This window comes from Dyella sp. EPa41 (assembly GCF_016586165.1).
Taxonomy (GTDB): domain Bacteria; phylum Pseudomonadota; class Gammaproteobacteria; order Xanthomonadales; family Rhodanobacteraceae; genus Dyella.
The window spans coordinates 1-55404 of record NZ_BCPR01000028.1 but is presented as its reverse complement, the minus strand read 5'-3'; the positions used below and the strand labels follow the sequence as shown (position 1 = coordinate 55404).

Sequence of the window (55404 nt, the reverse complement as noted above, 5' to 3'; positions counted from 1 at the left end):
CTGGATGAAAGCTGTTTGCTACTTTCAGCAAGCCACTTCGATGCCTGTAACAACGTAGCGGAGCTGGCCACGACGCCAACGTCGTGAAGCGCGGGCCGCATGAGCAGCAACTCATGCGACCCGCTGACCATCACCAACTAACCAGAGTTGAAAATGGCTATCCGCGATCTTACGGGGCGCATTCGCCCGTCCATTCCCCTCGATGGCACTTTCACATCCTGTCTCGTCGGCCCACATGCCGCCGGCAGGGCAGCTCACAGCCGCGCCTGTCAGCTTTCGCTGACAACCGCCATCGGCTACGGATAAATCCGGCTTTCTGCGCTGCAAGGCTTGATACCAGCCCGACGTGAGCATTTCGCTCGCCCAGTGATCGTTTCCGCGGCGTTCCGGTTTGTCGGCCGCTGCGCTGCACCTCAGCGATCACCTACATCGTCCACGGCGTGCGCCGACACGGAAGCCTGTAGGGCTTGATCCGTCGTTGAGCCATGCCTGACAGGAAAGGAAGCCGTATGTGCCTCATCAAGATCAATCCGCTGATGGACTTTGACCCGTCGATGGTGTTGCGTAGCCCCGGCGAGGTACTGCTGACCGATTACCTCCGGCCCCGCGCCATACCGCTGGCACGTTTTGCCCGCCGCACCGGCATCTCATTGACCACGCTGCGGGATATCACGTTGAGCCGTCGACGCGTCAACGTCGAATGCGCGCTGCGCCTGTCCCTCGTCACGGATTCCACGCCGGTGTACTGGCTGCTGCTGCAGGCACGCTACGACCTGGCGACAGTGAGCGCGCTGCGGGAAGGGTGCCCGCCCGCGACATAAGTGCAAACGGGCGATGCACGGGCGTTCGTGACGGAAGTCAGCAGCCACCTGGAAGTCCGTAGTTTTACCTAGACACCTCGCGTGGAATGGGGTGCTTGGCGTCATGTTCCGGTCGTCGACCGAGCGCTATATACACATGGCCTCTACGACTGTTACGGCAAACTGACAGATGGGCCAAGTGTTGGCCGTCGCCCTTATCTGGATCGGGCAAGCGCACCTCATCACATCGCCCAGGGAGTACCAAGGTGATGAAACAGCGTTTCAATGGGCGTCGCCTGAGCGCGGCGCAGTTTGCCGTTGCCGTGCGTGGTCTGCGCATGACGTCCCGCCATCAGGAACTCGCCCGCGCAGCCCTGGTGGATGGGGTTTCAACATCGATCCTGGCAGCCGAGGCGCAGCTGACCCGTGGTGCCATCGATCGCAACGTACGCCGCATTTACGAGAACCATCTCGCACGGCGTGACGCGCCGATGGAGTGGCGCGAAGTGCGGCTCACGGTACCCCGAAGCATGGCGGAGCGGTTTGAGGCCCAGGCGGCCGCGGTGATTGCCGAGCATGACTTTGCCCGCCGCATCGAGGCCGCGCTCGGCCTTCGGCCCTCGCGTGGAAATGCGGCGGGCGAAAAAGGCCGATTTTGATCGACTGGCAATGCTGCTCGATACCGTAAGCGAGCAATAGGTGGGTGTCAGCCCGACAAGAGCGGGCGACTCCTTCGCGAGCGCGCGCTGAGCGTAAACCTCGATGACGCGTGTGCACTGTCGCCTGGGGATTTCTCGGGGTTGCGAGAAGGGATGGCCACGCTTCGGAGCCATCTACTCGGATCCACGCAGGATGAAAGAGGCTGGTGGCGGTCGGACATCGATGGCCCCTGCATCGGCGTGGTGCATCCAACGCATCCTAGGCAAGGACTCGGCCGAGTACCTCGTGCGACACCACATGTTGTATCCACCACGACCACATCTGGGGTTGGGCGGCACGGTCAGGCGGATGATGCGAAAGGGCGCCAGTAGCCGCGAAGCGCTCTCTCCGAAAAGAGCCGCTAGTGAGCAAGACGGGAAGGGGCTAAGTTGTTCGCTTGCCGGTAGCAAGAGCTGAGGCTCTGGCCATCGGCGGTCGGCATTTCTCATGCCTTGGAGACTAGCCATGTCCGAGACCGTCTATCCTTCCGGTCGTACGGCCTATCTGTTGGTCGACCCGTACAACGACTTTCTGTCCGACGGCGGAAAGGTCTACCCCTTGATCAAGCCGATTGCCGACGAAGTCGGCTTGCTCGACAACCTTCGCAAGCTCGATCGCGCGGCACGGAAGCATGGGCTGCCGGTCGTGTTCGTGCCGCACCGGCGTTGGGAGCCTGGCGACTACGAGGGTTGGAGCCACCCCAATCCCAACCAGATGAAGGTATTTCACGGGCATCATTTTGCACGCGGCGAGTGGGGCGGCGATTGGCATCCGGAATTTGCGCCCAAGCCGGGCGATATCGTGGTGAAGGAGCACTGGGGTTCCAGCGGCTTTGCCAACACCGATCTCGATTTTCGCCTGAAACAACAGGGCATAACGCACGTGATCATCGCTGGCCTGTTGGCGAACACCTGCATCGAGTGCACCGGACGCTATGCCAGTGAAATGGGATATCACGTGACCCTGGTGCGCGATGCCACGGCGGCGTTCAAGCCGGAGATGATGCACTCGGCGCACGAGCTCAATGGCCCGACGTTTGCCCACGCCATCGTGACAACGGATGAGCTCGTTGCCCGCCTGGGTGGTGCGTGAGCGATCATTCGATCGCAGGCCCATGGCTGGCCATCGGCGCGTTTCAATGCGCGGCCGGTCTTGCTTTAGCAAACACGCCCCTGCCGGAGTGCCTTCGCTTCTGATGGAAGGCGTCCGGCCCGGCGGGTTCGCTCGATGGCATCAACCAAGCATCGACACCACATCCACGATGAGGTGCGCGGTGATGTTGACCCACAGGTTGCGCTTCCACAGGTACAGCAGGGAAAACGCCAGGCCTCCCACGGCGACGACGATGACATGGCTCCAGCCCCAGGCGCCGACATGGGCCAAGGTGAAGGCGGCACAAGATGCCCACAGCGCCACGGACCGGCTGCCGGTGAGTTCCTGCAGGCGTTCCATGGCGTAGCCGCGAAACATCACCTCTTCGGCGACTGCGGCGCGCACGCAGGACAGAAGCCGCCACCACAGCGGCGTCATGGCGAGAAGACGGGCATTCGCCGTGTTGGCGACCTGGTCGGCCAGGTGCAGGGTGGGCAACACCACCAGATAGAGCATGCCCATGACGATGGTGACCACCACGCCAGCGGCGACGCCAAGTGCGAGAGCGGGCGCTTGGGGCCGCACGAGGCCGATCGACGTGAGCGGCCGGCGCTCTACGGCGCGCACGTACCGCAGCAACGCCAGCGTCGCGAGCCACCACACGGCTTCATAAGCCAGCAAATGCGCGGTATCGGCAAACTCGTGCATCCATCGGGTCAGGGGCAGCCACGCAAAACCCATGGCCCATGCAAGGCCGAGAAGGGTCTGCGCGGTATGGCGTGGCGCGGCGGGCGACAGCGAGTGGTTGGCGGCTCTCATGGTTTGGGCTTCCGTGTCTTCTTTCGCGTTGCGGGCGTGGAGGGCGGCGAGGCCATGGCCAGCTTGATGAACTGGTCCATGGCTGCTGTTGTGCGGGCGTGGTCGCCCGTGGTCATGAGGTCCAGGAACAGCCCGTCGAACACCGCGATGCACAGCGTCGCCATGGACGCCGAGCGCATGGGCGAAGACATCAGCGAGAGCGTCAACGAAAGCGACTTCGCGGCATCGCGTTGGAGGAACGGCGCGTAGGTGTCAGGGTCCTGAATGGCGAGGATCTGGAGTTCGTAAAGCAACTTCAGGTAGGGAAAGTTGGCATCGGCAATGGCCCAATCCCAAAAGCGGCGAAGCAGCTTCGGCGAATCGCCCTTCGAACTCGTCTGCTCGAACAGCTTGGTGGCCGCCTGGTGCACATGCGCCTGCATGGCATCGAGCACTTCGGCAAGCAGCCCTTCCTTGGAGCCGTAGTGGTACACGAGCAGCCGCGCGCTGCTGCCGACACCGGCGGCAAGCGGACGCAGCGAGACATCGGCGAGGCCGTGCTCCAGCAAATACGCAATGAGGGCCTGGGTGAGTTCGTCTTTTCGGGTCGCCATGTAACGGACGTTACATGTAACGTTTGTTACATGGCAAGCCATGGACAGGTCAGGGCGGCTGGGTTCCTCGTCCCGGCTCGGCAGGCACCGGTTGCGCATAATGGGATGTGGCGCGTGCTCGGGTGGATTCGCTAAGGTCCGATTCCGGGCGGGAGCGAACGTGCTCCCTGCCGGCATGTTGCTTGAAGACCCGGCGGCGCTCGACGCATGGCGCACATGCCCGCAGCCGTGCTGGGGACAAACGACATCAACCAGGAGCACCCAGATGCAGCGGCGATCGATTCCCTTGCTATGTTTGACCCTGCTTTCCATGACCGGCCTGGCCACGGCCGCGTCCGCGCCACCAGCCGGGCACGTCACCGGCGTCGGCGGCATCTTTTTCAAGGCCAAGGACCCCAAGGCACTCGCTGCGTGGTATCGGGATGTCCTGGGCATGCCCGTGGAAGCCTGGGGCGGCGCCGCGCTCCGCTATGACGCCCCCAAGCATCCGCCCGCATTGGCATGGAACGCGTTTCCCGCATCGACCAAGTATTTTGAGCCATCATCGAGCGGGCTGATGATCGACTACGCCGTGGACGACATGGACGCACTGCTCGCACGCCTGCAATCCAGGCATGTCACGGTGCTAAAGCGCGACGACAACGACCCCAACGGCCGCTTCGCCTGGATTCTGGATCCCGAGGGAAACAAGGTGGAGCTTTGGCAGCCCAAGCCTTAGCGTGGGGTGCGAAGTTTGCGCGGCATGGCGGTTGGGCGCGCCTGCTTTCGAGTAGAGCGAATAACGAACAGAAGAGGCGGGGCAGGCCAACGAGGGTCATGCCTGCGCCATCACCCTCGCGTCTCATAACCAGGGTCAGGTGCAAATCGGCATGGAATTCAGTGATCTTGAAACATCAGCGTTACGGCTGAACGATCTCTACGAGCAGCTTGAGATCAAACGGTGGGGACGTGTCTGGACCACCACGGAACTTGCGCTTGGTTTCGTGGGGGACGTGGGCGACCTGGCGAAACTGATCCAGGCAAACGCTGGCATCCGCGATATCGATGACTGCAAGGCGAAACTTGGTCATGAATTGTCGGACTGCCTATGGTCGATCCTTGTTCTCGCGAACAAGTGCGGCATTGACCTGGAAGCAGAGTTCGCGAGGAACACCAGCGAGCTTGCCGAATATGTATCCGGCGAGCTGGCTTCTTGAGGGGAGGTTGCACGGCGGCGAATGCCTCACCGCCGTGCGTCACCAGGATCGTGCGTGAACAGGGGCGTTTGGTTGCAACGGTGTGATGGAAATCGCTTGGCTGGCGTTTGATGGCTCGGGTCCGCTTCCGATCCAAAACGGACCCGCCCAACGTACCGGCTGACCCTAAACCAGGTCGCTCCCACTCAAAACTTCCACCGCGCGCCTGCCGGGGGCGACCGAGTGATGCTCGGGCAATCCCGAGTTGATTGCTCTTGCGCAAGCCTCGAAGTCGTTGATGGTCTCCCATATGTGGATTCGCATGCCATTACTGGCATAGAGGATGATCTGTCCGCAGCCATCGCCTTGGGCGTACTTTGCGCGAACCACGTCGGCAAACTTCATCTGCTTGATGAAGAAAGCGCCCGTCCGTATGGACGTTGCGTCAACGACGACGCGAAAGCGATACAGATAGATGGCGAACAAGGTGCTAGCGAGGAAGTACGCCGCAACGACCACTTTTCCAACGAACAGATTCGTGAGATTTGGCTGCGCCGTCGCCAGGAAACCCAGAGCGTAGAGACCAATGAGGCAAAAAAGCGGCGTACCCCTGGGCCAGCGGTATGTCGAATGTTCGCCCGTCATCAGGCCGTTGTGCTGCGCCATGGAAAGCCGTCCAGTTGTAGCCTCGGCCAACTACGCGGCCGTGGTGCCCGGCGCCACGGGAACGATGCTCCATGGATTCCGCCTGCGCACCCTTCAAGTCTTCGGATGGAGTATTTGCCAGCAATGGCAGGGCTGGAAATAACAAAATGGCAGGGGGATGTAACGCAAGTTCATAAGCGGCTCTTCGGCCGGTTTAGCCATAAGAGGCATGCGTTCTGGCCCTGGTTCCCGGGCCGACCGTAAGGTCTGCTTCCGGCCCATAGCGAACATCGTCAAGATTGAGAGCGTTGCCTTAACGGGGAGAGGGGCTTTGTTTCCATTGCAATCCAAGAATCTGCGCCGGCTCGCACAGATCCGCACGATCCTTTACGTCGTGATGGCGGTCGTGGGCTTCGTGCTACTGGCTATAAGCATGCTCAGGAAGCATTGAATCAAGGAGGCGCCAGCAACCCATCCGAAGCAGACCTGGGCGTTGGCATTGGCCGCCTCCTCAGCTCCGTCTCAATTCATAGCGGACAGCAGAGCGCCGACCGGCTGATTCAAGAGGCACCAGCGTCGCCTCTCTCAAGGTCGAACGCGGATGACCGTCTTTCCGGTGTGTCGCTCGGTCGAGCGGAAAGTGGCGATGGCATCGTCGAGTGATGAGATCTTGCCGATGTTCGTCCGCAGCCTGCCGTCTCGCACCCGCTGCACAATCTCGGACAGTTGGGCCCGATCGGCCTCGACGACGAAGTCGATGGTTCGGCCGTCTGCGGGGCGAACGTCCGTCGGCCCGACGACGGTCACGAGCGTTCCCCCGGGCCGGACGAGCGTGGCGGATCGCTTTTGGATGTCGCCGCCGATGACGTCGAACACCAGGTCGACGCCGCCGATGTCTTCCAGCCGGTCGCTGTCGAGATCGATGAATTCATGGGCGCCGAAGTCGAGGGCCTTCTGGCGGTCGGCGGCGCGCCCTGTGCCAATGACATATGCGCCTGCTTCCCGCGCGAGTTGCGCCACGATCGAGCCGACGGCACCAGCCGCGCCGTGCGCGAGAACGCTCTGGCCCGCCTGAAACCGGCCATGCTGGAACAGGCCCTGCCACGCGGTCAGGCCCGAGATCGGCAGGCTCGCGCCCACCGTGAAGTCGACGTCGCCAGGCAGCGGCGCGAGGTTGCGCGCTTCCATGGCAACGTACTCGGCGAGCGTGCCGTCGCGATGCCAGTCCGATAGGCCAACGACCCGCTGGCCGATGGACAGCCCGGTGGTTCCGTAGCCCAGCGCGGTGACCACGCCGGCCAGCTCATGGCCGAGTATCGACGGCACGCGTTCACGGAAGGCGCGGTCGGCCCAGGTCGAGGGCCACTCCAGTTCGGTGTTAACGAATCCCGCCGCGTGAACCTCAACGACGACATCGTTGATCGCCGCCTGCGGCTCAGGCCGATCCATCAGTTTCATTCCAGCTGCGCCCGCTGCGGGGTCTGTAACCACGATCGCTTTCATGGGAGGCATCTCCTCGGTAAGGGGAATTTCTGGATGACTGGTGAGAGTGAAGGTTGTTTCGATGTCCCATGCGAAGGGTTATCGGCGTGACCCTTTCCGCGACGTCCCTGGCGTCGGACGGCTGGGCGAAGTTGGCGGGCGCTTCATCGCAAGGAGGTCCATCACTTCATGCAGATCACCCGTCGATGCGACGGTCATCGTCAGCCATTTTCCGTCGATGTACGTCTTGGCTTCGTCGTAGCGCTTCACCAGCTGCGGGCGCCACGCATAACGTCGTGCATCGAATGTCTCCCGTTCCGCGCGACCCATGACGACGACCGCGGAGAACTGCCCGTATTCCGGCACCAGGGTGCACAGCGCCTTGGTCTTCTTGTAGCGCAAGGACCAACCGCGGTTCTTGCCACCGTAGAGCCAGTCCGGTTCGAAAACCCCTGGATAGAACTCGTCGATCCATTTCCGCAACGCGATCCAGTGGGCGAACGCGTCGGGTCCGATCCACTGGCGGACTGCACGGTCATCGGGTGGCGCCGATTTGTCGGTGATCCTGCTGCCGATCTTGTGCAGCATTTCGCCATGAGTGGTTGTTGCTTTCGTATCAGTGCGTGACATGAGAGCCTCGCGTTCATGCTCCGGCCAAGGCCGAAGGATTGTGATGAGGGCATGCAAAGGGGCCGCGGTTCGCCTCGAGAGATTTTTCGTGGCGATGGCCGTTGATGACCGTCAGGTCGATCGCCGCGAGCGCTTTTTCCCTCGCCGATGCGGCCTGGTCCTGGTCGAGGAAGGCCGTGGCCTGGAGGGGCAGGAATTGCAGCGTCTTCAGCCCGATGGAGTTGAGTGCCAACGACAGGTACGGCGTGAGGAAATCCGGCTGGTTGGCTCGCTCGCCGGCAAACACGCCGCCCGAGGCGACGCCGATGAACACGGGACGATCCTGCAGCATTCCCACCTTTCCGGCCGGCGTCGACTTCATCGTGCGCCCAACGCGCAGGACCTGGTCGATCCACGCCTTCAGGGACGAGGGAATCGTGTAGTTGTGCATCGGTGTGCCGATGACGATCACATCGGCCGCTTCGATCTCTCGCACCAGCATCTCGGAGACATCCAGGGACCCTTTCGGTGGGGCCGCCAGCGTGGCCGGCGTCGACAGCGCGACGGCGTAGTCGGCCATGGCGTGCGGCAGTGGCTCGATGCCCAGGTCGCGCCGGCGGATGCTGGCCGCGGGCGCCACCTCCAGAAGCCGTTCGACGATCGCGGCCGAAAGCCCACGACTATGCGATTCCAGGCGCGGACTGCAGTCGATGTGGAGAATGTGCATGTGGGCGATTCCTGTGGCTTACGGAGGTTGCAGGGCCGGCTCAGATCGAGCCGGCCAGGGCCACGGGAGGAAAGTCACGCTCGGGGTCGAACACGTTGTTGAAAAAGTTCGTCAGCGAGTACATGGCTACCAGCGCGACGATCTCCATCACGTTCGCTTCCGTGTAGCCGGCATCGCGGACGGCTTTGACATCGGCGTCGCCGACCTTGCCGCGCGTTTCGATGACCTTGCGTGCGAACTGGACGGCCGCGTCGCGTTTCGCATCGTTGGCGTGGCCCTTGCGGGCAAGGATGATCTCGTCGGCCGGAAGCTTGGCCATGTGTTCGGCCGTGAAGCTGTGCACCGTGAGGCAGTAATCACAACCGTTCACTTCGGAAACGGCCAGGCCGATGCTGTCACGCGTTTTCACGTCCAGCGCCTTGCTCAGCGAGCCCAGCAGCGCGGCCCAGGCGTTGAACGCGATCGGGCTTGCCGCGAAGGTCGCCATCATGTTCGGGGTGAACCCGATGTTCTTGGTGAACGCATCGAGGGTTGGTTGCGACGCGCCGGGGACTTGTTCCGGCTTGAGGGCAGTAGCTCGTGACATGGTGTACTCCTTAGAAGGGTAGGTTGGTGGGTTGATCGGAATCAGGCGAAATCCAGTACGTCGGCCACCGGCATGCGCGGCTTCTGCGGCCAGTTGCCGGCGCGCTCCGGCCCAACGGTCAGCAGCATCACGGGGATCTCGTCGTGAGCCAGGTCGAATTCGCGGTGTACGGCTTCGGCGTCGAAGCCGATCATGGGCGTCGACCCCAGGCCGAGTGAGCGGGCCGTATAGATGATGGCCGCGGCGCCGAAGGTGGCCGTGCGCACCGCCTCGTCGCGCTGACGCTGGGGCTGGTTGTCATACAGGCCACGGGCGGGCGCTTCCCATTCCGGCACCAGGTGCGCCGGCATGATCCCGGCTTCCACCACGGGCGCCAGCCGCGCGGGGACGGTGCTGGCATCGGCGAGCTGGCCGATGATGATGAAAGTCACGGCGGCCTCGGTGATCGCGGGTTGGTTCCAGGCGATCGGACGCAATCGCGCCTTGGCCTCGGGAGTACGCACGGCGATGAACCGCCAGTTCTGCAGGTGGAAGGAGGTCGGCGCGGAAGTACCGATTCGCACGAGGTGACGAATCTGGTCGTCGCTCAGGACGGCGGCGGGGTCGTAGTACTTGGCGGCACTTCGGCTGAGGATGTTTTCGATGACGGCGTTGGTGGGTGCCGGTTGGGCGGCCGGCTGGGACGGTTGCGGCACGAGCGTGTCCGCGCGGCGCTCGGCCAACGCGCAAGTGTCTGCGATGGCGCGGTTTGCGGAATCGGTGGCAGTGGCGATGCAGTTCATTGGGTGGGCTCCCTCGTCAGTGATTACGGGAGCTCACTTTACCGTCCGGTCTGATAACTTCGAGACCTTATAATCTCAATTTCATCCTTGAAAGGATCATTTCGGGATACGGCACGGCGTGGCCGGCACCGGGACGTGTCGGCGGTCAGTTCCATGCCGGTATCGGTCAAACGATTGAGCGTGGGCCGTTGGATTGCGGCGGCACTTGTCGTGCCGCCGCCCGGTTCTGTTGGTGACGAGAAGATCTCGCGGCCGGAATGGAAGCGCTGCCTGGCGTGCTCCACCGTGTTCTGCGTCGACTCCGCTGACCGCATGCTGTTCGAGTGCGGCATGGCGCGCGGGTGGTCGCGTGGTCTCGCGCGGCACGGTGAGGAGCGCGCCCTGCAACTCGGTCAACGATGCATCGGAGCCGGCGCACGCTTGGCGGATCGTGGCCGCGCCGTCGCGAAGCTGGAGAACGTCGAGGAACCGAGTGGGACGAATCTAGGCGTGATGCTGCGCCTGCCGGCGCCATTCGCCCGGCGTCATTCCCATCCGTTCGGTAAACACGCGACGGAACGCCGAAACGGATTGGTACCCAACGATTTCGGCCACGGCCTCGGTGCTGATCGCCGGTTTTTTCAATTCGTTGGCGGCCAGGCTCACGCGCAGATCGGTCAACAGATCGAGGGCAGAGCAACCGAGTTTGTCCTGGAAGTGCCGCATGAAGGTGGCGCGCGACATGCCGCACATGTCCGCCAGGTCGGGGAGTTTCCAGGGTTTCGACGGTTCGGCGAACAGCGCCGCGATGGCCGGTGCCAGCCGTGGATGCCCCGCCAGGGCCAACAAGCCTGCGGGGGCCTGCTCGCCTTCGCTCGACGCGCGCAGCACCAGGGTGAACAGGGCCGAGGAAAGCGCGTCGAGAATGGCGCGTCCTCCGGGCCGGTCACCGGAGGACTCCATGCGCATCAGGCTCACCAGGTTGGCCAGCTGGCCAGGGGCGGAGCCACCGCGATCTTCTTCACGCCTATGGCTGCCCCGCGTCACCAGATGCGCGGGCATGTAATTGCGGATCAGCCGGTCATGCGGTGGCGTGATGAAAAACCGCCCGCACATCAGGTCCAGCTTTTCGCCTTGGCCGTCGTTCTCGCTCAACACCCATCCGGCGGACCCTCGATGTTCATGGGTTCGGATGGGCTTCTTCCCACTGCCGTCGTGCAGCACGTGCGCCGCGCCGTGGGGCAGCAATACGATGTCCCCGCCCACCAGTTCCTGCGTTGTCCGCGTCTGCGGATCCTCGAGGATGGCGCGGCCGCTGACGATGACGTGGTAAGGGATTTCGTTTGCCGCTGCCTGGTCCCATGTCACGCGCCACGGCGCGCCATAGGCGCAGCGGACCTCTAGCTGGCCTGTGACGGTGACGATTCGCAGGAGATGGCTTAGCCAGTCGACTTCGGACATGGGCGTGGAAACCGGGAACGTCCGAACACCTTATCGCAACAGGCGTCATCGGCCCACCGGTTGCCCCGTCTCCCGGGCCGATGAAAGCGTGCCTCGCTGGCGCTACGAATGTTGCTGGCCTGGAATGCGAGTCACCCAAGCCCGATCCATGGGAGCGAAATATTGCCCCGCCTCCCCAGGCGCTTCTCGACTTCAATGCGACTCTTTGCTCCCTGAACTTCCCCGGCAGCGAAACATGGTCACCGCCCTATGCCGAGGTCATGGTGTGGGACTACCACTACGCGCCCGGCAATCTGTGGCATGGCCAAAGACCTGGCCGGGGCTGGAGTCTCCGCGAACGATCCGGCGAGGAGAGGACTGCTCGATTTTCATGGACGGCAAGATGCTCCCGCAGCTTGATGCTTTCTTGCGTGGCATTTCCCGGAAGAGCGCGGTATCCATTGAAGGTAGGAAAATGAGCGTTTCGCTACGGATTCCGTTTCCTGGCGAACCGGTTTGGCGTCGAGCGCTTGAGGTCATTCGATAAATTGACCAGAGGCCCGGTGCCTGGCGTCGCTATTGCCATGCTTGTCTTTGGGTCCGCGGGGCCGCTCGGCTCTGCGGCTGCCGATGAGAAATCGGGATGGCATGGGCCGCCTCATTGCCAGTAGCGGACACTTGCACTGGTCTTCAAATCACCACCGATTATGGCCTTGCTGGTCATTGCGCGGCCGGGGTTCCTGGCTACCTTTTGAGGAACCTGTCGGAGGGGAGGGCGATCCATGCGGCCGTGGCACTGGAAGGGGGTGATTTTCTGCGCGGCGCTGGTTACGACGCAGGCTTGGGCAGGAAAGGAAGTCGGTGACTACCAGGGGTTGCCAGAGGGCCTCGCGGCCGCTGCGACCGCCTATGATCTGGCCCAGTACAAAGCTGACCGTGCCGAACTCGAGAGGCTCCTGGCTGACGATTACACGCTGGCTGGTTCAAATGGCAAGAGCCAGACCAAGGCGGAATTCATCGCTGATGTCGTGGCGCCAGGTAGCAAGACCACGTATCTCGCCATTACCAGTCAGGTAAGCAAAGTGTGGCCGGATGGCGCGGTGCTCGGTGGCATGGCCGACGTCAAAGGATGGGATCGCGGCAAGCCGTTTACAGCGCGAATCAGGTTTGCGGACGTATGGGCGAAACGCGACGGCCGCTGGCAAGTGATCTTCACCCAGGCCAATACCGCCCCGTGACAGAGCGGCTTGGTCAAGACTTGCCACCGCAAGCAGCTGGTCGGCGTTGCCGGTGGTCTGCCGTGAAGGCGATCCGAGGGCAGCCCGGTGGATATTCGGACGTCCGGACAACTTGCAACGCTTCCGATGGCACCGCGGAACGTGCCCCTCCCTGGGCCAAAGAACTTTCCGTTCGGGGCTGTGTCCACCCCATCGGTGCCTGTCGGCTCGTCGAGCTGCCACCGATGGAGGGGGGATCATCGTGAACAGGAAATCCGGAGGAATGCTTCGCATCGCCCTGCTGGCCGGAGTGGCAGGTGTCTGTACGATCTCGGCTGCCGGCGACCTGGTTGTCCCGCAGCGCATACCGGACAGCTATGCACAGGCGGGCTCGCTGATAGACATCGGCCAAGGGCGACACCTCAATCTCCGCTGCAGCGGGCAGGGGGCGCAGACGGTGATCCTGGAGGCAGGCTCGCACGCCGACACCACCACCTGGTTCAAGGTGCAACCCTTGATCGCGGCCTTCGCCAAGGTGTGCTCCTACGACCGCGCCGGTTACGGCTTCAGTGACGAAGGCCCGATGCCCCGCAACCTCGATGCCGACGTGTCGGACCTCCATGATCTGATCGGTCGCGCCGGCATCAGCACGCCGGTGGTCATGGTTGGGCATTCGCTGGGTAGCAACATCGTGCGGCGCTATGCCCAGATGCATGCGAACGACGTCAGCGGATTGGTGCTCATCGATCCGCCCGCGCAGGACATGGCCGCCTTCGCCCCCGCGTGGTCGAAGGACGAAGAGGCGATGAACGCGCGCCGGTTCGACTTCATTCGCCAATGCCTGGCCGGCGCCGAAAAGCACCAGCTTGCCTCGCCGCCTGCCGAACTGCAGCAGTGCATGGGGGCTCCCCATCCGCTTGCCAGCGACAAGGTCAATGCAGCCATCGCTGCCTACAAATACAAACCGGCCTTCTGGCGCACCTTGCTCTCCGAACTCCAGGACAACGCCGTCGTCTTCAGTAAGCCGGTCTCTCCCGCGGAAACCCTTGGCCAACTTCCGCTGATCGTGCTGGCGGCCTCCGACGCCCAGGCCGATGCGCCAGCGGAGGTCCGCAGGGCACTCGAAGCGGCGACGGACAAAACCCAGACCCGGATAGCCTCCACCTCCAGCCGAGGCGAACGGCAAATGGTCGCTAGGTCATCGCACGACATGCAGCTCGACCAGCCAGAAGCCATTGCCAGGGCCGTGGCCAAGGTCTTGAAAAAGCCAGGGGACTGAAAAAACATCTAAGCTCGTCGGCAGCTCATCGACTCACGGTAGGGGAGGGCGCGCGGCATCGGCTGGGCGCCTGGGAAGGGACGAATTTTCAATGGGTGAAGGACGCGATGGTTGATGCGCTGGCAAGCCTTGGTATCGAAGAGTTGCGTACTTATTGGGCATCCCATTGCGCGCCGGGAACGGTCGATCCGCTGCCACAGGATGTCGTGAAGACCTTGCTGGCCGGGCTAGGTCTCAATGTGCTGGAAACCCTGCGCTATCTGCACCAAGAGCGGCCGAGTCATGAGCAATTCGAGGCATGGGTAGGGGAGCGCAATGGCGGCGGCCTGACGGAGGCTTCGCTGTCTCGTCTGCGTCGCGCACTCGCGGGCGAGGCCGTCGGCGCGGAGGTCGGCAACCTCGATCACGTCGAAGGCTTGAGCGCGGAAGACCTTGCGCACTGGGATGAGCACGGCTACGTCATCCTGCGCAACGCCATCAGCCCGGAAGCGGCGGAGCTCGCGGAGACGGCCATCTACGATTTCCTGGGGATGAGCCGCGACGACCCGGCATCGTGGTATCGCACATCGCTGGGTCATTCCATCTGGGTGCCGCTATTGCGGCATCCGGCGCTCGTGGCCAACCGTCATGCGCCACGTATCCACAAGGCCCATGCCCAGCTGTGGGGGCGCGAGGATCTCTGGGTCACCATCGACCAGGGTGGATTCAATCCGCCGGAAAGCGAGGGCTGGCGGTTCCCTGGGCCCCACTTGCATTGGGATGCCACGCTTGCCGAGCCGCACTGCCTGGAGTTGCAAGGCATCCTCTATCTCGCCGACGTCGCCGAGAACCAAGGCGCGTTCAGTTGCGTGCCGGGCTTTCACCGCACGCTGAAGCAGTGGCTGAAGAGTGTCCCCGCCGGGCAGAGCATCCATGAGCATGCAAGGCGCACTTTGACGATGAAGCCGATCGCCGCGAAGCGCGGCGACATGATCATCTGGCACCACCTGCTGCCGCATGGCAGCAGTCCGAACCGTTCCAACCGCCCACGCGTCGTGCAATACATGTCGTTGCGGCCCACGCGCTATGCCTACACCGAGCAATGGACATCCTGAGTGCGGAGGCGTCGCGGGTCACGGGTCGGTCGCCCGGTTGACGCCCACGCGGAGGCCTCTTGGCCAGTGCTCATCGCGAGGCTGGCGAATGTTGCCAATCGTGAGTGCATGGCAAGATCCTCGGGCCCGCTCTCGACTCGGGCCGGGTGGGGCCACCGGGGACTCAAAGTGATGCAAGGGGGAAAGATGACCAGTCATGTGATCCGCATGGCCGTACTCGCGCTTGCCTTGATGCGCACCGGCGCCGCGTTCGCAGACGACATGCCGGCCAAGGATGGGGCCACGGCACAGTGGATGATCGCCAAGGAAAGAGCCTGGGCCAACATGGCCTGCGGTGGCGAGTGGGTCGCATCGGAGATTCTCGCCAACGACTTCCAGGGAACGGCGCCCAAGGGCTTGCGTTATGGAAAGCCGGCCAGCGCGCCTGCTTATGATCCCAAGACGCCGTGGTCCACCGACTGTCGACTGGATAGCGCGGATGTGCGCTTCTTCTCTGCCGATGTCGCGGTCGTGTATGGATCGGAGTCCAAAACGGTGGCGTTGCCGGACTCCAGTCACGAGCGCCGTTGCCTGGTGTGGACGGACATGTGGATGCGGCGCAACGGGAAGTGGCAGATCATCGCGGTGCAGGACAATCGCGTGGATTGTCCTGCAAAGTAGCCGTTCCCGCGTCATCGCCCCTGGGTGATGGGCAGCCGCGTCGGGGAGCGCGGTTCGTCCCCGGCGCGGCGTGTCGATCAGTCATCGAGATCGTCGGCCCGGACAATGGCGATGCCGTTGGTGGCAGTGCTGTTGATGGTGACGCGGTTCTTGAGGTTGAAGTCGCCATCGCCGTCGACGTTGAAGATGGAGACATGCGACGCGGAGCCGTCGCTGTCAACGACCGCAGCGAGGTTGTCGCCATAGGTGATGTCGGTCGGGGCGCCGCTGAACGATGCCACGACAGCTTCGTCCTGCACGATCTTGTGTCCGGACACCACGTAGCGCGACACCGAGTGGCTGGGTGAATTGGCCGAGAAAAGGTACGGCCCATCCAGCGTGACCCAGCACGGCGCCATCTGCGTACCGGAGCCCGTGACAGCCAGCACGGTATCGTTGCGCACGAGGCTGATTTCGTTGGCGTGTGCAATGGTCACGTAGGCATTGTCGCCGCGCGTGGCAAGCCCGAAGGGGGCATTCACGTTCGCGGGGATATTGGCCACCAGGTGCGTCGTTCCCGTAACTGCTCCGTTGCTCGTGAGATTGACCGTCTCGATGGCGTTGCTCTTCTCGGAGATGATCAGTTGCCCGCCGAGGACGCCCACCTGGGCTGCGGAGCCGTCGGCATGAAGCAGTCGGGCGCTGCCGTCGGCTACCGGGCTGACGCCATACCGATCGATGGGATGCGATTCGATGTCATTGGCGGTCAGGATGTAGAGATGGTGGCCGCCGAAGGCGACGCTGACCGGGTTGGTGATCGCCGGCACGAGTTTGCTCAATTGCAGCGGAGCGGCGCCGCTGTTCTTTCGGAAAATCGACACATTGCCCGATCCGAAATTGACGACGGCGAGCAGGTCGTGATTCTGCGCGATGCCGCCTGCGTTGCCGGTCACGCCGCCCGTGCCTCCGGTTTGGGTCTGTTCGACCAGCACGCCGTGCGTGTTGTAGACCAGCAATGCATTGTTGGCCGCGTTCGATGCGGTGACGATGAGATCGTCGTTGTTCCAGTCTTCGCCAGGCTGCGCATGGGCGGATCCGGCCACCATCAAACCCAGCAGCGCTGATCCCAGGATTGCCTTGTTCATGATTTTTCCCCGATGTGAGCGTAGGTAATTGCGGCAACGTCAATTGCCGCGCCAGTTCGCCGACAGCGACCGAACGTGTCGGTCCTCAGTTATTCGAATGGCGCGCCTGTCGGGTTACGTCGGCGATCACGGGGAAGGGGCGGCGGTGATAGTGATGCAGGGAAGACTTCGCTTGCGTGTTCTGTGGGCATCACAAGCTGCGGGCGGTCCGAAGAGAACAGGATCAAGCGGTACCTGGCGAACTAGGTAGAAATACCGTGGCGCGTCCTTTCACGGCGCGTGCAAGCTCTATCGGCCCATCTTTCCGGTTGCGGCCCCAAGGGCGTCGCTATCGTGTGTCCTGGCCGTTCCACGCCATGCATCGACGCGAATGCAGCACGACGATTGCCATGATCGTATCTGTCCCCGGATCCTGGCCTTGCGGGATGGCCGGACCGTACTCGTGCGCGAGATACGGCCCGAAGACGAAGACATGCTGGACGATGCTTTCGACCGGTTGTGCAAGGAGGCTCGCTATTCACGCTTCTTCCATGCGGTGCGGTCCGTGCCGGTCGATATCCTGCGGCCACGGGCAGCCGGTCCCTACGGGCATGTGGTGGCATGGGTGGCGTTGAGCGGGGAAGGTTCGGACCAATCCATGGTCGGTGGCGCACGCTACGTCACCGATGACACCGGCGAGGCATGCGAGTTTGCCGTCACGGTCGCCGATGACTGGCATCGCCTTGGGCTGGCGCGGCAGCTCATGTGCCTTCTGATGGATATCGCGCGCAGGCGTCACGTGCGTCGCATGGAAGGTACGGTGCTGGCCACGAATACGGGCATGCGTGCCTTGGCTTTGCAGCTTGGTTTCCGGGACCTCCCTGTCCCGGATGACTATTCGTTGCGGTCGGTCATGCGGGATCTCTGACCAGCCAGCTTTCAGGCGGTGGCTCGGAGGCGAAACGAGCGTGTGGTGCGGATGGCCACCACCACGAAGATCGCCAGCACGACGAGTTGCGTTGCACCGAAAAATTTCTTCTGCAGGTCCGGTGGCAGCGCCGCGAGCGCAGGTGCCTTGGCAAAGATCTGCGCGACCAGGACAAACACCAGGAAGTATTCGCTGACCACCATGCCAATGGGGAACTGTGCGCCACCAAAACCCGGCCGGTTGGCGTGGCGTCGCGCATAGAGCGTCCACCCCAGCACGATGAGCGCGATCACGCCCACGGCAATGGCTGGCGTCGGGCCGTGGTAGGGAAAGAAAAATCCCGTGACGCTGGTGAGGATGGCCGTGGCAAGAAACACGGTGATGGCACTCGAGCGCATGCGCCCCCGCATCAGGTCGCGAACGGCCCACAGGCCGAAACCGATGGCCAAAAGACTGAGAAACGTATGGAAGGCGGTAAACCAGCCTAGCGGGGTGTTCACGGGCACTCTCCTTTGAGGTTGTCACAGGAACAGACGTGTGTGCGGCAAGCGAGGGCCCGACCTTGCGTGGCCGTCGGCATCGGCGGCACGCGCTTGACATGAGATTCCATCGGTCCTGAGCCCCTGGGGCGAATGTGCGCCAAGACAGGCGTGGCCTCAAGCCACGATCGGGTATCCCGGATGCCCGGCGTTGCGGATGCGTTACACCCCCTGGCGCCGGAGGCGAAAGCCAGGGCATCGCTGCCATGTTGCCCGTGCCGCCCGTGACGCGTGGAACGCCGCTCGTCCATTGCCGGCAACCCTTTATCACGTCCTGCTTGCTCCTGCATGCCAGCATCGCCAAGGTCGGCATCCATGCGCAGGCCTGAAGGTCGGCGTTCCATCTGAAGGCGGATGCAAGGTGAGGTCTGTATGGCAAGCGGGGTACGGGGCGCGGCTCTTCTATGCGGGATGTTCTTGCCTGGCATCGTCTTGGCGCTTGGCGCTTTGCCTGCGTTGGCGGCAACGCTGTCCGGGCCACCGGACTCGAAGGCCACGGCGGCCCCGTCGCGCATGCTCTTCCAGCCGGAGGCTGCATGGCCCGACGGTGACGATTCGGCGCCGGCGTTCACGCCCGATGGCAAGACGGTGTTCTTCACCCATCGGGACGGCGCGATCACGATCATGATGGCCACGCTGCAAGACGGCGTCTGGTCCAAGCCGCGAGTGGCGCCGTTCTCGGGCAAGTGGCGTGACATCGAACCTGCCATGGCACCCGACGGTTCTTACCTGGTGTTTGTTTCCAATCGGCCCGCGACGGCTGGCGGTGAAGCCCTCACGGGCTATTTTGGCGGGCAATCGCAGCCGGGAAAGGGCGGCAATATCTGGCGGGTCGATCGCCGCGGTGATGGGTGGGGCGAGCCCGTGCGGCTTCCCGACATCATCAACAGCCATTCGGCCATCTATTCGCCCGCTGTCGCTGGCGACGGCAGCATCTACTTCAACCAGCCGGATCCGGTGACGAAGAAGAGTCACGTCTATCGTGCGCAGGCCAGGGGCGCGGGTTTCGATGCGCCCGTCGCGTTGTCGATCAGCGATGGGACACATCCGGGCTACGATGTGGCGGTGGCGCCGGACGAATCGTTTCTTGTCTTCTCGGCCAATCGCCCACCGGCCTCCACAAACCAGTCGTTGCTGTTCATTGCCTACCGGAAGAACGGCACGTGGACCGAACCGCAAGCACTCGATCCACAGCTTGAAGGCATCGAAGCCCGCCTGAGTCCTGATCTCAAGACGCTTTATTTCGAGGCCGATGGCGGTTCCGGCGCCAAGACGCATGGCCGGATTTACCAGGTGCCCTTGCAGGCTTACGCGCCGTCGCACGGTTGAGCTGCCACTGCCACCCGTCTCAATGTCTTCGTGCGTGAGTCGCAGAAGCGAGGCGCTTTGTCGCAACGGTCTTGTTGCGACCAATGGTCGTACCCAGGTTCTTGCATGACCGGTGCGCGGATACCGGATGGCATCGGCGCGGAACCGGCCCTTGTGCAACGAGCAATGTCATGACTGAACTCATCACCACCCACGTGACGATCTCGCGCGAGCTCTTCGACTCCGTGATATCCGCCCTGACGAACCTGCGTTTCATCAGCGAATCGCTCTCCCATTTGCAAGGCAAGGACGCAGAGGTCCTGCCGCACACGCAACATGCGTCGGCGGTGATTCTCGCCTTGTTCAAGGCCGCGTTTTGACGCCGGGCGCCGTTCGGATCGCCAAGGCCCGGGCAGCGGCGCGCCTTTCGCAAGCCGAGGCCGCTGCGACGGTTCATGTGGACCTGCGTACATGGCAACGCTGGGAAGCTGGCGATCGCGCGATGCATGCGGCGTTCTTCGAGCTGTTTCTGCTGAAGACGAAGCAGGTGGCGTTGAAGCGGGTGATGGCAGGCTGATCGGGTGAGGCGCACTCGCGGCTGTGTTGGCTCGCGGTCGCCCGTGAATCGCGGGCTTCGATGCAGCGCCATGGACGCGGTGCAGGCGTGATCGCGACCGCGGCCGGGCCGGGGCCCTCGCATGGCGGGTCCGATCCCAGGAATTGAGACACCGCTGGGCGAGAGTGCCGCGAACCCGGTTAAGCTTGCCGGCCCTGAAAACCGCTGCCTCGCGAATCACTCGATGAATCTCCGCAACATCCTTCTGTTTGCCGCGCTCGCGTGCGGCCTCGCATCACCCGCCGCATGGGCCGGCAAATCACTGACGCATGCCGTGCATGTCGGGCCGTACCGCGTCGAGCGCGACGTAAAGCCCGGACGCAACAAGGTGGTGGGCACGCTGTCCAACACGGGCCGTGTGCGCGTGCATACCGCCAAGGTCAGTTTTCGCCTGTATGACGCCAAGGGGCGTGCGATCGGCCGCGCCAGCGACCAGGTGCACAACCTCAAGCCAGGGCAGACCTGGAAATTCCACGCCCTCGCACGCGGCAATGTGAGTCGTGCCCGGCTGCTCAAGGTCGAGGCGGAATAGCTAGCCCTGTCGTTCGTATCGTGCGGCCGGCGCCGGGCTTGCCAGCCGCAACGTGATGTTGGCGCGGCCAGGTCGGCGGCACACGCGATCGCCATGGCCGCGCATCGATCGATGCGCAAGAACTTGCGTCGCCGGCGCTTGCATTGACAGCCTCCTGCGCCCCGGATAGAAGTGTCGGCGCCGCGCGCAACGCGCGGATGGTCCGGGGGGACGCATGCAAGCTTCGGTATTGGGAAGGCCACGGGGTCTGGCGCCAAAGACGCGCGGGATGCCCCGTGTCGATGGCGAGCACGGCCCGCGCCACGGTCGCGCATGTCGTCGGGCTTGCCGCAGCCTCCGATCCTGAAAGCCATCGATCCTTTGTCCAAGGCAGCCGGATCGGCGCTTCCGATGCGAAGCGGGTATCCGGACACGACATTTCAAGGGGAACCATGAACGTACTTGTTCGCCGCCTGGCGTATGGCGGCCTTCTGCTTGCTTCCATCGGCGTCTTCGCGGGTAGCGCTTGCGCCACCGAATCGAAGATGAAATGCAACATCGGGCCGGTGCCCAAGCAGTTCGGAAAATCGGCGTGGCTCGTCTATGGCTGCGAGGACAGCAAGTCTGTCCGCATCGTATCGGCACCTTCGAACAAGGCGGTGCGCTTCCACTTTTCGTTCATCGCCGACGAGGATGGCTACAGCCTGCATGGCGAGGGCCAGGGCGACAAGCGGGTCACCGACGCGGCGTACCAGGAGCTCAATGCCATGAACGAGAGCGCCGTGGCGGCGCTGGTTTCGGAGGCCAATGCGGCTTCCAGCAAGTGAGTCGCGCATGCGTGCGTGAGGGTTGGAGTACCGGGCAGTCTCGTCAACTCAAGACAGGGGAGTCGTTCGTGATGAAGAGTACGGCAGCAAAGTTCGCGATCGCCGGTTGCATGCTGATCCTTGCCGGTTGTTCGGCGACGCCCACCCGGCCGGGGGACGGCGTGCCCAGCGTCGTCTTCAACAAGCCGGAGGCGACGGTCCAGAAGGCGGCTGTCGACGCCTTGCAGGCCAACGGCTTTGTCATCAGCAAGTCCGACGCGGAGTATGTCGAGGGGGCCCGGCCGCACAAGATGGGGCTGGTCGTCGGGTCGGGTGGCGAATCTGCCGGCGTCTGGCTGGCATCGCTGTCCAGCGACAAGACCGCGGTCAAGGTCAGCACGGCCAAGTCGTTTGCGGGCATGGCCGGCCAGAAGAACTGGGACAAGGAAATCATCGCCGAGATGGACAAGAGCATCGGCGCGCACCAGTAACTTCAGTTGACCCGTGGCGCGGGGGAGATCATGAAACAGGCACGGGGTCTGGTCTTCCTCGCTCTTGGCCTGTGCGGCTGCGCGGCGACCACGGGCAACTATCGACCGTTGGGCGAACGCTATCCCGCGCGATCCGGGCATTGCGATGTCGTGGTCTTCAAGGACGGCTCGCCCGACCGGCCATACGCCGCCATATCACGCTTGAACGTCCATCTGGAAAAGACCTTCTTCGTGGATTCCGATTTTTACTCGGCGCGCGGCGAGCTGAAAAGACAGGCATGCCTCTCCGGCGCCGACGCCGTCATCGATATCGAAGAGAAACATTCGAGCTACCTGGAAACCCGCATCTACAATCTCTCTGCGACGGGCGTACGGTTTCTCGACAATGTGCGCACTCAGCAGTAACGCCTGACGCGGCCCCTGCCGCCGCGGCTTGCCATGCCGAGGTGGTGGCGAAACCTGCCGTCGTGCCGCGGATGACTCCCTGGACGGATGAAGGGCGTGTCGCAGGCGCGAGCCGGTCGCGAGAACTTTCGCCGGAAGCGTTGAGGAGGATTGTCACGCCTGTGTTATATGTCCGCGGGGAGAGTGGGACCGGGCGCGAAGATGGAGCGCCACGCCAGCGCCACTCGGGATCAGGTTCGGTGGAGAGGCGTTCTGGTCATGTCTGTTTCGTGGTACGCGTATGGGCGGTTGGCTCGTGGTCGATGCTGCCTAGTCGCGATCCTTGCCTCGTCGCTGTTGGCCGGTTGCGCCGTAGGCCCCGACTTCAAGCGTCCCGCCGCGCCCGATGTCAGCGGCTATGTCGCGCATCCGGCGAGCACCACGGTGGCGACGGAGAACGTATCGGGTGGCGATGCGCAGCACTTCGCGCCAGGCGGCGACATCCCCGGGGATTGGTGGACACTGTTTCACTCGCGGCCGCTCAATGACCTGATCGAGCAGTCGCTTGCCAACAACCATGACCTCAAGGCCGCGCAGGCCGCCTTGTCGGTGGCAAGGGAAAATGCGCTGGCACAACGCGGCAGCTATTACCCGAGCGTGGTGGCCAGTTTTTCCGCCAGCCGCCAGAAGCAATCCGAGGCGATCTCGCCGACGCCCAATTCCAGCGCCTTTCTGTACAACCTGTTCACTCCGCAGGTCAGCGTCTCTTATGCGCCCGACATCTTCGGCCTGAACCGCCGGACGGTGGAGTCGGCAAAAGCGCAGGAACAGGCCGTGCGGTTCCAAATGATCGCAACGCAAGTCACCTTGAGCACCAACGTGGTGGCCGCTGCCGTGCAGCTGGCTTCCCTGCAGGCGCAGGTGGATGCGACGCGCGAGCTGGTCGACATCAACACGCACATGGTGCAGATCCTGCGCGAGCAAGCCGCCAAGGGTTATGCCAGCGGGCTCGACCTGGCGGCGCAGGAATCGCAGCTTGCCCAGACCAGCGCGACACTGCCGCCGTTGCTCAAGCAGTTGGCGCAGCAACGCGATCTGCTTGCCGTGCTGGTCGGGCGGTACCCGAGCGAGGCGCCGGAGCCATCGTTCGACCTGGCAACGCTACAGTTGCCGCGGGAGCTTCCGGTAAGCCTCCCATCAGCGCTGGTGGCGCAGCGCCCCGACGTGCTGCAGGCCGAGGCCAACATGCATGCGGCCAGTGCGCAGATCGGCGTCGCCGTCGCCAACCGCCTGCCCAATATCGTGCTGAGTGCCAACACGGGCAGCACGGCGTTGGCCATGGACCAGCTGTTCAAGTCGGGCACGGGCTTCTGGGGCATCGGGGCCGACCTCACCGCGCCGATCTTCCAGGGCGGCACGTTGATGCACCAGGAACGTGCCGCGAAGGCGGCCTATGTGGAAGCGGCGGAGCAGTACCGCAGCACGGTGATGGGTGCCTTTCAGAACGTGGCCGACTCGCTGGTGGCGCTGGACCAGGATGCAGCGGGCCTCAAGGCCGCGGCGACCGCCGTCGAAGCCGCCAAGCGCACATTGGATTTGTCGCAACGACAGTGGCAGTCCGGCTACGCCAGCTATCTGTCGTTGCTGAGTGCGGAGCAGTCCTATCAGCAGGCGCGAATCAATCTGGTGCTGGCCCAGGCCAGCCGCTATGCCGACACGGCGGCGCTGTTCCAGGCGCTGGGTGGCGGATGGTGGAATCGCGCAGATCTAGCCCAGGATAAAAATGAAAAATAGTGCGTTGGATGGAGCGCTGCGGAAGCGGTGCAGGCAACCAGGTATGCAGGGCTTTCTCATGGCGACCCTGCTGGTGGCGGCATGGGGCATGGCCGGTTGTTCGGGCAAGACGGGGCAGGATGCGCCGGCGGCTTCGGTAACGCCGGCCAACGTGACGCTGACGCCGGACCAGCGCAAGCATATCCACGTCTATACGGTCGCCTACGCCACTTATCACCGGACGGTAGAGGCGACGGGTTCCGTCGACTTCAACAACGATCAGGCGACTGCCGTGCTGGCGCCGATGTCCGGTCCGGTTTCCCGGCTATTGGTCGACATCGGCGACCATGTCAAGCAAGGCGATGCGCTCGCCCTGGTGGACTCGCCCGATTACGCCACGGCAGTCACCACCTATCGCAAGGCGTTGACCACGGCGCATACCGCCCGTCGGCTTGCCGACCTGGAAAAAGACCTGGTCGAGCATCAAGGCGTGGCCAGGCGCGAGGAGGACCAGGCGCAGGCCGATGCCGCCAATGCGGATGCCGATGTCGACGCCGCGCTGAAAACGCTGGTCTCGTTGAATGTCGATCCGAAGGTCATCAAGGCCATCGAGCAGGGCAGGCCCATCGCGCCCATCAGTGGCGTCATCCGTTCACCCACCGCCGGCACCGTGGTGGATCGGCAGATCACGCCCGGGCAGTTGCTCCAGGCGGGCAGCACGCCTTGTTTTACCGTGGCGGACCTGTCACACGTCTGGGTGATGGCGCAGATTGCGGACTCCGACCTGGCATCGGTGAAGCCGGGCGACTCCGCCGAGGTCATGACGGGCGTCGAGTCCCAACGCCTTGCCGGCACGGTCACCAAGCTTTCCGCCCTGGTCAATCCCGATACCCGGCTGGTGCCGGCACGCGTCGTCGTGGACAACCCGCAAGGCCTGTTGAAGAAGCAGGCGTACGTCAGCGTGAGGATTCAATCGCGCGAGGCATCCAAGGGACTCCTGGTGCCGGTGTCGGCGCTGCTCCGCGACGACGAGAACCTGCCCTTTGTCTATGTCGTGCAGCACGACGGAAGCTTTGCGCGACGCCCGGTGACCGTGGGTCATCGCGTCGGCGACCAATTCGACATCCCCGCCGGCCTGCAGCCTGGCGAACAGGTCGTGGTTGATGGCGGCATCTTCGTCCAGTTCATGCAAAACCAATGAGCGAGCAGTTCCCTCCCTCCGTCTCGCCGTCGCGCACGGCGTCGATCATGAACCGCGTCGTGTCCGCGTCATTGGGCCAGCCTTTCCTCGTGCTGCTCATGACCATGCTGTTGATCGGTGCCGGCGCGCACTCGTTGCGGCGCTTGCCGGTGGACGCCTATCCGGATCTCTCGCCTCCCATCGTGGAAATCATCACGCAGTGGCCCGGACATGCCGCCGAGGAAGTGGAGCGGCTGATTACCGTGCCGGTGGAGCTGGGCATGAACGGCGTGCCCAAGACCACCGCGATGCGCTCCATTTCGCTTTACGGATTGTCCGACGTCGTTCTCACGTACCAGACCGGCACGGACTACAACTTCGCCCGGCAAGAGGTGTTCAACCGGCTGGGCGACCTGAGCCTGCCGACTGGCGTTACGCCGTCGGTGTCGCCGCAGTCCGCACCGTCGGGCCTGATCTATCGCTATGTCCTGCAGAGCACGGACCGCTCGCCGATGGACCTCAAGACGATCGAGGACTGGACGGTGGAGCCCCAGTACAGGGCCGTGCCTGGCGTGGCGGACGATTCCGGGTTCGGTGGCGGCACCATGCAATACCAGGTGCTGCTCGACCAGACCAAGATCGCCTCGCTCGGACTGTCGGCGGTACAAGTGGAAGCGGCGCTCGGCGCCAACAACGCCAACGCCGGCGGAGGCTTCTATTCGCAGGGCGGGCAGTTCTACTACGTGCGTGGGGCCGGGCGCGTGGAGACGCTGGAAGACATCGGCAACGTGGTGGTTGCCGTGCACGACGGCGTTCCCGTGCTGGTGAAAGACCTGGGCCGCGTCGTCATCGGCATTGCGCCCCGCCTGGGCGAGTTCGGCTATGAAAAGCAGGACGACGCCGTGGAAGGCGTGATCCTGTTGCGGGCGGGCGAGAAGACCCAGGACGTCCTGAAGCGGGTGGAAGCGAAAACCCGGGAGCTCAACGACGAGATTCTTCCCAAGGACGTCAAGGTCGTGCCGTTCTACGATCGCACCGACCTGGTCACGCTGACCACCAAGGTCGTCGAAGACAACCTGCTTCGCGGCATGTTGCTGGTCGTGGTGGTCCTGATCTTCTTTCTCTACGACTTTCGCGCGGGCCTGATCGTCGCCACCACCATTCCGCTGGCGCTGATGTTCGCCTTCATCTGCCTGGACCTGCAGGGCGCCTCGGCCAACCTGTTGTCGATCGGCGCGATCGACTTCGGCATTCTCGTGGATGCCGCCGTGGTCATGGTCGAGAACATCTTCCGGCAGATGGCCGATCGCCGGGGTTCGCCCATCCATGTCAGGGAAGTCATCCGTGACGCGGCGGCCGAGGTGGACCGGCCGCTGTTCTATGCCGTCGCGGTGATCGTGGTCAGCTTCCTGCCGATCTATGTGCTGTCCGGTCCGTCGGGCACGCTGTTCAAGCCGATGGCCGACACCATGATCTTTGCCCTGGTCGGTTCGCTGGTGATCACGCTGACCCTGCTGCCGGTGCTTTGTGCCGTGTTCATGCGCAAGGGCGTGCAGGAGCGGCGCAACCGCATCTTCGAATCGATCAAGTCGGTTTACGCCAAGGGCCTCGATGCCTGCCTCGCGCGCCCGTGGATGACGGCGGCCGTCTCCTCCGTGGTGCTGGCCCTGTCGTTGCTGCTCATACCGCGCATCGGCGCCGAGTTCATGCCCCAGTTGGACGAGGGCGCGTTGTGGGTGCGTGCCACCATGCCCTACACCATATCGTTCGAGGAGGCGTCGAAGATCACGCCCAAGGTGCGCGAGGTGCTGCGCGCCTTTCCCGAGGTGACCACGGTGGCCTCGGAGCTGGGGCGGCCCGACGACGGCACGGATTCCACGGGCTTCTTCAACGTCGAGTTCTACGTGGGCCTCAAGCCGTACTCGCAATGGCATGGTGCGTATCGCGACAAGGGCGCCTTGATCAAGGCCATCAACCAGAAGCTGATGGCGTTCCCGGGCATCACCTTCAACTATACCCAGCCCGCCGAGGATGCGGTGGACGAGGCGGAAACCGGCCTGAAGAGCGCGCTGGCCGTCAAGGTTTTCGGCTCCGACCTGAACACGCTGGAAAAGAAGGGAAAGAGCATCAAGAAGGTGCTGGAGAACGTGCGTGGCATCCGCGACGTGACCCTGGTGCAGGAGCTTGGGCAGCCCAGCCTGAGCATCAGGATCGATCGCGCCAAGATCGCCCGTTATGGCTTGAACGTTTCCGATATCAATGGCGTCATCCAGACGGCCATCGGTGGCGACGTGGCCACGCAGGTGGTGCAGGGCGAAAAGCAGTTCGATCTCGTCGTCAGGCTCGAGGAGCAGTACCGCAACAACCCGGAAGAGATCAGGAACATCCTGGTGACCACGCCGGGTGGACAGCAGATCGCGCTCGAGGAGTTTGCCGATATCCACGAGATCAACGGCGCGTCTTTCATCTATCGTGAGAACAACTCGCGCTACATCGGCGTGCAGTTTTCCGTGGAGGGGCGCGACCTGGCCGGTGCGGTGGAAGATGCCATCAGGCAGGTCAACGACAAGGTCAAGCTGCCGCAGGGCTACCGCCTGGACTGGGGCGGCGAATACACCGAGTACACGGCATCGCGTGCGCAGTTGAACGTCATCCTTCCGCTGACGCTGGCGTTGATCTTCCTGCTCCTGTTCACGCTGTACAGCAATTTCAAGTTCCCCTTCATCACGGTGCTCGGCGTGCTGCTGTCCGCCCCGGTGGGTGGCATCGTGGCGCTGTGGATCACCGGCACGCCGTTCTCGGTATCTTCGGGCATCGGCTTCCTGGCCTTGTTCGGCGTGTCGGTGCAGACGGCCGTGGTCTACATTTCCTACGTCAACGAGCTACGACGTGGCGGCACCGGTCTTGCGGAAGCCATTCGGGAGGGCGCCATCCTGCGCCTGCGACCGATCATGATGACCGCCCTGGTCGCCGCGCTGGGCCTGCTGCCCGCGGCGCTGGCCACCGGCGTCGGCACGGATACCCAGAAGCCGTTCGCGCTGGTGATTGTCAGTGGCCTCTTCACGCGGCTGTTGATCAGCGTGTTTCTCATGCCCGTGTTGTACACCCTGGTTGCACGTCCGGATGACAGGCTGGAGGTATGAGGTCCCTGCTGCAGGGGAGAGGCGGCATCACGCGTTGTGGGCACCTCTCCCCGGTGGCGGGGCTGGCCGGCGGCTTTCGCTCGTGACGCATGCACAAACTGCTGCGTGGCCGTTGACTGTCAGCCGAGCGAGACGCCCGTCAGTTGTTCGCTCAATGCCCACAGCTTGCGGGCCGCGACAGGGTCGGTAGCCCAGCCGCGGACGCCGGACGAAAGCGTGCCCGAACCCGCGGCGGCGACCTCTTCGTCAGGCGCCAGGGCGGCAACATCGCAGTCTTCGCAGTAAACGCCGCCCACGTCATTCAGCAGGGGGCTCGTCGCCGCCCAGATCGAGGTGGCTGCGCCTTGCTCGGTGTTTTTCATGCCACGGCTGAGGTCGGTGATGGGGCGCCCCTGATCGTCGATGCCTCCTATCCGCTGCAACTCTTCGCGACTCATGTGCCGCGCCAGGTCGGTGATGATGCGCCCCGGGTGGACGGAATAGGCATGCACGCCATGCGATGCACCCAGCTCGTCCAGCGCCAGGGCAAAGAGCGCGTTGGCGGTCTTGGACTGGCCGTAAGCCACCCAGCGATCGTACTCGCGCCGTTCGAAATTCCAGTCATCGAAATCGACCGCCGCGTAGCGATGACCCAGGGAAGACAGCGACACGACCCGAGCACCCTGGGCGCGCTTGAGCGCCGGCCAGAGGCGGGCGGCGAGCTGGAAATGTCCCAGGTGATTGGTCGCAAACTGCAACTCGAAACCACGGGCGTCGCGCGTGAGTGGACAGGCCATGATGCCGGCGCTGTTGATCAGCAGGTGTAGCGCGTCGCCCGACGCAAGGAAGTCGGATGCCATGCGATCGATGGAGGCCGGGTCGGCGAGGTCCATGTCGACGAGTTCGGCGTCCATGCCATCGAGGTTGGCCGCGGCCTTGGCCATGTCGCGCACGGGGACGATGACGCGTGCGCCGGCGCCAAGCAGCGCACGGGTTGTCTCCACGCCGATGCCTGAATAGCCGCCCGTCACGATGGCGGTCTTGCCGGAGAGATCGACGCCGGCAATGACGTCATGAGCGGTGGAGGCGGCGCCGAAGCCGGAGTGAAGCGGGGACTGGACATGGGGCATGGAAAGCATTCCTGGGGCAGGGGTGTGGCCATCTTAGGCAAGCGGATGCGTACGATGAATGCTTGAAAGTGCGCATGACATGCCCAATCGTTCAAACATGATCGACGATCCGCTCTCTGACGTGCTGCGCCTGGCCGAAGTGCATTCGGTCGTGGCGGGCGGGTTCTATGCCTCGGGCGAATGGGCCATCCATTTCCCGCCGCCCGACAAGGTCAAGTTTTTCGGCGTGGTGCGCGGGCAGGGCTGGATACGTTTCGACGATGGTTCGCCGCCGGTGCGGCTGGGGCCGGGAGACGTCATCCTTCTCGCTGCCGCCCGCGGGTTCACCTTGGCCAGCGCGCCGGATGCGATCGGCGTCGAGGCAAGCGGAATATTCGCCGGCCGCAAGGATGCCTTCGCGTCGGTGGGTGCTGCGTCCAGCTCGGATCATGAAGTCATGCAGGTTGGCGGGCACTTCAGCCCCAACACCTCGTACAGCCCCTTGCTCATGGATGTGCTGCCGCCGTTCATTCATGTGCATGGCGAATCGTCCGAGGCGCGTGCGTTGCAATGGATACTTCAGCACCTCGTCAAAGAGCGCGAAGGATTGCCCGGAGCCGCCTTGGCAACGTCGCAGCTGGGGCTGCTGCTGTTCGTGCAGGCCTTGCGTGCGCACCTCGCCAGCGGCGCGGTATTGAAAGCCAGCTGGCTGCGAGCGGCGACCGATGCCCGGGTGGCGCCCGTGCTGCGCCTGATGCATGGCGAACCGGCACGCGCGTGGCGATTGGAGGAACTGGCCCGGTCCGCCGCCATGTCCCGGACGGGATTCGCCACGCACTTCAAGGCCGTTGCCGGCGAGTCGCCGCTGGCCTACCTGGCCCGATGGCGCATGCATCTGGCCGAGCGTGCATTGCGACGCGGTGAAGCGACGGTGGGCGAACTGGCCCGAACGCTTGGCTATGCATCGGAAAGCGCCTTCAGCCACGCGTTCAAACGGATTGTCGGCGAGTCGCCGAAGCATTACGGGGAACGCTACCGCGATGACGGCCCTTCCGGCGATCTTCGTGTTCCCATGCGGACCGGGCAGGCGCCGCTGGCGTGAGTGCCGCCGCAAGGCTGGAGATGGCGCACTACCCGAGGGAGAATGTCGCCGTGAACACTCCTGCAAAAACGCCCCTGCTGGAAAGCACGCTGACCTGCCCCGAGTGCGGCCACCGGTCGACCGAGACGATGCCGACGAATGCCTGCGTCTTCTTCCATGACTGCGTGGCGTGCGGAGCCCTGTTGCGGCCCAAGCCCGGTGACTGTTGTGTGTTCTGCTCGTACGGAACGGTTCCCTGTCCGCCGGTTCAGCAGCAGCGTTCCTGTTGCAGTCGCCACTAGCCTCGCGACATTCCCGGCCAATACGCTTTGACGCGTCTGTCCCTCGCGCGCACCTTTCGAGGCCAGCATGCGATGGACGCATGGATGGCTAAAAGCGGGCAAGGCGTGCGGCCGGCATACCAGGCATGGCAGGCCGCCCGGTGAGGTCCGGGCCGACTTCAGGTCGAGCTGGATCGGGTCTCCCTGGCGGGACAGTGGGCGGCGTCCACGGCCTGCTGTTGCCGGGCACGGGACGAACCTCAAGTCGCGCTACCCACAAGGCCTGCACCAGACTGACGTTGCCATGGACGCCAACGATCTTTCTTTTCCGCCTCGGCCTTGAGGATGTGGCCGGAAAGCCGTGTCGATCGTGGCCCGTCGACCATGTTCAGGGGTATCAAGGCGACAATGCGGCTACCCCCGGGGGTGACGAATAGGACTCCCCGATTCGACGCGTGCGGGGTCGATAACGAAATACACACCTTGGCCACCCGGGTCTGCGACGGGTTTGGTGTAAGCTGGCCGGCGCCCGCCGCGGCAACGGAGGTCGAGCAGATGAACGCAGAGACAGCCTCTGCTGCGTGGATTGCGTTCGGCACGGTCGAGATCGACACCTTGGGTCATCGCCTGTTTGTCGACGGCGAGGAGGTCGGGCTCGAGCGCAAGGCGTTTTCCGTGCTGGTGCTGTTGGCGCGTGAGCCTGGTCGCGTGTTGAGCCGCGACGAGATCCTCGACGAAGTATGGGGGCATCATCACGTCACGCCTGGCTCGCTCAGTCGAGTGGTCGCGTTGCTGCGCCACGCGCTCGGTGAGAGCGCGGAAGAATGCCGCTATCTGCACACCGTGCATGGCGTTGGTTTTCGCCTCGATGCCGACGTGCGATCCGCCGCGTCGCGCGAGGAGCTGGTGGAGGAGAGGCCATTGGCGACCACGGAACCCGTGTTCGAACCGGTGCTTCCCATCGATGTCGCGGAGCCGCCGGCCCCGGCGGTGGCGAGTCCGGCCCTGCCGTTGGAGACCGGCAAGGCGCGTCGCGCCCATGGCTGGCTGGTTGCGGTCATCGTTGGCCTGCTCGTGGTCGTCGCCGTGCTGCTCGGTCGGTATCCCTTCTCGCACCCCTCCGCGGACGCACAGGCCATCGATCGCAAGTCCATCGCCGTGCTGCCTTTCGAAAACCTCAGTACGGATGGCGGCAACGCGTATTTCGCCAGCGGCATGCAGGACATGATCCTGACGCAGCTGGTGGGCATCGGTGGGCTCAAGGTCATCTCCCGCACCTCGACGGAGAAATACCCCAGCCATCCGGGTGACGTGAAGAGCATCGCGCGGCAACTGGGCGTGGCGACGTTGCTGGAGGGCACGGTGCAGAAGGCCGGCAACCAGGTGCTGATCAACGTGCAGCTGATCGACGCGAACAGCGGCAGCCACCTCTGGGCCAAGGCGTATACACGCACGCTCGACAACGTCTTCAACGTGGAAGGCGAGGTCGCGCAGAACGTGGCGGAGGCGTTGAAAGTGCAGTTGACGTCCGCCGAGACCGCTCGCATCGACCGCATGCCGACCTCGAACGCCGAGGCCTACGATCTGTACCTGCAAGCCAGTGCGCACGCCAACCGGGCCTACGATGACACGGTGCTGTCGCCGTCCGAGTTGCCGGCGGCGATATCGCTGTATCAGCAGGCGTTGACCCGTGACCCCAGCTTCGCGCTTGCCCATGCGGCGCTGGCGCGCGCCCACATGCAGATGTATTTCTTCGCCCCCGATCGCACGAATGCGCGACTGGCCGAAGCGAAGGCCGCCGCCGATCGCGCCCTGGCGCTGCAGCCCGGCCTGGGCCAGGGGCACTACGCGCTGGGCCTGTACTACTACTGGGGCCACCGTGACTACGCCCACGCCACCACCCAGCTGGCGCTGGCGCGGCAGGCCTTGCCCAACAGCGCCACGGTCGAACTCCTTATCGCCGCGATCGCGCGGCGCCAGGGGCGCTGGGATGAGGCGGTGGGGCTGTTCCACGCGGCCACCGTGCTCGATCCGCACAGCGAGTTTGCGTTCAACCAGCTCGGCGTGACCTATCAGAGCATGCGTCGCTACGCCGAGGCCGACAAGGCATTCGCGGCGGCGCTCGCGGTGAGCCGGAACCCCGCCGGCGAACGCATGGCGCAGGTGTTCAACGAGCTGATGTGGAAGGGCAATGTGGAGCCGATGCGCACCGCGCTTGCGGGGCTTGCGCCGGGCAGCGATGCCTACGCGGGCAATATCGAAGGCATGTATTTCGATCGCTCGCTGGCGCGCGATTACGCCGGTGCCGTCAAGGTCGTCGAGGCGGACAAGGCGGAGTATTGGTCCGACCCGGACAACATCGCCTTGCCCCGGCGACTCTTCCTGGCATGGGCTTTGGAGGGGGCGGGAGACACGGCCAAGGCCGCCGCGGCCTATGCGGATGTCGTGGAGCGCTCTCGTGCGTCGCTGGTCGATCGACCGGACGATGCGGACCTGCATCTCGCCCTGGCGTTTGCCTATGCCGGGCTCGGAAAAAAGACGGAGGCCGTCGCGGAAGGCGAGCGCGCCGTCGCCCTGATGCCGCTCGCCGAGGATGCGCTTACCGGCGCGGACATGCTCGCGCACCAGGCCCAGTTGTACGTGCGGCTAGGCCAGCCGGACAAGGCCATCGCCCTGATCGATCGCGTGCTGTCCATGCCCACGGGCATGATTCTTTCGGGCGCGTTGCTCAGGCTCGATCCGATCTGGGATCCGCTGCGCGATGATCCGCGCTTCAAGGCGCTGCTGGAGAAGTATCCCAACGGCAGCTAGCCCGTTTGCTTGCACACGTGCCGATGCTGCTGGTCGCGGACATCCATGCGGGCGCGGCGCTGGCTGGTGCGGCGGTGATCGTGGTTGGCCGTCGTCCCGGTTGTTTGCCGGCCGTCGCGACGGCGTCGGGTTTTGTCGCCTGCTTCGCGCTGCGCATGTTTCGGTTGGCAACGGCCGAAGATGACCGGATGGCCGCAGCCATGCCGGATGAAGGCATCAAAATCGAATCTCCTTGGCTGCGTTACCTGAAAGGGTATGTGCGAAACGTGGTCGGGCAGCGAGACTGACCCTGCCGGTCCGGCGGATGCATCGTCGTCGCGCCACATGGCGTAAACGCAAGGGTGGCTCAAGCGGCCAAACGCGTGGTTCCGGATGCCTGGGGGTCGCCCGGTCTTGCCCGTGCGGTCGATGGAACCGCCGCCGCTTCCGGCCCCTGCCTCTCAACGGAGCATGCCCATGAATCTCCCGCTACTTGTTCCCGGCGATTGCGCCCTGGTCTTCGTCGATCAGCAGGCTGGCCTGGCCTTTGGCGTCGGCTCGACCGATCGCCAGGTGCTGCTCAACCATTCCGTTGCCCTGGCCAGGACGGCCAAGGTGTTCGCCGTGCCCATCGTGGCGTCCACCTCGGCCAGCAAGGTCTACAGCGGACCGATGATGCCAACGTTGCAGCGCGCCATGCCGGACGTGGCCGCCATCGAGCGTCGCAACATGAATGCCTGGGAAGACGATGCCGTTCGCGAGGCGATCCATCGCACCGGCCGCAAGAAGCTGTTGGTGTCGGGCATGCTCACCGAGGCCTGCGTGAGCTTTCTTGCGCTGTCCGCCGCCCATGACGGCTACGAGGTGTTCGTGGTCGGCGATGCATGCGGTGGGCTCACGCCGCAGAGCCATGAACTCGCATTGCTCAGGATGCAGGCAGCTGGCGTCCACATGACGAGCTGGATCCAGGTGCTACTGGAGTGGCAGCGCGACTGGACTCGGCATGACACCTACGATGGCGCCCGCGCCATTGTCGAGGAGTTCAGCGGCGGCTACGGCATCGGGCTCGCCTATGCGCGCGACATGGTCAAGCCTTGATGGACATCCCGCCTCGCGTGTCCGAACCGCACGTGCTCGGGAGCCGGCAGGGCGTATCGCTCGACATCGCGGCCTGGGATGGCGCGGCGGCCGATGTGGATCTCTCCGTCGCCTGCATGTTCACCCGCGAGTTGGAAGGTGGCTTGAGAGGTGGGCTGCTTCACCTGGATCGCGCGCTCTCGGGCAAGCTGGTGCGCCTGCGCGATGAAGGTGTGTTTCTGGGCGAGGCCGGGGAAACCCTGCTCATCAGCCTTCCGCCGGAAACGGTGGCTGCACGGGCCGTGATGGTGGTCGGCGTGGGCGAACCATCTCGATGGACGCCTGCAGTGACGGCCCAGGCGGTCAAGGTCGCCATCGGCACGGCCGTGCAACTAGGCGTGACCAGTGCCGCCTTTGCCCCGAGCCTTCTCGACTCGGGATGGGAGCCCGAGGCAACCGCGGGGGTGGCGTCAGCGATGATGAAGGCTGCCATCGGCGCCATCGATGTCCAGGTGAGCATCGCGGCGCACGGTTTGGCCCCGCCGCCTTCGTTGCGCCGCTGGGTGTTCGACGTGGGCGCCGCGGGTCTGGCATCGGCGGCCGCGCAATTCAGGGCCGCCTTGGCCGATCGATGAGGGTGAACGCTTTGACGATTGCCACGGGCCGGGCGCACGGTTACGCCGCTGCGTGAAGCCCCACGTCACTGGCGGCCACCGCGAGCCCGGACACCACGCCCAGCGAAGGGTCGCCGTGCACCAGCGGAATCTCCGGGAAGCACGCGGCGACCCTGGCCTTGACCTGCGGTGAGCGCGAGGTGCCGCCGGTGAGGAACACGCTGGCGGGCAGGGCGGGCAGGTCGCCGCGAACCGTCGCCAGCGTGCGCTCCAGCTGGATGAGAAAGGGTTCGATGGCCTTGTCGAGGTCGCTGCGGCTGGCATCCACGGCGAGGCCGTGCTCGATGAAGCCGAGCTGGGCCCGATAGGTCGCTTCGGCGCTCAGCGTGATCTTGGTGCGCTCGGCGGCCTGGTTGAGTCGCGTGGTGGCGCCGGGCTCCTGCAGTGCGCGCAGGCGCGGGCCGTAAGGCGCGGCGACGAGGCGATAGTTCTGTTTGCGGAACTCCCGTTGCTTGGGCAGGTTGTGCACGCTCGCCGCTTCCACGAACTGGTGCTGCGGTACGCGCACGATGTCCTTGCCCATGAGCGGCATGAAGCTGTGCAGGCTCACGCCCACATCGAGATCGGTGCCGCCCTTGGGCAGGCCCCAGTTGCGCGCGATGAGCGGCGAAGCCGCGCCACCCAGCTCCGCATGCGTGACATCGGTGGTGCCGCCGCCAATGTCGACGATCAGCGCATGCTGCCTGTCGGCGAGGCTCTTGTGGTAGTGCATCGCGGCCGCGGCGGGTTCTTCGAGGAAGTGCACCTCGTCGAAGCCCGCCGTGGCGGCCGCTTCGCGCAGGATGTCGATGGCCTGTGCCGATCCGGCGGCGCCCATCGAGCTGCGGAATTCCACGGGACGGCCGATCACGGCACCGCGCACCGGTTGGCCGAATTGACGGCTCGCGGTAAGACGGATGTGTTCGAGGATGTGCGTGGCGATGTGCACGATCACCTTGCGCACCTGCGGGTCCAGCCGATAGCCGAACATCGACTTGGGCGACTCGATCAGGTTGCCGCCACCGCTCTCCAGATAGCCTTCCACCGCTTCTTCGCCGAACAGGGCATGCTGGAAACTGGCGACGGATGCGGTGGCGGCACGCGCCTGTTCTTCCATCCACTGGCGCCGCACCACGCGCAACGCGTCGCGGCGCAGGTCGTCTTCCGTCCGCGCCGCCGGCGCCTGGCCGCGTGCCGCCTGCTGGCGCAGGTCGTTGCGGGCCGAACGGATATGCGCTTCCAGTTGCGCCTCCAGTTCGGGCGTCAGCTCGAAATCGTTCGGGTCGGGCACCAGTTCCGGGAAGTACACGGCCGTGCGGAACTGCTCCGCGTCCCCGAAGCGGACCAGGGTCAGCTCGCCATCCAGGATGGCCGCCGCCGCCGAATAGCTGGTGCCGAAGTCGATACCGATGTGCATGGAGAGGCCGTGCGCGAAAGAGCAATCTTCCATGATCCCAGGCATGGCGCCTGCGCGCAACGAAAGGGGGCGAGCGGCGCGGCCGCGTCCGCTTGAGGCGCGTATCGATGCATGCCGGGCGATCCAGCGCGCCGCTTACCTTTTCTCGTTGGCCGGCTTTCCCTGGATCAGGATCGCCGCGCTGACAGAGCTCAGCACCGCCAACGCCGCGGAAATCAGCATCACCCAGCGGAAGCCGGACACGAACGACACCTTCACCGCATGCTTCATGGCTGCCACGGCGGCTGATGCATAGCCGTCCGGAAGCACGATGCCAGCGAGCTTCTGGCGTTGCTCCAGGACGGCGGAAACGAGTCCGCCCGGCGCGTGCAGGCCTGCGAGTTCGCGGTCCAGCGTGGCGTTGAACGACAGCGTCAGGACAAGCCCGAACAATGCGATCGCCAGCAGGGCGGCCGTACGCGATACCGCGTTGTTGATGCCCGATGCGGTGCCGGCCAGCTCCTTGCCCACGGCGTTCATGACCGTCGTGGTCAGCGGCGCCACCGTCACGCTCATGCCCAGGCCAAGCACGCAGATGGCCGGAAAGAAGGCCGTCCAATAGCCACCTTCGACCGAAGGCAGCGCGAACAGGGCGAAGCCCAGTGCCGCGATCAATGGGCCCACGGTGAGCGGAAGCCTGGAGCCAAAGCGGTCGACCAGGCTGCCCGCCCAGCGCGACATGGCGAACATGATCGCGATGAACGGCAACAAGGCCGCGCCGGCGGCCGTGGCGCCATAGCCCTGCACCTGGATCAGGTTCAACGGCACGAAGAACAGGCTGCCGCCGAGCGCGGCATACAGCAGCAACGTGAGCACGTTTGCGCCGGCGAAATTGCGCTCGCGAAAAAGCCCCAGTGGCAGCATGGGCGAGAGGGCGCGCGACTCCACGCGAACGAAGAGAAGCAACGCGGCAACGCCGACGAGCATGGCCATCCAGACCGGCGTGGCCGCCCATCCACGCGACGGCGCCTCGATGAAGGCGAACACCAGCCCCGCCAGGCCGATCGTCACCAGGCCTGCGCCAAGCGCATCGATGGAGCCGGCCTTCACGTCCCCCTTGCTCTCGGGCACTTTTGCCGCGCACAGCGCCAGCAATAAGGCGCCCGCCGGTGCATTGACCAGGAACGCCCAGGTCCACGAATAGTGTTCGACGAGGAAACCCCCGATGACGGGCCCGACCGCTGCGGTGATGCCGCTGAAGGCCGACCACGTGCCGATGGCGGCGCCGCGCTCCGATGGCGGATAGGTCGCACTGATCAACGCAAGACTGCCCGGCACCAGCAGCGCCGCACCGATGCCCTGGACGGCTCTTGCGACAACCAGCGGACCGATGGCCGTCGACAGCGAACACCCGATCGAGGCCAGGGTGAACAGCGCCGTGCCGATCATGAAGATGCGCTTGCGTCCGAAGCGGTCTCCCAGGACACCGCCTACCAGCAGCAGCGAAGCGAGGAACAGTGCATAGGATTCCACGATCCATTGCGCATCGGAGGTGGTGGCACCCAGTTGCCGCTGGATCGCGGGAAGCGCGACATTGACCACGGTGCCGTCGATGAAGGCGAGGCTGGAGCCGAGGGTGGCGGCAACCAGCGTCCAATGCTTGGACTTTGTCGTGCAGGGTGTCGCCGGGGCGCCGCCGAGGATGACGCCTTCTTCGCAGGGAGGTTTTCCGAGCTGTGGCATGGCGTCCGCCGGATTCCTGGTCCGTGGAGCTTACTCCCATCGTCCCATGGCATCGCCAGGAGGCGCGAATGCCCGCGTGAACGAAGCGCGCGCGCCGAGGCCCGGCCGTTCGCAAGCGCCGCGGGAGCTCGCCTGGCTTCCATCAGGCGGTCATCCCGAACAGGATCTCAGCCGCAGCTGCCGCAACATCCGCCATCCGCGTGCTTGTCGCGTGCCTTGGCCGACGGGTCGCCGACGCTGATGTCGATGACGGTGAGGTCCGGGTCGCTCTGTCGATAGGTGAACGTCAGCCTGTCGCCAAAGCGATCGCGCAGCTGGGCGATCAAGGGCAGCGGATGGTGATCGTTGACGAAGCGCATGGTTTCGCCGGGATGCAATGCATCGAGGGCGCCGAAGATGGCCGCGTGGCGGAAGCGACGCGCCACCCCGCGCGCGTCAAAGCCGTGGATGCTGGCGTCGGGGAGAGTGTCTGTGGACATGGCGGTACGGTGAGCCTGTGGAAGAGTGGGGACGGGCACCGTAGGCAGTCGCTCGCTCGACGTCACTGATCCAGGTCAGCACAATCGCGTATCAGGGCCGGGGCCATCCCGCGCCGACCAGACGAGGGATAGGGCGTGAACAGCGAGATGAAGTTTCCCGATGACGAGAACGGCCAGGTGCTGCAGCAAATGGCCAAGCAGGGCGATGATCTTTCCGTGCCGCGCGAGATCGATTTCGCCGTGATCTTTCCAACCGAAGAAGCTGCGCTCAAGTTCGCGCTGCGCCTGTTGAAGAACGGGCAGAAAGTCTCCTTCTCCGAATATGAGGAGCACGACGAATTGCCGTGGCAGGTGCTGACCCATCCTTTCATGGAGCCCACGCACGAAAACATTTCCGGTTATGAGGACCTGCTGGCGCAAGAGGCCGAGGCTCTCGGTGGGCGCAACGACGGCTGGGGTTGCGAAGTCCAGTCCTGAGTGGCGCGCTGGCGGCCGGACGGCCTGGATTTCCAGGGCTATTTGAATTTGTCGGACAATTGAACAACACTCGGCGGGTTGCCACAGGCCGAGAGTTTTCGCATGCCCACGCCGCCCTCGTTGAGCCGTCGCTCCTTTCTGCAGGGCATGGCCCTCGCCGGTGTCATGAGCGCGATGACGTTTCGCCCGCTTCGCGCTGCCGCGATGCCCGCCGGGCAGGCAGTGCCGGGACGCGCCCGGCAAGCGCCGCTGTTTCCGCAGGCGCCGCTGATGCAACAGCCTTTTGCGCCACTTCCCACGGGTTCCATCAAGGCGACGGGCTGGTTGTCTCGCCAGTTGCACATCCAGGCGGCGGGCCTGGGTGGTCATCTGGATGAGTTCTGGCCCATCGTGGGGCCGGACAGCGGGTGGTCGGGCGGCAAGGGCGAATCATGGGAGGACGGCCCGTATTTCCTCGACGGCCTGGTGCCGCTGGCGTGGCAGCTGGATTCGCCGGAGCTCAAGGCAAAGGCGATGCGTTTCATCGACTGGACGCTGGACCATCCGTGGGAAAACGGCATGTTCGGCCCGCGCAGCAATGACGACTGGTGGCCGCGCATGGTCATGCTCAAGGTGCTCACGCAGTACCACGAGCTCACCGGCGATCCGCGTGTCATGCCGTTGATGACGCGCTATTTCCACTACCAGTTGCAGGCGCTGCCGACCCGGCCGCTGCGCGACTGGGGACGCATGCGCTGGCAGGATGAACTCGTTTCCGTCCTGTGGCTGTACCAGCGCACGAACGATGCAAAGTTGCTCGAGCTTGCGCGTCTTCTCAAGCAGCAAGGCTATGACTGGCAGGGCATGTTTGCCCATTTCCCGTTCACGCAGAAGACCGACGCGGATGCCCTGCGCAAGCAGGCCGGCAACTCCGATGCCTTCATGCAGGATCTCGGCCTGCAGGTGCATGGCGTCAACGTCGCGCAGTCGTTGAAAGCGTCGCCGGTCTGGTCGGTTGCGTCCGGCAGCGCGGCCGATCGCGATGCCATCCACCATCAGCTGCGGATGCTCGATACCTATCACGGCCTGCCCAACGGCATGTTTTCCGCGGACGAGCATCTTGCCGGCCGCAGTCCGTCGCAAGGCACCGAGCTGTGCACCGTGGTGGAGACCATGTTTTCACTGGAGGTGGCGCTGGCGCTTACGGGCGATGCCGCGTTGGGCGATCGACTGGAGCGCATCGCCTTCAATGCGCTGCCCGGCGCGCTGACCGACGACATGTGGGCGCATCAATACAACCAGCAAGCCAACCAGGTGGAATGCAGCCTGCATCGCCATCCATGGACCACCGACGGGCCGGAATCGAACCTGTTCGGACTGGAACCCAATTTTCGTTGCTGCACCGCGAACTTCCACCAGGGCTGGCCGAAGTTTGCCAACAGCCTGTGGATGGCCACGGCCGACCACGGCCTTGCCGCCATGAGTTACGCGCCGTGTGCGGTGACGAGTGTCGTGCGGGGAACGCCGGTGACGGTCGAGCAGGTCAGCGACTATCCCTTCAGGCAAGCGGTCAGCATCACGGTGAAACCGCAGCATGCGGTCGCGTTTCCGTTGCGGCTGCGCATCCCCGCCTGGTCGCGGGACACGCGTATCGCGGTGAACGGAAAGCCCGTCCAGGCGACGCCGGGTTTCACGACGATCGAGCGCACGTGGACGCCTGGCGACACGGTCGAGGTGATGTTCAACGCCGAGGTGAAAGTCGAACGCGGCCATGACGGCGCATTGAGTTTCAGTCGCGGCGCGCTGGTCTATGCGCTGCCCATCGAAGAGCACTGGGTCATCTGGCGCAGGCGAGGGCCCACCAACGATTGGCAGGTCTATCCCGGCTCGCGATGGAATATCGGCATCGAGCCGGGCGTGTCGGTCACCGTCAGCGAGCATCCCGTCGGCGAAACGCCGTTCGCGGGTGCGGCGGCGGCCGTGAAGCTGGCCATGCAGGGGCGTTACGTGCCGGCCTGGAAGGCCTCTGAAGGAAGCGCCGACCCCGTGCCGGCCAACGCGGAAGCGTCCACCGATGAAGGCGCGCAGTCCATCACGCTGGTGCCCTATGCCGGGGCCAAGTTGCGCATCACGGCATTTCCCGCGCTTGGCTGACGGTCGTGGCGTGCCGATCTTGCGATGAAGGCAAAGGTCGGCACGCGAATTCCCGGGGCGACGGCCGTCCGCTTTCAGCCCGAAGCGCGGGCTTCAGCCTTGGAGCGCCGTGAGCCGACTCTTCAGCTCTTCCACCTGGCCGCGCAGGGCTTCGTTCTCGGCGGTCAACTCCGCCACGCGGTCGCGCAGCTGCCGAAGCTCATCTTCTTCAGTCGGCATCGGCGGCGTGGCCGTTTCGTCGCGTGGCTTGCGCCGGGACTCACGGACGCGCTTGGCCGCCTGCCTGAGCTCCTGTTCGCCGGCCACGGCCGCCGCCCGTTGTTCCTCGGCCGGAAGGCTCGCCACCGCCGCTGCCGCGTTGATCGAGAGCGTACCGGACTTGACGGCGGCCACCACTTCATCCGTGGCCTGCTTCTGGATTTTCTCGATCAAGCCGATCTGGCTGTGACTGAGGCGAGCCTCGCGGGCCAGGGCTTCGCGGCTGCTTGCCGGCTCGGCCGGTGATGCCTCCGCGGCCGCGGTGGTGGCGGTTTCCTCAGGCGTGGTTTCTTCTGCGGCTTGCGCTTGCGCCGGTGCTTCGGCCTTGCGCATGCGGGCCCGCCGTTCGGCCAGGATTTCGCGCTTGCGCAGGGCCAGCACGCCGCGCTGAAACGCCGAGACGCTGCGACGACCCAGATGCTGGTCGATCATCCATAGATGGACATCGTCCATGGTCTGGAAATGCGCGTGCTGCATGGTCTGGAACGGCAGGTCGTGCTTGCGGCAGACGCTGTAGCGGTGGTGGCCGTCGACCAGGATGTTGCCCCACAGCACCAGCGCATCGCGACAACCTTCGGCGAGGATGCTCCGTTCCAGCGCCTCGTACTCTTCGGGCGTCATCGGGTCGATATAGGCTTTCAGTTCTTCGTTGACGACAATGTCCATGAGCACGAGATCGGGGTAATGACGAAAGGCGGCGCATTGTAAAGACAGCGGGGCGCTTTGCCGACTGGATACGTGCCCGGAGCGGATATCGCCGGTTTCGTCAAGCGCATTCGTGTTCTCCTACCCGCCCATGGCGGGCGCGGCGGGATCATTCAAGACGGCGACCGGCAGGCATGAGGGATCGCCCCATGACGGATGACGCCTGCGAAATCGGCTCATGTACGGGGCGGAGGGTGCACAATATCGTCCTTGCCCCAAGCCGGTCGCCATGAGTCATGTAATGTCAAAGCCCGCCGCAAACATCTGGCTGATTCGCCACGGCGAAACCGAATGGAGCAGATCCGGCCGGCACACCGGCACGACGGACATTGCGCTGACCGAACATGGGCGCAGGCAGGCGTCCGCTCTTGCGCCGCTGCTTTCCACCCAGACATTTGACCTCGTGCTGACCAGCCCGATGCAGCGTGCCGTCGATACCTGCCGCCTTGCGGGTCTCGGCGAACAAGCCCAGGTCGAGCCCGAGTTGCACGAGTGGAACTATGGCGTCTACGAAGGGCGCAAGACGGCGGATATCCGCGAAGAAACACCCGACTGGTCGGTATGGACGTCACCCATTCCCGAAGGCGAGAGTGCGGCGCAAGTGGGGGCTCGCGCCCAGCGCCTCATCGATCGCCTGCTGGGTCGCGAGGTGGGGCATGTCGCGCTGTTTTCGCACGCTCATTTCCTGCGCGTTCTGGCTGCCGTGTGGACGACTGGCGAGGCGTCGATGGGGGCGCATCTGGCGCTCGATACCGCAGCGGTCAGCGTGCTTGGTTTCGAGCGCGAAGTGCGGGTCATCGCCAAGTGGAATCTTCAGCAGCCGGTCGATCAGCCGGCGCGCTGATGGATGATGGGCTGCCCGCTTCCACGGTGAAGCGGGCAGCTCGATTCAGGCGCTGCCCGAATGAAACGTGTAACGGGGAAAGTCAGCTGGTGGCCGCGCGTGTGGTGTGCTGTGAATACCACGCATGCCAGCGGCCCTGGCTGTAGTAGAACACATCGACCGACGTTTCCTTGTCGCCGTGATGCGTCACCACCGCCGTGTCGCCCTTGATGCTGATGGTGGATGTCGGCGGCAGCGGCTGCACCGGCGTGTTGGGATGTTGTTCCGCAAAGCGCTTTGCCGCGGCCACGATGTCGGCCTTGGGTCGGGGTACGCCGGCGGCGCTTACCGATATATAAGCGGGATCGAGCAGCTCATCGAGCGCCTTCGCGTCGCCGGTGATGAAGGCCCGGCTCCAGGCGTTCTCCACGTCGCGCACGCTGGCCTCATCGGGCCCCGGCCCCGCAGCGTTGGCGGCAAACGACAACACGCAACAGGCGCCTGCGAGCCAGCCTGCCAAGACGAACTTTTTCATCACAGCCTCCCACCCTGTTGATCAAGGACGACGATCAGGAGCGACGCTTCGGACCGGCCGCTGGAAGTGACCCGGGCGGCATGGCGAAGTTCGCCCTATAGGTCGCAGGTCACGGGTCGAACCCGAAGCCGTCATTCGCGGCGGAACCCATCGGTCTCGCCCGGTTCTTTCCGGGCGCCGGCCAATGCCTGCCTTACAGGTTTGCCTTCGAACAAGCCGGCTGGCCCGGCGTCATGGCATGGAATTCGATGGACAAGCCGAGATCGTCCTGCGTGGGGGCGAGGAACGAGTCGCCCGACTGGCCACGGTAGATCGCCAGCGTGCGCCCATAGCCACGCTCGACCCAGCGACGGGCGCGTTCCAGGTCGGCGACGCCAAAGCTCACGGCCAGAATGCGCGGACCGCCACTCGCCATGGTTTGCTCGGCCAGGCCCGCACCATCGGGCTGAAGCACGAGCAGCGCCGTTGGCCCTACCGGTACGCAAAACCCCTTCGCACCAACGGTCGAGAGCTTCACTGGCACCGCGTGGCCGTAGCCCATCTTTTCGAGTTGGCGTCGATCGGCCTCGGCGTCACCCGATACGAGCCAGATCGACGAGAGTTCACGTGCACTGTTGGGATGCTCGCGCGTGACGCGATAGTCGTCGGTGTTGGCGGGGTCGAACTGGTCGGGCGCGTAGCCGGCCGCGTAGTCGATGAAGAACGTGTTGCTCGACAGCGGCGCGCGATCGAAGGCAAACAGGCGCCAACCCGGTTTTTGGCTGTCGGGGCCGGAAAAGAAGGGTGTGACGGCATAGTGCGAGGCCTGCAGCGATTGATGGATCGCATCGAGCGACGCGGAACGAAAGCCGAAAGTGCGCGAGCCCGGCCCGCCTTTCAGGGCCTGCTGGTCTTCCTTCATGCCCGGATCGAACTTGGGGTCGGCACCGGTGATGCCCAGCAGTTCGATGAAGCTGCTGTCCGAGAAACGGATGTAGCGATTGGCAACCCCGTCGGTGTCATGCCCGGGCCGAACCTGGAAACCCAGCCTGACCGCCATGACCGAGGTGGCCTGGTCGATGCCCCGTCCCCAGAGAAGGATGTGATCGAGTCGCGTGCCGCTTCTCGTGGAGGCGGCAGGCGACTCCGCAGCCACGGCGCTGCCCAGACACAAAAGCCATGCCGAAACGAACAGGATGAGGCGCATGCGATTCCTTGCAGGGGAGGGAGGGGGCCGCCGTCCGCGACGGGACATTCGTCGCCGCGGGACGGCAGGGTGCTTGGCCGACCGGCAGGCATGCTGCCCGGCCGGGAATCTTTATGAGCGGTTCGCCGGAGCGCCGCAAGGACAAGTTCCGGACAAAAACGGCCAGTGCGCGCGGCGCTTCGGCGTCATGGCGACCTCAGATGCCCGCGCTTCGGCGCAGCGATTGCGGCGACATGCCAAAGGCGCGGACGAAGGCGCGGCGCATGCGGCTCGCATCGCCGAAGCCGGTGGAGGCGGCAATGTGATCGATGTTGAGATGACTGGTCTCGACCGCGAGACGAGCGGCTTCCAGGCGCAGGCCCTCCACGACCTTCGCGGGCGTCGCGCCGGTTTCCGCCACGAAAGCGCGGGCAAAGTTACGGGGGCTCATCGCGGCGCGCGCAGCCAGCCGCTCGACCGTCATGGGTTCGGCGAGGCGTGCGCGCATCCATTGGATAAGGTCGCCGAACCGGCCGGTCTTGCCGCCTTGTTCCACCAGCACGGAGTACTGCGATTGGCCCACGTGCCGGCGCTGGTGCACGACGAGCTGTTGGGCGGTGCGTCGCGCGATGCCTGGGCCGAGGTCGTCCTCCACGAGCGCCAGCGCAAGATCGATCCCGGCGGAAATGCCGGCGGACGTCCATACGTCTCCATCGCGGACGAACATGCGCTCGGCATCCAGCCGTACCCTGGGATAGCGCAAGCGGAAGCGTTCGGCGGCCGCCCAGTGCGTGGTGGCGCGCCGTTCATCGAGCAGCCCCGCTTCCGCGAGAAAGAAGGCGCCCGAGCAGACGCCGGCCATGCGGCGCCATGCATCGTGCCGAAGCCACGCGACGATGCCGGCCTGGCTCTCCTCGAGTTGCGCAAGGTTGCCGCCCGATACGATCACGGTATCGAAACGTCTCGCCTCCATGGGCTCCGCCGCCAGGCAGACGCCCGATGAGCTGCGCACGATGCCGCCTTGCGGGGCAAGCACGTGGATGGCGTAGCTGTCGGGCCGGAAGCGCTCCGCCATCTCGAAGGCGGCAACGGGGCCGGCGGCATCCAGCAGCTGAAAGCCCGGAAAAACGACGATGGCGATCTCGCGTCGCATGGTGGCCGTCGCACGATGTGTCCAATGCCAGGAAATTGGCGCACCGGCGATGTGGCCGTCAAGGCGACTGATGGCACGTCGCGGCCGCGGCCGGCCGCTTGCGCGGGACGCGCGATGGTTCGGCGTGCGCAGCGGCAGCAGCGACACGGGCCGCCGGCGTCGCGCACATCACGCTTCAGAAGATCAAAAGCGATCCGAGCTGGCCAGGTAGCGCCATTGCCCCGGCTGCAACCGCGACATGGGTATGCGGCCGATACGGATGCGCTTGATCGCGATCGCCTGCAGGCCCACCGCGTTGCACATGCGCTCGACCTTGTCCGGCGCGATCCGCTTCAGGGCGAAGCGCAGGTGGTTTTCGTTCTGCCAGCTCACCTTGATCGGCGGCAGCGCATAGTTGTCGAAGCTGAGGCCATGGTTGAGCAAGGCGAGCCCATGGGGCGCCAGCTTGCCTGCAACCTCGACGACGAGCTCCTGCTCTATGCGGTCGAAGTCCTCCTCCAGCCGACGCTTGACCCGCCAGTCCTGGGTGAGCACGACGAGGCCACTGGCTTTGTCGGGCAAGGGCAGCAGCGTGTCGAGACGGGAAAAGTGACGCTTCAGCAGGCGCACGCCGGACGGGTCTTCGGCGGAGCGGGTTTCCGCGTGAACTAGTGCGCGCGCCTCGTCAGAGGTGACGCCGGCAGGCTTGTGCCATAGCAGGGTGGCGGGCTCGGCGGCTTCGAGCTGCGCATCCGGGTCGACGTCGACGCGCTGGTCGAGCACCTTGAACTGCGGCTCTTCCACGATGACGCCATCCACGCGAACCCAGCCGCCCTCGATATACATTTCCGCTTCACGCCGCGAGCATTGAGCCAGGGCGGCGACACGTTTGGCGAGGCGTACAGGCTCTGTCATCGGCTTTGCTGAGGATGGACGTGCGCCATTATAGGCGTCGCACGGCGGGCACAGGCACGCCGGGCGCCTTCCATCGACGCATGGCGCCGATCGAGGCACAGGCGCCCTCACGCATGATGACGCCGGCACGAAAAGAGGCATTCGCTTTCGGGGCGTGCCGCCACGCAACTTCGACACGCCGTGCGATGGATCCGGTGCGCCCGTCGCATGACGAGGAGGCGCAGCCATGCAACCGCGGTGAACCCTATTTGTCGTCGTGATGTGCCGAGGCGCGGCGAGTCGGGTCCTGCTGGTTGTCGCTGTCGCCGTCGTCGTCGCAGGTGCCGCCCGGGGCACCCTGGTTGGCGACCGGATGGTGGGCGGAAGCGTCGTGCTGCTCGTTGCGAGCCGGGGCTCCAACAGGCTGGTCGGCTGGCTTGCGCTCCTTGGCTTTCACGTCCGAACTGCTGGTTTCTTTGCTGGTCATGCTTGCTCTCCGTAACCATGTGGGCTGGCGCCATCCGCCAATGGCCGGGTAGCTGCATTGTTCGGCGGTCGCGCGAAGCGAACCGATAGCGCCAGGTGAAGGCGCAAAGACATAGTTAAACGTTCGCCATGGCACGTCGTGCGGGCGTGGCGCCCGGACTCGTCCACGGGGGGTTGGGAAGATGCTCAGGGCTTTCCAGGCCGTTGCCGGCGGCGCAGCCATGCGGGCACTTTCCCGAAGTGTCGCCTGGAGAGGGCAGCGCCGCCTCTCAGGCTTTCTCCACGGCGCCGGCGGCCATGGCGAGCGCGCGCTGGAGTTCCTCGCCCTTGCGCTCGCTGTAGCGGCTGACCAGGTAGTCGCTGCGGCCGCGCACCATCAGGGTGAACTTCATGAGTTCCTCCATGACATCCACCACGCGGTCATAGAACGGCGATGGTTTCATCCGGCCTTGCTCGTCGAACTCCTGCCATGCCTTGGCCACCGACGATTGGTTGGGGATGGTGACCATGCGCATCCAGCGACCCAGCACGCGCAGGGTGTTCACCACATTGAAGGATTGCGAGCCGCCGCAGACCTGCATGACCGCCAAGGTCCGGCCCTGGGTCGGGCGCACGCTGCCGTCTTCCAGGGGCAGCCAGTCGATCTGGTTCTTGAACACGCCGGTGATCGTGCCGTGACGCTCGGGGCTCACCCACACCTGGCCTTCGGACCAGGCCGACCATTCCCGCAGGCGCTGCACTTCGGGATGGGTGGCCGGCACGCTGTCGAGCATGGGCAGCCGATGCGGATCGAACACGCGCGTTTCGGCGCCCAGGTGGCGCAGGAGGCGCTCGGCCTCCAACGCGAGCTTGCGGGAAAACGATTGCGGGCGCAGCGACCCGTAAAGAATCAGGATGCGTGGCGGATGGCCGGTGTCATCGCCCATGCCCAGCCTGGGGCTGTCCGGACGGGGCAGGAGGTCACCGTGAAGATGGGGCAGGTCGTTGTGCATGGGCTTGTTCATGGCTCGATGATTCGACTATTCTAGTTTTATGGAAACGAATGACGCAATCGCCGCCCTGACGGCGCTGGGCCACGCCAAGCGCCTGGCCATCTTCCGCCTGCTGGTGGTCGCGGGTCCCGACGGCCGCATGGCAGGGCACATCGGCGAAGCGCTGGGCATGCCCGGCGCCACGCTGTCCTTCCATCTGAAGGAGCTGGCAAACGCTGGCCTGGTCACCGCCGAACCGCAGGGGCGATTCGTGCGCTACCGCGCCGCCTTCGATGCGATGAACGGGCTGATTGCCTATCTGACACACAACTGTTGCGAGGGCAGTCCGCAGGCCGAGTGCGGCCCCATGGCCGCGGCCTGCTCGCCCGGCGATGCCTGCTGCTGATATCTGGGGAGCTTCCGTGACCTATCGCGTTCTGTTCGTCTGCACGGGCAACTCTGCCCGCAGTGTTCTTGCCGAAGCCACCTTGCGCGCCTGGGGCGACGACCGGTTCGAGGCCTTCAGCGCCGGCAGCCAGCCCACGGGGCGCATCAACCCCTACGCACTCGACACGCTTGCCGCCGCCGGCATGCCGACGGCGGGCCTGCGCAGCAAGTCATGGGATGAGTTTTCGGGCGAGGGCGCCCAGCCGATCGACCTGGTGGTGACGGTCTGCGACAGCGCGGCCTCCGAGGCATGCCCGGTCTTCTTCGGCGACTTCGTGCGTACGCATTGGGGCTTGTTCGATCCCGCGGCGGTGGCGGGCGAGGATGCCGACAAGCGCGCGGCCTTCGCGAGCGCGCATGCCACGATCAAGGCTCGACTGAAGGCATTTCTGGCGTTGCCAGCGGAACTCTGGGCTGATCGAAAGGCGCTGCAGGTGGCGCTGGACGACATCGGCACTATCCAGGCGGAGGACGCGGCGCATGTCTGAGTCTGCCGCCGCGCGCCCGGCCATCGGGTTCTTCGAGCGCTACCTCACCTTGTGGGTCGCCTCGTGCATCGTGCTTGGCACGGCGCTGGGCCATTGGCTGCCGAGTCCGTTCGCGGCGCTGGGCGCATGGGAGATCGCCAGGGTGAATCTGCCGATCGCCTTGCTGATCTGGCTGATGATCGTGCCCATGCTCCTGCGCATCGACCTTGGCGCCATGCGCCAGGTGGGACGTCACTGGAAAGGCATTGGCGTCACGCTCTTCATCAACTGGGCGGTGAAGCCGTTTTCGATGGCGTTGCTGGCGTGGCTGTTCCTGCGCCATGTGTTCAACGGCTATCTGCCGGCGGGGCAGGTGGACAGTTACGTGGCTGGACTCATCCTGCTGGCTGCCGCGCCTTGCACCGCGATGGTGTTCGTGTGGAGCAACCTGTGTCACGGCGAACCGAACTTCACGCTGAGCCAGGTGGCCATCAACGACGCCATCATGGTGGTGGCGTTCGCACCCCTGGTTGCATTGCTGCTGGGCGTGTCGGCGATCACCGTGCCCTGGGCAACGCTCGTTCTCTCGGTGGGCCTGTACATCGTCATTCCGGTGATCGGTGCGGCGTTGTTGCGTCGCGCGATCCTGGCCCGTGGCGGTGAGGCAGCGCTCGCCGAATGGCTGCGTCGCCTGGGCCCCGTGTCCTTGGGCGCACTGTTGATCACCCTCACGCTGCTGTTCGGATTTCAGGGCAAACAGATCCTCGCGCAACCGCTCATCATCGCCATGCTCGCCGTGCCCATCCTGGTGCAGGTCTATTTCACCTCGGGGTTGGCCTACCTGTTGAACCGCTGGCTCGGCGTCGAGCACTGCGTGGCCGGCCCATCGGCCTTGATCGGCGCGAGCAATTTCTTCGAGCTGGCCGTGGCGGCCGCGGTCAGCCTGTTCGGCCTCAACTCGGGCGCGGCATTGGCAACGGTGGTTGGCGTGCTGGTCGAGGTACCGGTGATGCTGTCGGTGGTGCGCATCGTCAACCAGTCCAAGCGCTGGTACGAGTGGCCGAAGAGGGCGCGGTGCGCGACTTGAGGGCCGCGCTTGCCGCTTCGCCAACCGACGTCGCGTGAGCGCTCCGCGACAAAGGCACGGCCGGAAAAGCCGCACCGGAACTAATTTAGCCAATCGACGAAATTTTACTTGACTCTAAATTAGTCGATTGGCTAAATAAAGGCCATGAACGCGGTTTTCAGAGCCCTGGCCGATCCCACGCGCCGCAAGGTACTGGAGCTGCTGCGCCAGCGTTCGATGACCGCGGGCGAGCTGTCGGACCATTTCCCGGTGTCACGCCCGACCATGTCCGCCCACTTCGCGGTATTGCGCGAGGCCGACCTGATCGAGGCCCACAAGATCGGCACCAGCATCATCTATCAGCTGAAGCTGTCCGTCCTGGAAGACGCGCTGCTGAGCTTCACGCAACTGTTCGGCATAGGTGCCGGAGACCGCGCGGTACAGCCCAAAGAGACCCCTGAAGGAGTCGACGAATGAGCGAGAACAGCCCACTTCTCCGCGCGAGGCACGAGATAGTTTTCGGCCTCAAGCTCGCCGCCGCCATGATCGCCGGCGCGCTCCTGCTCTCCTTCGCCCACAGGCAGGCATGGGTCGACGCAGAGCAGGTCGTGCGCGGCCACAACGTGATCATCGGCCTCGCCCTCGCCGTGTTTTGCAACGCCATGCCAAAACGCATGCATGGATCGCCGAGAACAGTTCAACACGCGACGCTGGCGCAGGCAGTGGGGCGCGTCGGCGGCTGGGCCATGACGCTGGCCTTCCTCGTGTGGAGCGCGCTATGGGCATTCGCGCCCCAACGCCTCGCCGGCATCGGCGCCATGGCCGCTGTCGGCGCCGGCCTCGCCGTCATGATCGGCTACACGGTGTGGAAGTGCGCCACCTGGCGAACGACGAAAAGTCATTGACGCCGCTGACCTGGCACAGCCTGTCTACGCGACACGGCCTGCGACTCAAGGCAAGCCGAGGCAGTGAACGGGATGGCGGCATGGGTTGGCGGCCGTAGCGAGCGTGGCCCCGGATTTGCGGAAGCCATTGTTGCCTTGACGGCACATCAGGCAATCCGGGAAACACCTTCAGCCGGAGGCCAGTCCCTCGCCTCGAATCGGCCATAAAGGCATGCGACACTCCCCATTACCTTGGGGAGATCTTATGAAGAGCGCAACGGTAGGCAGCCATGCCCGCATCGGCATGGCTGGTTTGGTGCTGTGCCTGGTAATGAGCGTCCTGTCCGGCTGTAGCCGGCACAAAGAGGACAAACCCCCGCTGCAGGGAAGCCCTGCGCCCGCCGCTTCGACCGGCCATGCCGGCAAGGCGGCTACGTTTACTTTGCTCACCGAGGGTTCGCGCGAGAATGAAGGGCACACGGAACTGGTGCTCACCTTCAGCGCGCCACTGGTATCGGCACAGGCGTTCGACCAGCTGCTCGCCGTGACAGGGCCCAACGGCGCCTCCGTCAATGGCAGCTGGAACCTCCTGCCGGATGGCAAGACCCTGGTTTTTCCGTTCGTGCAGGCTAACCAGCACTACGCGGTGCAGATCCAGGCGGGCCTGCTGGCGGCCGATGGCCGCACCTTGGGCGTGGATGTAAAGAGGGACGTCTATTCCGGCAATGTGCCGGCCGCGGTGGGTTTTGCCTCGATGGGCAGCGTGCTGCCGGCGCGTGGCTCACGGGGACTTCCGCTGGTATCGGTAAACGTGCACGACGCCGACATCGAATTCTTCCGCGTGCGGGACGAGGCCGTCTCGGACCTCTTCTGTGCCTATCCCACCAACAAGCACCGGGACAGTTACGAACTGCAGCATCCCATCAGTCCCTGGAATCGGTGCAACGAAGACCGGCGCACACGCAAGCCCATTACCGACATGGGCGAGTCCGTCTACGCCAACCATTACGCGCTGGGCGGCGAGCCCAATGCGCGCACGATTACCTACATTCCCGTGCAGAAGGTGCCGGAGCTGGCGCAACCCGGCGTCTACATGGCGATGCTCAAGCAAGGCGGTACCTACGGCGGCAGCTACGACACCGCCGTGTTCTTCGTCAGCGACCTGGGCTTGCACCTTCGCGTCTACAAGGACAACGCGCTGTTGCATGTAGCCTCGTTGCACGACGGCTCCCCGGTGGGCGGCGTCGCGGTGGAAGTGGACGACGCCAACGGCACCGCCAAGCTCAAGGCCACCACGGATGACGACGGCAACGCGCTGATGGCCTACAAGCTCGACCAGGACGACGTGCTGGTGGCGCGCAAGGGCAAGGACGTGTCGGTATTGCAGTTCAACCGGCCGGCGCTCGATATTTCCAACTTCGATGTCACCGGACGCAGGCAGGCGCCGTTCGAAGTGTTCGCCTGGTCGGGCCGCGACCTGTATCGCCCCGGTGAAACGCTGCACGCGTCGGCGCTATTGCGCGACTTCGACGGCCGGCCGATGAAGCAGCAGTCGTTGTTCGTTCGACTGAAGCAGCCGGACGGACGCAGCCTGGTGGATACGCGACTGGATCCGAAAGACCTCAACTACTTCGAACTCAGCCGGGTGATTCCGGAAGACGCGCCCACGGGTTTGTGGCAACTGGAGTTCCGCCTCGACCCGGCCAGCAAGGAAGCGGTGCAGGCGTTTCCGTTCCATGTGGAAGAATTTCTGCCGGAACGCCTGAAGTTGGATCTGACCAGCCCGCAAGCCAGGTTGGCACCCTCCGAGCCGCTGAAGCTGGTGGTGTCGTCCAGCTATCTCTACGGCGCCCCGGCGGACGGCAATCGCATCACAGCCAAGCTGCTGGTCAAGCCCGAGGTTCATCCCCTGCCGTCCATGCCGGATACGTTCTTTGGCAACCCGCTGCTGGACTTGCCGACGGCGGCGGCCGACGTGCTCGACGCCAAGCTCGATGAAAAGGGCCATCTCGAGCAGGACATCGCGCTGCCTGACGTGGTCAAGCCCGTGGTGCCGCTGACGGCGACGTTGTCCGGCAGTGTGTACGAAACCGGTGGCCGCGCCGTGACACGAATCCTCAACAAGGTGTACTGGCCGGCGCCCAACCTGGTGGGCGTGCGCCCGCTGTTCGATCCCAAGCAGGGGGCGCCTAGCGAAAGCCAGGCGGCGTTCGAAGTGATGCGCGCCAACGTGGACGGCAAGCTGGTGGCCGCGTCGCATCTCAAGGTGCGCCTGCAGCGGGAAATCCGCGACTTCTACTGGTTGTATGAGCACGGCGACGAATGGAAGTCCAACGCGAACGTGCAGCTGTCGCTGGTGGAGGAAAAGGACGTTGATGTTGCGGCGGGCCAGCGCATCAAGGTCGATTTTCCCGTCGCCTGGGGCGGCTATCGCCTGGAGGTCTATGACCCGGATACGCAGCTGACCACGGTGTTCCCGTTCTTCGCGGGTTACAGCTGGGATGACCAGAACACCGGCAAGGAAGCCCGCCCGGACAAGGTGAAGGTGGCGCTGGACAAGGCACGTTATCGCGCTGGCGACACCATGAAGGTGACGGTGACACCGCCGCACGACGGACCGGGCGTGCTGCTGGTGGAGTCCGATCACCTGCTGTACACGCGCAACATCAAGGCCACGGCGGGAGCAACCTTCGATATCCCGGTGACCAAGGAGTGGGAGCGCCACGACGTCTACGTGGTCGCCATGGTATTCCGCGGCGGCGACGCGACCGAGAAGACCACGCCGGCCCGCGCCATGGGCATCGAGCACGCAACCATGGAGCGCAACGACCGGCGCATACCGCTCAAGCTCGGCGCGCCGGCCATGATGCGGCCGGGCAACCAACTCGACGTCACCGTGCAGGCCGAAGGGCTGGCCGGCCAGAAGGCTTACGTCACGGTCTCGGCGGTGGACCAGGGTGTGCTCAACATCACCAACTATCCGGTGCCGGATGCCTGGGCCTGGATGTTCGCGAAGCGCGCGTTGAGCGTGGATGCCTACGACCTCTATAGCCGCGTCATCGAGGCGATGGAGGGCGCGGAGGCCAAGCTGCGTTACGGTGGTGACATGAGCGGCAACGGCCTGCCGCATGGTGCCCGCCTCAATCCCAAGGTGCAGATCGTCGATCTGTTCGCGTCGCCGGTGCAGTTCGATGCGCAAGGCAAAGCCGCCGTGCATCTGCAGGTGCCGGACTTCAATGGCAGCCTGCGCCTTTCGGCCCTGGCGTATTCGGACCAGCGCTTCGGCAATGCCGACAGCAATGTCACGGTGCGTGCCCCGCTGGTGGTGGAGCCGAGTACGCCACGCGTGATGGCCGGCGGCGACAAGGCGCAGATCAGCATCGATCTGAAGAACCTTTCGGGCAAGGACGGCACCGCGAAAGTGGGCGTGAAGGCCGATGGCCTCATCAAAGTGGCCGATGCCAATCGAAGCGTGCCGATGAAGGATGGCGCCAGCACCACGCTGATCATGCCGGTCACCGCGGATGCGGGCGTGGCGGTGGCGAAGATCGACATCCATGCCGAGCTCAACGACTACAAGGTGGACCGTCACTTCGAGTTTGCGGTACGCAGCGGCTGGCCCGAGGTGGTGAGCACGGTGCCGATGGCGATCGAGGACGGCAAGCCGGCACGGGTCGACGCATCGGTGGCGTCAGGGCTGGTGCCGGCCACTGTTCGCGCGCAGCTGACCCTCAGCACGCTTCCCCCGCTGCCTTACAGCGCAGCGTTGCGGAACCTGTTGCTGTATCCCTATGGCTGCATCGAGCAGACCACCAGCAGGGGCTATGCGGCGCTGTACATGGACGAGAAGACGGCGGGCGTGCTCGGCGTGCCCGGTCTCGGCGACGCGGCGCGGAAAGCCTCGGTGGAAGTG

General features: G+C 64.6%; 57 protein-coding genes. 35 read left to right on the top strand and 22 right to left on the bottom strand.

Annotated elements, in window-relative coordinates:
• The first annotated feature begins 509 nt into the window (after positions 1 to 509).
• From JMF82_RS11085 to JMF82_RS11075, 3 genes are all read left to right on the top strand, one after another.
• Positions 510 to 821, top strand: coding sequence for a HigA family addiction module antitoxin (locus JMF82_RS11085; RefSeq protein ID WP_201314629.1), 312 nt, complete (start codon positions 510 to 512; stop codon positions 819 to 821).
• Positions 822 to 1069: 248 nt separating this feature from the next.
• Positions 1070 to 1459 carry a TrfB-related DNA-binding protein gene (locus JMF82_RS11080; protein ID WP_201314627.1) on the top strand — a complete coding sequence of 130 codons (390 nt, stop codon included), beginning with the start codon at positions 1070 to 1072 and terminating at the stop codon, positions 1457 to 1459.
• 505 nt (positions 1460 to 1964) lie between these two features.
• Entirely contained in the window at positions 1965 to 2591 is a 627-nt protein-coding gene (locus JMF82_RS11075) for an isochorismatase family cysteine hydrolase (protein WP_201314624.1), read from the top strand.
• Between the two features lie 141 nt (positions 2592 to 2732).
• On the opposite strand, the gene JMF82_RS11070 is transcribed toward JMF82_RS11075, so the two are convergent.
• Positions 2733 to 3410, bottom strand: coding sequence for a CPBP family intramembrane glutamic endopeptidase (locus JMF82_RS11070; RefSeq protein WP_201314622.1), 678 nt, complete (start codon positions 3408 to 3410; stop codon positions 2733 to 2735).
• Positions 3407 to 4003 carry a TetR/AcrR family transcriptional regulator gene (locus tag JMF82_RS11065; RefSeq protein WP_201314620.1) on the bottom strand — a complete coding sequence of 199 codons (597 nt, stop codon included), beginning with the start codon at positions 4001 to 4003 and terminating at the stop codon, positions 3407 to 3409. Before JMF82_RS11065 ends, JMF82_RS11070 begins: the two co-directional genes overlap by 4 nt.
• A 265-nt stretch (positions 4004 to 4268) precedes the next feature.
• Here JMF82_RS11065 and JMF82_RS11060 point away from each other — a divergent pair, with 265 nt between their 5' ends.
• Positions 4269 to 4721: a VOC family protein gene (locus tag JMF82_RS11060; protein WP_201314617.1), complete on the top strand. Its 453-nt coding sequence runs from the start codon at positions 4269 to 4271 to the stop codon at positions 4719 to 4721.
• A gap of 151 nt (positions 4722 to 4872) precedes the next feature.
• Entirely contained in the window at positions 4873 to 5199 is a 327-nt protein-coding gene (locus tag JMF82_RS11055) for a nucleotide pyrophosphohydrolase (RefSeq protein WP_201314615.1), read from the top strand.
• A 165-nt stretch (positions 5200 to 5364) separates the two neighbouring features.
• On the opposite strand, the gene JMF82_RS11050 is transcribed toward JMF82_RS11055, so the two are convergent.
• From JMF82_RS11050 to JMF82_RS11020, 7 genes are all read right to left on the bottom strand, one after another.
• Positions 5365 to 5844 (bottom strand): hypothetical protein, encoded by a 480-nt coding sequence (locus JMF82_RS11050; protein WP_201314613.1) that lies wholly within the window; start codon positions 5842 to 5844, stop codon positions 5365 to 5367.
• Between the two features lie 564 nt (positions 5845 to 6408).
• Positions 6409 to 7326, bottom strand: coding sequence for an NADP-dependent oxidoreductase (locus JMF82_RS11045; RefSeq protein WP_201314611.1), 918 nt, complete (start codon positions 7324 to 7326; stop codon positions 6409 to 6411).
• A 78-nt stretch (positions 7327 to 7404) separates the two neighbouring features.
• A complete protein-coding gene (locus JMF82_RS11040; RefSeq protein WP_201314609.1) occupies positions 7405 to 7935 on the bottom strand; it encodes a DUF3788 domain-containing protein in 531 nt (176 codons plus the stop codon).
• Positions 7936 to 7948: 13 nt separating this feature from the next.
• Positions 7949 to 8641, bottom strand: coding sequence for an NAD(P)H-dependent oxidoreductase (locus tag JMF82_RS11035; RefSeq protein WP_201314607.1), 693 nt, complete (start codon positions 8639 to 8641; stop codon positions 7949 to 7951).
• A gap of 40 nt (positions 8642 to 8681) precedes the next feature.
• Positions 8682 to 9227: a carboxymuconolactone decarboxylase family protein gene (locus JMF82_RS11030; protein WP_201314605.1), complete on the bottom strand. Its 546-nt coding sequence runs from the start codon at positions 9225 to 9227 to the stop codon at positions 8682 to 8684.
• Positions 9228 to 9268: 41 nt separating this feature from the next.
• Positions 9269 to 10009, bottom strand: coding sequence for a nitroreductase family protein (locus tag JMF82_RS11025; RefSeq protein ID WP_201314603.1), 741 nt, complete (start codon positions 10007 to 10009; stop codon positions 9269 to 9271).
• A 483-nt stretch (positions 10010 to 10492) separates the two neighbouring features.
• Complete coding sequence (locus tag JMF82_RS11020; RefSeq protein WP_201314601.1) at positions 10493 to 11449, bottom strand: AraC family transcriptional regulator; 957 nt, start codon at positions 11447 to 11449, stop codon at positions 10493 to 10495.
• A gap of 761 nt (positions 11450 to 12210) precedes the next feature.
• Between JMF82_RS11020 and JMF82_RS11015 the strand changes: the two genes are divergently transcribed.
• The 4 genes from JMF82_RS11015 (at position 12211) to JMF82_RS11000 (ending at position 15678) form a co-directional block, all read left to right on the top strand.
• Complete coding sequence (locus tag JMF82_RS11015) at positions 12211 to 12666, top strand: nuclear transport factor 2 family protein (RefSeq protein ID WP_201314599.1); 456 nt, start codon at positions 12211 to 12213, stop codon at positions 12664 to 12666.
• A 112-nt stretch (positions 12667 to 12778) separates the two neighbouring features.
• The gene (locus JMF82_RS11010) at positions 12779 to 13924 is read left to right on the top strand and encodes an alpha/beta hydrolase (RefSeq protein WP_236585412.1); all 1146 of its coding nucleotides are present in this window, start codon (positions 12779 to 12781) and stop codon (positions 13922 to 13924) included.
• A gap of 107 nt (positions 13925 to 14031) precedes the next feature.
• The gene (locus JMF82_RS11005) at positions 14032 to 15018 is read left to right on the top strand and encodes a phytanoyl-CoA dioxygenase family protein (protein ID WP_201314597.1); all 987 of its coding nucleotides are present in this window, start codon (positions 14032 to 14034) and stop codon (positions 15016 to 15018) included.
• A 186-nt stretch (positions 15019 to 15204) separates the two neighbouring features.
• A complete protein-coding gene (locus JMF82_RS11000; protein WP_201314594.1) occupies positions 15205 to 15678 on the top strand; it encodes a nuclear transport factor 2 family protein in 474 nt (157 codons plus the stop codon).
• A gap of 77 nt (positions 15679 to 15755) precedes the next feature.
• Here the strand turns inward: JMF82_RS11000 and JMF82_RS10995 are convergent, their stop codons facing one another.
• Positions 15756 to 16802, bottom strand: coding sequence for a hypothetical protein (locus JMF82_RS10995; protein WP_201314592.1), 1047 nt, complete (start codon positions 16800 to 16802; stop codon positions 15756 to 15758).
• 370 nt (positions 16803 to 17172) lie between these two features.
• Between JMF82_RS10995 and JMF82_RS10990 the strand changes: the two genes are divergently transcribed.
• Positions 17173 to 17709 (top strand): GNAT family N-acetyltransferase, encoded by a 537-nt coding sequence (locus JMF82_RS10990; RefSeq protein ID WP_201314590.1) that lies wholly within the window; start codon positions 17173 to 17175, stop codon positions 17707 to 17709.
• 11 nt (positions 17710 to 17720) lie between these two features.
• Here JMF82_RS10990 and JMF82_RS10985 read toward each other — a convergent pair whose 3' ends face one another.
• Positions 17721 to 18209 carry a hypothetical protein gene (locus JMF82_RS10985; RefSeq protein WP_201314588.1) on the bottom strand — a complete coding sequence of 163 codons (489 nt, stop codon included), beginning with the start codon at positions 18207 to 18209 and terminating at the stop codon, positions 17721 to 17723.
• Positions 18210 to 18665: 456 nt separating this feature from the next.
• Between JMF82_RS10985 and JMF82_RS10980 the strand changes: the two genes are divergently transcribed.
• From JMF82_RS10980 to JMF82_RS10935, 10 genes are all read left to right on the top strand, one after another.
• The gene (locus tag JMF82_RS10980) at positions 18666 to 19577 is read left to right on the top strand and encodes a PD40 domain-containing protein (protein ID WP_201314586.1); all 912 of its coding nucleotides are present in this window, start codon (positions 18666 to 18668) and stop codon (positions 19575 to 19577) included.
• A 170-nt stretch (positions 19578 to 19747) separates the two neighbouring features.
• Positions 19748 to 19936: a hypothetical protein gene (locus tag JMF82_RS10975; RefSeq protein ID WP_201314584.1), complete on the top strand. Its 189-nt coding sequence runs from the start codon at positions 19748 to 19750 to the stop codon at positions 19934 to 19936.
• Positions 19933 to 20133: a helix-turn-helix domain-containing protein gene (locus tag JMF82_RS10970; protein WP_201314582.1), complete on the top strand. Its 201-nt coding sequence runs from the start codon at positions 19933 to 19935 to the stop codon at positions 20131 to 20133. Before JMF82_RS10975 ends, JMF82_RS10970 begins: the two co-directional genes overlap by 4 nt.
• A 223-nt stretch (positions 20134 to 20356) precedes the next feature.
• Positions 20357 to 20704, top strand: coding sequence for an FxLYD domain-containing protein (locus tag JMF82_RS10965; RefSeq protein ID WP_201314579.1), 348 nt, complete (start codon positions 20357 to 20359; stop codon positions 20702 to 20704).
• Positions 20705 to 20979: 275 nt separating this feature from the next.
• On the top strand, positions 20980 to 21510 hold the full coding sequence (locus JMF82_RS10960; protein WP_201314577.1) for a hypothetical protein: 531 nt from the start codon (positions 20980 to 20982) through the stop codon (positions 21508 to 21510).
• 110 nt (positions 21511 to 21620) lie between these two features.
• A complete protein-coding gene (locus JMF82_RS10955; protein ID WP_201314575.1) occupies positions 21621 to 21980 on the top strand; it encodes a hypothetical protein in 360 nt (119 codons plus the stop codon).
• A gap of 30 nt (positions 21981 to 22010) precedes the next feature.
• The gene (locus JMF82_RS10950; protein ID WP_201314573.1) at positions 22011 to 22385 is read left to right on the top strand and encodes a hypothetical protein; all 375 of its coding nucleotides are present in this window, start codon (positions 22011 to 22013) and stop codon (positions 22383 to 22385) included.
• Positions 22386 to 22643: 258 nt separating this feature from the next.
• Positions 22644 to 24158, top strand: coding sequence for an efflux transporter outer membrane subunit (locus tag JMF82_RS10945; RefSeq protein ID WP_201314571.1), 1515 nt, complete (start codon positions 22644 to 22646; stop codon positions 24156 to 24158).
• 43 nt (positions 24159 to 24201) lie between these two features.
• The gene (locus JMF82_RS10940) at positions 24202 to 25338 is read left to right on the top strand and encodes an efflux RND transporter periplasmic adaptor subunit (RefSeq protein ID WP_201314569.1); all 1137 of its coding nucleotides are present in this window, start codon (positions 24202 to 24204) and stop codon (positions 25336 to 25338) included.
• Positions 25335 to 28460: a CusA/CzcA family heavy metal efflux RND transporter gene (locus JMF82_RS10935; protein WP_236585411.1), complete on the top strand. Its 3126-nt coding sequence runs from the start codon at positions 25335 to 25337 to the stop codon at positions 28458 to 28460. The genes JMF82_RS10940 and JMF82_RS10935 overlap by 4 nt, the downstream gene beginning before the upstream one ends.
• A gap of 119 nt (positions 28461 to 28579) precedes the next feature.
• On the opposite strand, the gene JMF82_RS10930 is transcribed toward JMF82_RS10935, so the two are convergent.
• Positions 28580 to 29569, bottom strand: a complete 990-nt coding sequence (locus JMF82_RS10930) for an oxidoreductase (RefSeq protein WP_201314567.1) — start codon at positions 29567 to 29569, stop codon at positions 28580 to 28582.
• 79 nt (positions 29570 to 29648) lie between these two features.
• On the opposite strand from JMF82_RS10930, the gene JMF82_RS10925 reads away from it, so the two are divergent.
• The 6 genes from JMF82_RS10925 (at position 29649) to JMF82_RS10905 (ending at position 35412) form a co-directional block, all read left to right on the top strand.
• Positions 29649 to 30650, top strand: coding sequence for an AraC family transcriptional regulator (locus tag JMF82_RS10925; RefSeq protein ID WP_201314565.1), 1002 nt, complete (start codon positions 29649 to 29651; stop codon positions 30648 to 30650).
• A 20-nt stretch (positions 30651 to 30670) separates the two neighbouring features.
• Positions 30671 to 30931 carry a GDCCVxC domain-containing (seleno)protein gene (locus tag JMF82_RS22000; RefSeq protein WP_236585414.1) on the top strand — a complete coding sequence of 87 codons (261 nt, stop codon included), beginning with the start codon at positions 30671 to 30673 and terminating at the stop codon, positions 30929 to 30931.
• A 534-nt stretch (positions 30932 to 31465) separates the two neighbouring features.
• On the top strand, positions 31466 to 33721 hold the full coding sequence (locus JMF82_RS10920; protein ID WP_201314563.1) for a winged helix-turn-helix domain-containing protein: 2256 nt from the start codon (positions 31466 to 31468) through the stop codon (positions 33719 to 33721).
• A gap of 17 nt (positions 33722 to 33738) precedes the next feature.
• Complete coding sequence (locus tag JMF82_RS10915; RefSeq protein WP_201314561.1) at positions 33739 to 34008, top strand: hypothetical protein; 270 nt, start codon at positions 33739 to 33741, stop codon at positions 34006 to 34008.
• A gap of 169 nt (positions 34009 to 34177) precedes the next feature.
• A complete protein-coding gene (locus JMF82_RS10910; protein WP_236585410.1) occupies positions 34178 to 34798 on the top strand; it encodes a hydrolase in 621 nt (206 codons plus the stop codon).
• Positions 34798 to 35412, top strand: coding sequence for a M17 family peptidase N-terminal domain-containing protein (locus JMF82_RS10905; protein WP_201314559.1), 615 nt, complete (start codon positions 34798 to 34800; stop codon positions 35410 to 35412). Before JMF82_RS10910 ends, JMF82_RS10905 begins: the two co-directional genes overlap by 1 nt.
• Positions 35413 to 35452: 40 nt before the next feature.
• Here the strand turns inward: JMF82_RS10905 and JMF82_RS10900 are convergent, their stop codons facing one another.
• The 3 genes from JMF82_RS10900 to JMF82_RS10890 all read right to left on the bottom strand — a co-directional run bounded on the left by JMF82_RS10900 (position 35453) and on the right by JMF82_RS10890 (position 39048).
• Positions 35453 to 36847, bottom strand: a complete 1395-nt coding sequence (locus JMF82_RS10900; protein ID WP_201314635.1) for an Hsp70 family protein — start codon at positions 36845 to 36847, stop codon at positions 35453 to 35455.
• Between the two features lie 135 nt (positions 36848 to 36982).
• Positions 36983 to 38569, bottom strand: coding sequence for an MFS transporter (locus JMF82_RS10895; protein ID WP_201314557.1), 1587 nt, complete (start codon positions 38567 to 38569; stop codon positions 36983 to 36985).
• Between the two features lie 167 nt (positions 38570 to 38736).
• Positions 38737 to 39048: a DUF2249 domain-containing protein gene (locus JMF82_RS10890; RefSeq protein WP_201314554.1), complete on the bottom strand. Its 312-nt coding sequence runs from the start codon at positions 39046 to 39048 to the stop codon at positions 38737 to 38739.
• A gap of 135 nt (positions 39049 to 39183) precedes the next feature.
• Here JMF82_RS10890 and JMF82_RS10885 point away from each other — a divergent pair, with 135 nt between their 5' ends.
• Positions 39184 to 39525, top strand: coding sequence for a ribonuclease E inhibitor RraB (locus JMF82_RS10885; RefSeq protein ID WP_201314552.1), 342 nt, complete (start codon positions 39184 to 39186; stop codon positions 39523 to 39525).
• Positions 39526 to 39627: 102 nt separating this feature from the next.
• Complete coding sequence (locus tag JMF82_RS10880) at positions 39628 to 41658, top strand: beta-L-arabinofuranosidase domain-containing protein (protein ID WP_201314550.1); 2031 nt, start codon at positions 39628 to 39630, stop codon at positions 41656 to 41658.
• Between the two features lie 93 nt (positions 41659 to 41751).
• On the opposite strand, the gene JMF82_RS10875 is transcribed toward JMF82_RS10880, so the two are convergent.
• Positions 41752 to 42582, bottom strand: a complete 831-nt coding sequence (locus JMF82_RS10875) for a plasmid replication/partition related protein (protein ID WP_201314548.1) — start codon at positions 42580 to 42582, stop codon at positions 41752 to 41754.
• A 280-nt stretch (positions 42583 to 42862) separates the two neighbouring features.
• Here JMF82_RS10875 and JMF82_RS10870 point away from each other — a divergent pair, with 280 nt between their 5' ends.
• Positions 42863 to 43465, top strand: coding sequence for a histidine phosphatase family protein (locus tag JMF82_RS10870; RefSeq protein WP_236585409.1), 603 nt, complete (start codon positions 42863 to 42865; stop codon positions 43463 to 43465).
• A gap of 82 nt (positions 43466 to 43547) precedes the next feature.
• Here JMF82_RS10870 and JMF82_RS10865 read toward each other — a convergent pair whose 3' ends face one another.
• From JMF82_RS10865 to arsH, 6 genes are all read right to left on the bottom strand, one after another.
• Entirely contained in the window at positions 43548 to 43979 is a 432-nt protein-coding gene (locus JMF82_RS10865; RefSeq protein ID WP_201314546.1) for a nuclear transport factor 2 family protein, read from the bottom strand.
• A 193-nt stretch (positions 43980 to 44172) separates the two neighbouring features.
• Positions 44173 to 45165, bottom strand: coding sequence for a VOC family protein (locus JMF82_RS10860; protein ID WP_201314544.1), 993 nt, complete (start codon positions 45163 to 45165; stop codon positions 44173 to 44175).
• A 196-nt stretch (positions 45166 to 45361) separates the two neighbouring features.
• Positions 45362 to 46297 carry a GlxA family transcriptional regulator gene (locus tag JMF82_RS10855; RefSeq protein ID WP_201314542.1) on the bottom strand — a complete coding sequence of 312 codons (936 nt, stop codon included), beginning with the start codon at positions 46295 to 46297 and terminating at the stop codon, positions 45362 to 45364.
• A gap of 183 nt (positions 46298 to 46480) precedes the next feature.
• Positions 46481 to 47191, bottom strand: a complete 711-nt coding sequence (locus JMF82_RS10850) for an rRNA pseudouridine synthase (RefSeq protein WP_201314541.1) — start codon at positions 47189 to 47191, stop codon at positions 46481 to 46483.
• A 244-nt stretch (positions 47192 to 47435) separates the two neighbouring features.
• Positions 47436 to 47657, bottom strand: a complete 222-nt coding sequence (locus JMF82_RS10845; protein ID WP_201314540.1) for a hypothetical protein — start codon at positions 47655 to 47657, stop codon at positions 47436 to 47438.
• A gap of 268 nt (positions 47658 to 47925) precedes the next feature.
• Positions 47926 to 48660 carry an arsenical resistance protein ArsH gene (gene arsH, locus JMF82_RS10840; protein WP_201314539.1) on the bottom strand — a complete coding sequence of 245 codons (735 nt, stop codon included), beginning with the start codon at positions 48658 to 48660 and terminating at the stop codon, positions 47926 to 47928.
• A gap of 28 nt (positions 48661 to 48688) precedes the next feature.
• Between arsH and JMF82_RS10835 the strand changes: the two genes are divergently transcribed.
• The 6 genes from JMF82_RS10835 to JMF82_RS10810 all read left to right on the top strand — a co-directional run.
• Positions 48689 to 49033 carry a metalloregulator ArsR/SmtB family transcription factor gene (locus tag JMF82_RS10835; RefSeq protein WP_201314538.1) on the top strand — a complete coding sequence of 115 codons (345 nt, stop codon included), beginning with the start codon at positions 48689 to 48691 and terminating at the stop codon, positions 49031 to 49033.
• Between the two features lie 16 nt (positions 49034 to 49049).
• Positions 49050 to 49562 (top strand): arsenate reductase ArsC, encoded by a 513-nt coding sequence (locus JMF82_RS10830; protein ID WP_201314537.1) that lies wholly within the window; start codon positions 49050 to 49052, stop codon positions 49560 to 49562.
• Entirely contained in the window at positions 49555 to 50628 is a 1074-nt protein-coding gene (gene arsB / locus JMF82_RS10825; protein WP_201314536.1) for an ACR3 family arsenite efflux transporter, read from the top strand. The genes JMF82_RS10830 and arsB overlap by 8 nt, the downstream gene beginning before the upstream one ends.
• Positions 50629 to 50772: 144 nt before the next feature.
• The gene (locus JMF82_RS10820; protein ID WP_201314535.1) at positions 50773 to 51084 is read left to right on the top strand and encodes an autorepressor SdpR family transcription factor; all 312 of its coding nucleotides are present in this window, start codon (positions 50773 to 50775) and stop codon (positions 51082 to 51084) included.
• A complete protein-coding gene (locus JMF82_RS10815) occupies positions 51081 to 51512 on the top strand; it encodes a hypothetical protein (RefSeq protein ID WP_201314534.1) in 432 nt (143 codons plus the stop codon). Before JMF82_RS10820 ends, JMF82_RS10815 begins: the two co-directional genes overlap by 4 nt.
• A gap of 244 nt (positions 51513 to 51756) precedes the next feature.
• The coding region (locus JMF82_RS10810; RefSeq protein WP_201314533.1) for an alpha-2-macroglobulin at positions 51757 to 55404 on the top strand (3648 nt) is incomplete at its 3' end.

Excerpts from the sequence above, each read along its gene's own strand:
- JMF82_RS11065 (WP_201314620.1), bottom strand. The coding sequence starts at position 4,003 with ATGGCGACCCGAAAAGACGAACTCACCCAGGCCCTCATTGCGTATTTG.
- JMF82_RS11075 (WP_201314624.1), top strand. The coding sequence starts at position 1,965 with ATGTCCGAGACCGTCTATCCTTCCGGTCGTACGGCCTATCTGTTGGTC.
- JMF82_RS10965 (WP_201314579.1), top strand. The coding sequence starts at position 20,357 with ATGAATCTCCGCAACATCCTTCTGTTTGCCGCGCTCGCGTGCGGCCTC.
- JMF82_RS11000 (WP_201314594.1), top strand. The coding sequence starts at position 15,205 with ATGACCAGTCATGTGATCCGCATGGCCGTACTCGCGCTTGCCTTGATG.
- arsB (WP_201314536.1), top strand. The coding sequence starts at position 49,555 with ATGTCTGAGTCTGCCGCCGCGCGCCCGGCCATCGGGTTCTTCGAGCGC.
- JMF82_RS10905 (WP_201314559.1), top strand. The coding sequence starts at position 34,798 with ATGGACATCCCGCCTCGCGTGTCCGAACCGCACGTGCTCGGGAGCCGG.
- JMF82_RS10880 (WP_201314550.1), top strand. The coding sequence starts at position 39,628 with ATGCCCACGCCGCCCTCGTTGAGCCGTCGCTCCTTTCTGCAGGGCATG.
- JMF82_RS10820 (WP_201314535.1), top strand. The coding sequence starts at position 50,773 with ATGAACGCGGTTTTCAGAGCCCTGGCCGATCCCACGCGCCGCAAGGTA.
- JMF82_RS10895 (WP_201314557.1), bottom strand. The coding sequence starts at position 38,569 with ATGCCACAGCTCGGAAAACCTCCCTGCGAAGAAGGCGTCATCCTCGGC.
- JMF82_RS10870 (WP_236585409.1), top strand. The coding sequence starts at position 42,863 with ATGTCAAAGCCCGCCGCAAACATCTGGCTGATTCGCCACGGCGAAACC.
- arsH (WP_201314539.1), bottom strand. The coding sequence starts at position 48,660 with ATGAACAAGCCCATGCACAACGACCTGCCCCATCTTCACGGTGACCTC.
- JMF82_RS11045 (WP_201314611.1), bottom strand. The coding sequence starts at position 7,326 with ATGAAAGCGATCGTGGTTACAGACCCCGCAGCGGGCGCAGCTGGAATG.
- JMF82_RS10860 (WP_201314544.1), bottom strand. The coding sequence starts at position 45,165 with ATGCGCCTCATCCTGTTCGTTTCGGCATGGCTTTTGTGTCTGGGCAGC.
- JMF82_RS11085 (WP_201314629.1), top strand. The coding sequence starts at position 510 with ATGTGCCTCATCAAGATCAATCCGCTGATGGACTTTGACCCGTCGATG.
- JMF82_RS11025 (WP_201314603.1), bottom strand. The coding sequence starts at position 10,009 with ATGAACTGCATCGCCACTGCCACCGATTCCGCAAACCGCGCCATCGCA.
- JMF82_RS10815 (WP_201314534.1), top strand. The coding sequence starts at position 51,081 with ATGAGCGAGAACAGCCCACTTCTCCGCGCGAGGCACGAGATAGTTTTC.
- JMF82_RS10890 (WP_201314554.1), bottom strand. The coding sequence starts at position 39,048 with ATGTCCACAGACACTCTCCCCGACGCCAGCATCCACGGCTTTGACGCG.
- JMF82_RS11060 (WP_201314617.1), top strand. The coding sequence starts at position 4,269 with ATGCAGCGGCGATCGATTCCCTTGCTATGTTTGACCCTGCTTTCCATG.
- JMF82_RS10940 (WP_201314569.1), top strand. The coding sequence starts at position 24,202 with ATGCAGGGCTTTCTCATGGCGACCCTGCTGGTGGCGGCATGGGGCATG.
- JMF82_RS10995 (WP_201314592.1), bottom strand. The coding sequence starts at position 16,802 with ATGAACAAGGCAATCCTGGGATCAGCGCTGCTGGGTTTGATGGTGGCC.
- JMF82_RS11005 (WP_201314597.1), top strand. The coding sequence starts at position 14,032 with ATGGTTGATGCGCTGGCAAGCCTTGGTATCGAAGAGTTGCGTACTTAT.
- JMF82_RS10950 (WP_201314573.1), top strand. The coding sequence starts at position 22,011 with ATGAAACAGGCACGGGGTCTGGTCTTCCTCGCTCTTGGCCTGTGCGGC.
- JMF82_RS10955 (WP_201314575.1), top strand. The coding sequence starts at position 21,621 with ATGCTGATCCTTGCCGGTTGTTCGGCGACGCCCACCCGGCCGGGGGAC.
- JMF82_RS10855 (WP_201314542.1), bottom strand. The coding sequence starts at position 46,297 with ATGCGACGCGAGATCGCCATCGTCGTTTTTCCGGGCTTTCAGCTGCTG.
- JMF82_RS11055 (WP_201314615.1), top strand. The coding sequence starts at position 4,873 with ATGGAATTCAGTGATCTTGAAACATCAGCGTTACGGCTGAACGATCTC.
- JMF82_RS11040 (WP_201314609.1), bottom strand. The coding sequence starts at position 7,935 with ATGTCACGCACTGATACGAAAGCAACAACCACTCATGGCGAAATGCTG.
- JMF82_RS11015 (WP_201314599.1), top strand. The coding sequence starts at position 12,211 with ATGCGGCCGTGGCACTGGAAGGGGGTGATTTTCTGCGCGGCGCTGGTT.
- JMF82_RS10935 (WP_236585411.1), top strand. The coding sequence starts at position 25,335 with ATGAGCGAGCAGTTCCCTCCCTCCGTCTCGCCGTCGCGCACGGCGTCG.
- JMF82_RS10865 (WP_201314546.1), bottom strand. The coding sequence starts at position 43,979 with ATGAAAAAGTTCGTCTTGGCAGGCTGGCTCGCAGGCGCCTGTTGCGTG.
- JMF82_RS11020 (WP_201314601.1), bottom strand. The coding sequence starts at position 11,449 with ATGTCCGAAGTCGACTGGCTAAGCCATCTCCTGCGAATCGTCACCGTC.
- JMF82_RS11035 (WP_201314607.1), bottom strand. The coding sequence starts at position 8,641 with ATGCACATTCTCCACATCGACTGCAGTCCGCGCCTGGAATCGCATAGT.
- JMF82_RS10920 (WP_201314563.1), top strand. The coding sequence starts at position 31,466 with ATGAACGCAGAGACAGCCTCTGCTGCGTGGATTGCGTTCGGCACGGTC.
- JMF82_RS11070 (WP_201314622.1), bottom strand. The coding sequence starts at position 3,410 with ATGAGAGCCGCCAACCACTCGCTGTCGCCCGCCGCGCCACGCCATACC.
- JMF82_RS10910 (WP_236585410.1), top strand. The coding sequence starts at position 34,178 with ATGAATCTCCCGCTACTTGTTCCCGGCGATTGCGCCCTGGTCTTCGTC.
- JMF82_RS10990 (WP_201314590.1), top strand. The coding sequence starts at position 17,173 with ATGCAGCACGACGATTGCCATGATCGTATCTGTCCCCGGATCCTGGCC.
- JMF82_RS22000 (WP_236585414.1), top strand. The coding sequence starts at position 30,671 with ATGGCGCACTACCCGAGGGAGAATGTCGCCGTGAACACTCCTGCAAAA.
- JMF82_RS10875 (WP_201314548.1), bottom strand. The coding sequence starts at position 42,582 with ATGGACATTGTCGTCAACGAAGAACTGAAAGCCTATATCGACCCGATG.
- JMF82_RS10835 (WP_201314538.1), top strand. The coding sequence starts at position 48,689 with ATGGAAACGAATGACGCAATCGCCGCCCTGACGGCGCTGGGCCACGCC.
- JMF82_RS10930 (WP_201314567.1), bottom strand. The coding sequence starts at position 29,569 with ATGCCCCATGTCCAGTCCCCGCTTCACTCCGGCTTCGGCGCCGCCTCC.
- JMF82_RS10945 (WP_201314571.1), top strand. The coding sequence starts at position 22,644 with ATGTCTGTTTCGTGGTACGCGTATGGGCGGTTGGCTCGTGGTCGATGC.
- JMF82_RS10845 (WP_201314540.1), bottom strand. The coding sequence starts at position 47,657 with ATGACCAGCAAAGAAACCAGCAGTTCGGACGTGAAAGCCAAGGAGCGC.
- JMF82_RS11080 (WP_201314627.1), top strand. The coding sequence starts at position 1,070 with ATGAAACAGCGTTTCAATGGGCGTCGCCTGAGCGCGGCGCAGTTTGCC.
- JMF82_RS10850 (WP_201314541.1), bottom strand. The coding sequence starts at position 47,191 with ATGACAGAGCCTGTACGCCTCGCCAAACGTGTCGCCGCCCTGGCTCAA.
- JMF82_RS10975 (WP_201314584.1), top strand. The coding sequence starts at position 19,748 with ATGACTGAACTCATCACCACCCACGTGACGATCTCGCGCGAGCTCTTC.
- JMF82_RS11030 (WP_201314605.1), bottom strand. The coding sequence starts at position 9,227 with ATGTCACGAGCTACTGCCCTCAAGCCGGAACAAGTCCCCGGCGCGTCG.
- JMF82_RS10900 (WP_201314635.1), bottom strand. The coding sequence starts at position 36,847 with ATGCACATCGGTATCGACTTCGGCACCAGCTATTCGGCGGCGGCGGCC.
- JMF82_RS10925 (WP_201314565.1), top strand. The coding sequence starts at position 29,649 with ATGCCCAATCGTTCAAACATGATCGACGATCCGCTCTCTGACGTGCTG.
- JMF82_RS11050 (WP_201314613.1), bottom strand. The coding sequence starts at position 5,844 with ATGGCGCAGCACAACGGCCTGATGACGGGCGAACATTCGACATACCGC.